This window comes from Meiothermus sp. (assembly GCF_025060375.1).
Classification (GTDB): Bacteria; Deinococcota; Deinococci; order Deinococcales; family Thermaceae; genus Meiothermus.
Genome location: NZ_JANXCG010000045.1, coordinates 1 through 42,724 on the forward strand (window position 1 = coordinate 1; position 42,724 = coordinate 42,724).

45 protein-coding genes are annotated in these 42,724 nt (G+C 65.8%); 18 read left to right on the forward strand and 27 right to left on the reverse strand.

Annotated elements, in window-relative coordinates:
* From NZ849_RS05975 to NZ849_RS06005, 7 genes are all read left to right on the forward strand, one after another.
* A partial coding sequence (locus NZ849_RS05975; protein WP_295405349.1) for an ABC transporter ATP-binding protein occupies nucleotides 1-642 on the forward strand: 642 nt, incomplete at its 5' end.
* Between the two features lie 8 nt (nucleotides 643-650).
* Nucleotides 651-986, forward strand: a complete 336-nt coding sequence (locus NZ849_RS05980) for a hypothetical protein (RefSeq protein WP_295387507.1) — start codon at nucleotides 651-653, stop codon at nucleotides 984-986.
* Nucleotides 983-1,516 (forward strand): histidine phosphatase family protein, encoded by a 534-nt coding sequence (locus NZ849_RS05985; protein ID WP_295387510.1) that lies wholly within the window; start codon nucleotides 983-985, stop codon nucleotides 1,514-1,516. The genes NZ849_RS05980 and NZ849_RS05985 overlap by 4 nt, the downstream gene beginning before the upstream one ends.
* A complete protein-coding gene (gene cobU / locus NZ849_RS05990) occupies nucleotides 1,516-2,016 on the forward strand; it encodes a bifunctional adenosylcobinamide kinase/adenosylcobinamide-phosphate guanylyltransferase (RefSeq protein WP_318773901.1) in 501 nt (166 codons plus the stop codon). The genes NZ849_RS05985 and cobU overlap by 1 nt, the downstream gene beginning before the upstream one ends.
* Before the next feature lie 8 nt (nucleotides 2,017-2,024).
* Nucleotides 2,025-3,074, forward strand: coding sequence for a nicotinate-nucleotide--dimethylbenzimidazole phosphoribosyltransferase (cobT, locus tag NZ849_RS05995; protein ID WP_295387513.1), 1,050 nt, complete (start codon nucleotides 2,025-2,027; stop codon nucleotides 3,072-3,074).
* A gap of 3 nt (nucleotides 3,075-3,077) precedes the next feature.
* Nucleotides 3,078-3,290 (forward strand): DUF5522 domain-containing protein, encoded by a 213-nt coding sequence (locus NZ849_RS06000; RefSeq protein ID WP_295387516.1) that lies wholly within the window; start codon nucleotides 3,078-3,080, stop codon nucleotides 3,288-3,290.
* Between the two features lies 1 nt (nucleotide 3,291).
* On the forward strand, nucleotides 3,292-3,984 hold the full coding sequence (locus tag NZ849_RS06005; protein WP_295387519.1) for an adenosylcobinamide-GDP ribazoletransferase: 693 nt from the start codon (nucleotides 3,292-3,294) through the stop codon (nucleotides 3,982-3,984).
* Between the two features lie 129 nt (nucleotides 3,985-4,113).
* Here the strand turns inward: NZ849_RS06005 and NZ849_RS06010 are convergent, their stop codons facing one another.
* The 6 genes from NZ849_RS06010 to ftsH all read right to left on the reverse strand — a co-directional run bounded on the left by NZ849_RS06010 (nucleotide 4,114) and on the right by ftsH (nucleotide 10,163).
* Nucleotides 4,114-5,400: a cytochrome bc complex cytochrome b subunit gene (locus tag NZ849_RS06010; RefSeq protein WP_295387522.1), complete on the reverse strand. Its 1,287-nt coding sequence runs from the start codon at nucleotides 5,398-5,400 to the stop codon at nucleotides 4,114-4,116.
* A 9-nt stretch (nucleotides 5,401-5,409) separates the two neighbouring features.
* Nucleotides 5,410-6,051, reverse strand: coding sequence for a ubiquinol-cytochrome c reductase iron-sulfur subunit (locus NZ849_RS06015; RefSeq protein WP_295405351.1), 642 nt, complete (start codon nucleotides 6,049-6,051; stop codon nucleotides 5,410-5,412).
* A gap of 9 nt (nucleotides 6,052-6,060) precedes the next feature.
* The gene (locus NZ849_RS06020) at nucleotides 6,061-6,552 is read right to left on the reverse strand and encodes a cytochrome C (RefSeq protein ID WP_295387528.1); all 492 of its coding nucleotides are present in this window, start codon (nucleotides 6,550-6,552) and stop codon (nucleotides 6,061-6,063) included.
* Nucleotides 6,553-6,561: 9 nt separating this feature from the next.
* The gene (locus NZ849_RS06025; RefSeq protein ID WP_295387531.1) at nucleotides 6,562-7,317 is read right to left on the reverse strand and encodes a cytochrome c; all 756 of its coding nucleotides are present in this window, start codon (nucleotides 7,315-7,317) and stop codon (nucleotides 6,562-6,564) included.
* Between the two features lie 167 nt (nucleotides 7,318-7,484).
* The gene (locus NZ849_RS06030; protein ID WP_295405353.1) at nucleotides 7,485-8,243 is read right to left on the reverse strand and encodes a sugar phosphate isomerase/epimerase; all 759 of its coding nucleotides are present in this window, start codon (nucleotides 8,241-8,243) and stop codon (nucleotides 7,485-7,487) included.
* Between the two features lie 45 nt (nucleotides 8,244-8,288).
* Nucleotides 8,289-10,163 (reverse strand): ATP-dependent zinc metalloprotease FtsH, encoded by a 1,875-nt coding sequence (gene ftsH, locus NZ849_RS06035; RefSeq protein ID WP_295387537.1) that lies wholly within the window; start codon nucleotides 10,161-10,163, stop codon nucleotides 8,289-8,291.
* A gap of 205 nt (nucleotides 10,164-10,368) precedes the next feature.
* On the opposite strand from ftsH, the gene dnaK reads away from it, so the two are divergent.
* The 4 genes from dnaK to NZ849_RS06055 all read left to right on the forward strand — a co-directional run bounded on the left by dnaK (nucleotide 10,369) and on the right by NZ849_RS06055 (nucleotide 14,884).
* A complete protein-coding gene (dnaK, locus tag NZ849_RS06040) occupies nucleotides 10,369-12,228 on the forward strand; it encodes a molecular chaperone DnaK (protein ID WP_295387540.1) in 1,860 nt (619 codons plus the stop codon).
* 75 nt (nucleotides 12,229-12,303) lie between these two features.
* The gene (locus NZ849_RS06045; RefSeq protein WP_295387543.1) at nucleotides 12,304-12,849 is read left to right on the forward strand and encodes a nucleotide exchange factor GrpE; all 546 of its coding nucleotides are present in this window, start codon (nucleotides 12,304-12,306) and stop codon (nucleotides 12,847-12,849) included.
* A gap of 31 nt (nucleotides 12,850-12,880) precedes the next feature.
* Nucleotides 12,881-13,759, forward strand: coding sequence for a DnaJ C-terminal domain-containing protein (locus NZ849_RS06050; RefSeq protein ID WP_295387546.1), 879 nt, complete (start codon nucleotides 12,881-12,883; stop codon nucleotides 13,757-13,759).
* 51 nt (nucleotides 13,760-13,810) lie between these two features.
* Nucleotides 13,811-14,884 (forward strand): ABC transporter substrate-binding protein, encoded by a 1,074-nt coding sequence (locus tag NZ849_RS06055; protein ID WP_295405355.1) that lies wholly within the window; start codon nucleotides 13,811-13,813, stop codon nucleotides 14,882-14,884.
* A gap of 6 nt (nucleotides 14,885-14,890) precedes the next feature.
* Here NZ849_RS06055 and surE read toward each other — a convergent pair whose 3' ends face one another.
* Nucleotides 14,891-15,625: a 5'/3'-nucleotidase SurE gene (gene surE / locus NZ849_RS06060; RefSeq protein WP_295387551.1), complete on the reverse strand. Its 735-nt coding sequence runs from the start codon at nucleotides 15,623-15,625 to the stop codon at nucleotides 14,891-14,893.
* A gap of 119 nt (nucleotides 15,626-15,744) precedes the next feature.
* On the opposite strand from surE, the gene NZ849_RS06065 reads away from it, so the two are divergent.
* The 6 genes from NZ849_RS06065 (at nucleotide 15,745) to infC (ending at nucleotide 21,589) form a co-directional block, all read left to right on the forward strand.
* A complete protein-coding gene (locus NZ849_RS06065; RefSeq protein ID WP_295387553.1) occupies nucleotides 15,745-16,464 on the forward strand; it encodes a glycosyltransferase family 2 protein in 720 nt (239 codons plus the stop codon).
* Between the two features lie 52 nt (nucleotides 16,465-16,516).
* Nucleotides 16,517-17,470, forward strand: a complete 954-nt coding sequence (locus tag NZ849_RS06070; protein ID WP_295405357.1) for an ABC transporter substrate-binding protein — start codon at nucleotides 16,517-16,519, stop codon at nucleotides 17,468-17,470.
* A 321-nt stretch (nucleotides 17,471-17,791) separates the two neighbouring features.
* On the forward strand, nucleotides 17,792-18,469 hold the full coding sequence (locus NZ849_RS06075; RefSeq protein ID WP_295387559.1) for an energy-coupling factor ABC transporter permease: 678 nt from the start codon (nucleotides 17,792-17,794) through the stop codon (nucleotides 18,467-18,469).
* 39 nt (nucleotides 18,470-18,508) lie between these two features.
* Nucleotides 18,509-19,972 carry an ABC transporter permease subunit gene (locus tag NZ849_RS06080; protein WP_295405359.1) on the forward strand — a complete coding sequence of 488 codons (1,464 nt, stop codon included), beginning with the start codon at nucleotides 18,509-18,511 and terminating at the stop codon, nucleotides 19,970-19,972.
* Nucleotides 19,973-19,986: 14 nt separating this feature from the next.
* On the forward strand, nucleotides 19,987-20,958 hold the full coding sequence (locus NZ849_RS06085; RefSeq protein ID WP_295387564.1) for an ABC transporter ATP-binding protein: 972 nt from the start codon (nucleotides 19,987-19,989) through the stop codon (nucleotides 20,956-20,958).
* Nucleotides 20,959-21,034: 76 nt separating this feature from the next.
* Nucleotides 21,035-21,589 carry a translation initiation factor IF-3 gene (gene infC / locus NZ849_RS06090; protein ID WP_295405387.1) on the forward strand — a complete coding sequence of 185 codons (555 nt, stop codon included), beginning with the start codon at nucleotides 21,035-21,037 and terminating at the stop codon, nucleotides 21,587-21,589.
* On the opposite strand, the gene NZ849_RS06095 is transcribed toward infC, so the two are convergent.
* The 20 genes from NZ849_RS06095 to mraZ form a co-directional block, all read right to left on the reverse strand.
* Complete coding sequence (locus NZ849_RS06095; RefSeq protein WP_295405361.1) at nucleotides 21,582-23,819, reverse strand: AAA family ATPase; 2,238 nt, start codon at nucleotides 23,817-23,819, stop codon at nucleotides 21,582-21,584. The genes infC and NZ849_RS06095 overlap by 8 nt on opposite strands.
* A gap of 54 nt (nucleotides 23,820-23,873) precedes the next feature.
* Complete coding sequence (gene clpS / locus NZ849_RS06100) at nucleotides 23,874-24,176, reverse strand: ATP-dependent Clp protease adapter ClpS (RefSeq protein ID WP_295387570.1); 303 nt, start codon at nucleotides 24,174-24,176, stop codon at nucleotides 23,874-23,876.
* 36 nt (nucleotides 24,177-24,212) lie between these two features.
* Entirely contained in the window at nucleotides 24,213-24,773 is a 561-nt protein-coding gene (locus NZ849_RS06105) for a hypothetical protein (protein ID WP_295405363.1), read from the reverse strand.
* Nucleotides 24,774-24,784: 11 nt separating this feature from the next.
* Nucleotides 24,785-26,170: a TetR family transcriptional regulator gene (locus tag NZ849_RS06110; protein ID WP_295405365.1), complete on the reverse strand. Its 1,386-nt coding sequence runs from the start codon at nucleotides 26,168-26,170 to the stop codon at nucleotides 24,785-24,787.
* A 26-nt stretch (nucleotides 26,171-26,196) separates the two neighbouring features.
* Complete coding sequence (gene ruvC / locus NZ849_RS06115; protein ID WP_295387577.1) at nucleotides 26,197-26,691, reverse strand: crossover junction endodeoxyribonuclease RuvC; 495 nt, start codon at nucleotides 26,689-26,691, stop codon at nucleotides 26,197-26,199.
* 42 nt (nucleotides 26,692-26,733) lie between these two features.
* Nucleotides 26,734-27,798: a cell division protein FtsZ gene (gene ftsZ / locus NZ849_RS06120; RefSeq protein WP_295387579.1), complete on the reverse strand. Its 1,065-nt coding sequence runs from the start codon at nucleotides 27,796-27,798 to the stop codon at nucleotides 26,734-26,736.
* A gap of 10 nt (nucleotides 27,799-27,808) precedes the next feature.
* Entirely contained in the window at nucleotides 27,809-29,071 is a 1,263-nt protein-coding gene (gene ftsA / locus NZ849_RS06125) for a cell division protein FtsA (RefSeq protein ID WP_295387582.1), read from the reverse strand.
* The gene (locus NZ849_RS06130) at nucleotides 29,068-29,718 is read right to left on the reverse strand and encodes an FtsQ-type POTRA domain-containing protein (protein ID WP_295405367.1); all 651 of its coding nucleotides are present in this window, start codon (nucleotides 29,716-29,718) and stop codon (nucleotides 29,068-29,070) included. Before NZ849_RS06130 ends, ftsA begins: the two co-directional genes overlap by 4 nt.
* Entirely contained in the window at nucleotides 29,715-30,548 is an 834-nt protein-coding gene (locus NZ849_RS06135) for a UDP-N-acetylmuramate dehydrogenase (protein ID WP_295387586.1), read from the reverse strand. Before NZ849_RS06135 ends, NZ849_RS06130 begins: the two co-directional genes overlap by 4 nt.
* Nucleotides 30,545-31,918 carry a UDP-N-acetylmuramate--L-alanine ligase gene (murC, locus tag NZ849_RS06140; protein WP_295387588.1) on the reverse strand — a complete coding sequence of 458 codons (1,374 nt, stop codon included), beginning with the start codon at nucleotides 31,916-31,918 and terminating at the stop codon, nucleotides 30,545-30,547. The genes NZ849_RS06135 and murC overlap by 4 nt, the downstream gene beginning before the upstream one ends.
* On the reverse strand, nucleotides 31,915-32,958 hold the full coding sequence (locus NZ849_RS06145; protein WP_295387591.1) for a glycosyltransferase: 1,044 nt from the start codon (nucleotides 32,956-32,958) through the stop codon (nucleotides 31,915-31,917). The genes murC and NZ849_RS06145 overlap by 4 nt, the downstream gene beginning before the upstream one ends.
* Complete coding sequence (locus tag NZ849_RS06150) at nucleotides 32,955-34,055, reverse strand: FtsW/RodA/SpoVE family cell cycle protein (RefSeq protein WP_295405369.1); 1,101 nt, start codon at nucleotides 34,053-34,055, stop codon at nucleotides 32,955-32,957. The genes NZ849_RS06145 and NZ849_RS06150 overlap by 4 nt, the downstream gene beginning before the upstream one ends.
* Nucleotides 34,048-35,322 (reverse strand): Mur ligase family protein, encoded by a 1,275-nt coding sequence (gene murD / locus NZ849_RS06155; RefSeq protein WP_295405371.1) that lies wholly within the window; start codon nucleotides 35,320-35,322, stop codon nucleotides 34,048-34,050. Before murD ends, NZ849_RS06150 begins: the two co-directional genes overlap by 8 nt.
* Complete coding sequence (locus tag NZ849_RS06160; protein ID WP_295405373.1) at nucleotides 35,319-36,188, reverse strand: phospho-N-acetylmuramoyl-pentapeptide-transferase; 870 nt, start codon at nucleotides 36,186-36,188, stop codon at nucleotides 35,319-35,321. The genes murD and NZ849_RS06160 overlap by 4 nt, the downstream gene beginning before the upstream one ends.
* Nucleotides 36,185-36,823, reverse strand: coding sequence for a hypothetical protein (locus NZ849_RS06165; RefSeq protein ID WP_295405375.1), 639 nt, complete (start codon nucleotides 36,821-36,823; stop codon nucleotides 36,185-36,187). The genes NZ849_RS06160 and NZ849_RS06165 overlap by 4 nt, the downstream gene beginning before the upstream one ends.
* Before the next feature lie 113 nt (nucleotides 36,824-36,936).
* Nucleotides 36,937-38,223 carry a UDP-N-acetylmuramoyl-tripeptide--D-alanyl-D-alanine ligase gene (gene murF, locus NZ849_RS06170; protein WP_295405377.1) on the reverse strand — a complete coding sequence of 429 codons (1,287 nt, stop codon included), beginning with the start codon at nucleotides 38,221-38,223 and terminating at the stop codon, nucleotides 36,937-36,939.
* 40 nt (nucleotides 38,224-38,263) lie between these two features.
* On the reverse strand, nucleotides 38,264-39,604 hold the full coding sequence (locus tag NZ849_RS06175) for a penicillin-binding protein 2 (protein ID WP_295405389.1): 1,341 nt from the start codon (nucleotides 39,602-39,604) through the stop codon (nucleotides 38,264-38,266).
* 56 nt (nucleotides 39,605-39,660) lie between these two features.
* Nucleotides 39,661-39,921 (reverse strand): hypothetical protein, encoded by a 261-nt coding sequence (locus NZ849_RS06180; RefSeq protein WP_295405380.1) that lies wholly within the window; start codon nucleotides 39,919-39,921, stop codon nucleotides 39,661-39,663.
* Nucleotides 39,918-40,766 (reverse strand): 16S rRNA (cytosine(1402)-N(4))-methyltransferase RsmH, encoded by an 849-nt coding sequence (rsmH, locus tag NZ849_RS06185; protein WP_295405391.1) that lies wholly within the window; start codon nucleotides 40,764-40,766, stop codon nucleotides 39,918-39,920. The genes NZ849_RS06180 and rsmH overlap by 4 nt, the downstream gene beginning before the upstream one ends.
* A gap of 36 nt (nucleotides 40,767-40,802) precedes the next feature.
* Nucleotides 40,803-41,237: a division/cell wall cluster transcriptional repressor MraZ gene (gene mraZ, locus NZ849_RS06190; protein ID WP_295405382.1), complete on the reverse strand. Its 435-nt coding sequence runs from the start codon at nucleotides 41,235-41,237 to the stop codon at nucleotides 40,803-40,805.
* A 514-nt stretch (nucleotides 41,238-41,751) separates the two neighbouring features.
* Here mraZ and NZ849_RS06195 point away from each other — a divergent pair.
* Nucleotides 41,752-42,495 carry a hypothetical protein gene (locus NZ849_RS06195; protein WP_295405384.1) on the forward strand — a complete coding sequence of 248 codons (744 nt, stop codon included), beginning with the start codon at nucleotides 41,752-41,754 and terminating at the stop codon, nucleotides 42,493-42,495.
* Nucleotides 42,496-42,724 lie beyond the last annotated feature (229 nt).

A 42,724-nucleotide genomic window follows, 5' to 3' on the forward strand; every position in this document is an offset into this window, starting at 1 on the left:
GGCAAGAGCACCCTGCTGCGCCTTATGGCGGGGCTGGTCTGGCCCCAGGGGGGAGAAGTGTGGCTGGAGGGCCGGCGGCTTGCGGAGTACCGGAGCTGGGAGAGGGGCCAGCGGATTGCCTTTCTTCCCCAAACGGGCCCCTACCCCGAGGACCTCACGGTGGAGGAGGTGGTCTACCTGGGCCGAACCCCGCACCTGGGCCTTCTGGGGCGGCCCGGCCCGGCCGATGCCGAGGCGGTGGCCTGGGCGATGGAGCGGACCGGCGTGGTTGGGCTTCGGCACCGGCTGCTCCCCACCCTTTCGGGGGGTGAGCGGCAGCGGGTCCTGCTGGCTCGAGCCCTGGCCACCCGCCCCCACTTCCTGCTCCTGGACGAGCCCACCAACCACCTTGACCTGCACCACCAGGCGGAGTTTTTGGACCTCCTGGCAGGCTTGCGGGAGGCTGGGGTGGGTGTTCTGACCGTGCTGCACGACCCCAACCTAGCTCAGCGGGCCGACCGGGTGGCCTTTATGGCCGAAGGGCGCCTGCTGGCCCTGGGGTCTCCCGCCGAGGTGCTGAGCCAGGAACTGTTGCAGGGGGTGTACGGGGCGCATGTGCGGGTCCGAAGCGTAGAGGGGCGGCCGGTGGTGCTCATAGGATAGGAGGGTAGATGCAGGCCAGCCTGAAGGTGACCCCTAGCCTGCTGGTGCTGGACCTGGGCGAGGTGCGGCGGCTGGTGACGCAGGACGGCCCCCGGCTGGCCCGCTACGTGGCGGTGGTGCGGGCGGCGCGGCCTGGCTGCGTGCGGGGGGGGCGCAGGGCGGGCCATGCCCACCTGATGCGAGCCGGACTGCCTCCCGGCGAAACCCTCCTCTACACCCTGCCTGAAGACCCCCTCAACTTTGAGCAGGAGGGGAGCACCCTGCGCCTTCCGGGGCTGCGGGTTTACCTGGCGGGCCCGCCGGAGTTTGTGGAAACCCCCCTCTACGCCTGGGTGGAGCCGTGAAGGAGGTGTGGTTGGTACGCCACGGGCAAACCCTTTGGAACGCCCAGGGGCGGCTCACTGGCTGGGCGGATGTCCCGCTCTCGCCTTTGGGGAGGGAGCAGGCCCGGCGGCTTGGGGTGTGGCTGCAGCGGGAGCGCTTTGACCGGGTGGTGGCCTCCGACCTACAGCGGGCGGTGGAGACCGCCCATCTGGCCTACGCTGAGCCGGAGGAGAGGCTTTGGGCCTTGCGAGAGATAGATTTTGGAGAGCTGGACGGCCTCCTTTGGGCCGAGCTGCCCGAGGAGCACAGGCAGGCCCTGCTGCGGTTTGACGGCTTTCAGGCCCCTGGAGGGGAGTCGGTAGAGGGGTTCCGCTCCCGGGTCCATGCGGCCCTCTCAGCCCTGCCCGAGGGGCGGCTGTTGGTCTTCACCCATGGGGGAGTGCTGCGCCTGGTGCTGCGCGAGCTGGGGCAGGAAGCTTTTTTGCCGCCCTGTTCGGTGGTGGGAGTAGATTGGGAAGCCCAGAGGCTGCTCTTTGTGAGGGAGGGCTAGTGTTGGTGCTGGTCACCGGTGGGGCGCGGGCGGGCAAGAGTCGGTTTGCCCAGGCCTTGGCCCAGCGGCTGGGGGGGGATGGGGTAAGCTTTCTGGCCACTGCGGAGCCCCTAGATGAGGAGATGCGGGAGCGTATCCTGCAGCACCGGCGGGAGCGGCCCTCCGCATGGGAGACCCTGGAGGTGCCGCTCGAGGTTCCCCAGGCCCTCCGTCGGGCCGGCCACGGGGTGGTGCTGCTGGACTGCCTTACCCTTTGGGTCTCCAACCTCCTCCTGAGGGGCCGGGAGGTGCGGGAGGAGGTGGAGCGGCTGCTGGAGGCTGCGCGCGGTAGCGGGAAGACCTTGGTTGTGGTGAGCAACGAGGTGGGCATGGGCCTGGTGCCGGAGAATCCCCTGGGCCGCCGCTATCGCGATCTTCTAGGAGCGGCCAACCAACGCCTAGCCCAGGAGGCCCAAGAAGTCTACCTGGTGGTGGCTGGCCTTCCCCTTCGGCTGAAGTGAGGAACAGTATGGTTCGTGTGAAACCCGTATCGAGAGAGTGGCTGGAGCGGGCCAGAGCCCACCACGACCAGCTCACCAAACCCACGGGCTCGCTTGGCTTTCTGGAGGAGCTGGGGGTGCGGCTTGCGGCCATTGGGCAGACCCTGAGACCCAGGCTCGGGCCCGGGGCGGTGGTGGTCTGCGCAGCCGATCACGGCGTGGTGGCCGAGGGGGTTTCGGCCTACCCTGCGGAGGTGACCGCCCAGATGTTGTTGAACTTTGCCCGAGGTGGGGCGGCCATCAACCAGATTGCCCGGGCTTGCGGGGCGGTGGTGCGGGTGCTGGACGTGGGGGTGGCTTCCGCGGTGGAGGCTCCTGGAGTGGTCTGCCGGAAGGTGCGTCCAGGCAGCGGCAACATCGCCCGGGAGCCGGCCATGACCCCAGAGGAGGCCAGGGCTGCCCTCGAGGCGGGCATGGAAGCGGCCCGCGAGGCCGTCCGGGAGGGGGCTACCCTGCTGGCAGCGGGGGACATGGGCATCGGCAACACCACCGCGGCAGCGGCGCTGAGCGCGGCCCTGCTGGGGCTTCCTGCGGAGGCGGTGACCGGACGGGGTACGGGGGTGGACGAGGCGGGGTATGCGCGGAAGCTGGGGGCCGTCCGGGCTGCCCTGGCTCGAGCAGAGGCGCGGCTGGGAGGGTTTTCCCGGGCAGAGCCGCTGTCCATCTTGGCTGAGTTGGGCGGGCTGGAGATCGCAGCGGCCGCGGGGGTCTTCCTGGCCGGGGCCGAGGCTGGGCTGCCCCTGGTGACCGATGGGTTTCCGGTGACGGCAGGGGCCTTGGTGGCGGTTCGGATGGTGCCGGAGGTGCGCGACTACCTCTTTGCCGGGCACCGCTCCTTGGAACCAGGGCACGCCCATCAGCTCGAGGCCCTGGGGCTCAGGCCCATCCTCGAGCTGGACATGCGGCTGGGCGAGGGCACCGGGGCGGTGCTGAGCTTTCCCGTGCTTCGGGCTGCAGCGGAAGTGGTCTCGGGGATGGCCACCTTTGCTGAGGCCGGGGTTTCCGGAAGGGAGGGGTGAGGCATGGACCTGCGGGAAGGGGAGGACTACTACCTCGAGGGGGGGTTGCTGGTCTTCACCGGGAGCTACCACCGCAAACGGGGTTACTGCTGCGGTTCGGGCTGCCGCCACTGCCCCTACCCCAAGGCTGTGCAGGCCGAGGCCATGCGCTTGCGCCGAGAGGGGAGGCCCATCCGGAGCCGGGCAGAGTTTGAGGACCTCTTCGGACAGGTTTGAGATGCGCCCCTTCTGGCTAGCGGTTGGCTTTCTTACCACCTTTCCCACACCTCCCCTGGGCCAGGTGAGGCCCGAGGAGATGCGGGCGGCCACGGCCTTCTACCCAGCGGCGGGCTACCTGATCGGGGCGGCGCTGGCCCTGGCGGCCTGGCTGACCGCGGGGCTGCCCGAGGGGCTGCGGGGGGGGATTCTGCTGGCGGTCTGGCTGGCATCCACGGGGATGCTCCACCTGGACGGCCTGCTCGACACCGCCGATGCGCTTCTCGCCTCAAAGCCGCCCGCTGAGCGGCTGCGCCTGCTGGCCGATGTGCACGTGGGCAGCTTCGCCTTTGGGGTGGGGTTTGTGGTGCTTCTGCTCAAGTGGCAGGCGCTGGCCGCTGGTCCCTCTTTCGCCCTGTTGCTGGCCCTGCCAGCCATTGTGCGCTTTGCGGTGCTGTTGCCCATGAACCTCTTCCCCGCGGCCAAGGCGGATGGCCTGGGGGCGAGAAGCCGCGGAGGCTGGCCCTTTCTGGCGTTTTTGCTGGCCCTCCCGGCCCTGCTGGCCCTCCCTTGGGTTGCCCTTGCGGTGCTCCTGGGCCTGCTGCTCCTGGCCTACTGGGCGGCCAGACGCTTGGGGGGGGGCCTTACGGGCGATGTGTACGGTGCCCTTGTGGAGCTTGGGGAGCTGCTGGGGCTTTTGGTCTACCTGGTCTGAGGGGGGTCTTTGGGGGAAGCCCCGCCGGGCCCAGAGGGCAGGGAAGGGGCATGGGGTTGCAGTGCCCACAGGCTCGGCTTTGGCCTACAAAAAAGCCCCCCGCCTTGGGGGGCTTGGGTCAGTGGAGGCTCAGTCGGTGGCGGGACCTTTCCCTCTCAGCTCCACCTGCACTTCCTGGTTCCACTCCTTGCCGTAGATGGCCTTTATCAGGATGTAGCTGACGACGCCGGTGACCACCGGAACAACCAGCACCAGCACCCACAGCAGTTCGTTGGATAGCCCGAGGTCCACCTTGTAGCCGGCCAGGGTGCTCATGATGTAGAACATCAACACCCCGATGACGAAGCTGGTGCGGAAGGGGTGGCGGCTGGGGAGCTCGAGGTAGCGCTGCTTCTCCTTGGAGTAGTCCAGGAAGGGAATGGCCAGCGCTCCTAGGATGATGAGCGTGGGTACCAGGATGCCACCCCAGAATTGGGGTCCGAAGGTGGCCCCCAGGAACTCAAAGCGCCAGTTGGCCGGGATGATTTGGAGAATTCCGTATATCCAGAGGAAGTACCAGTCGGGTTTTACCGCTGGGGTGTTGGCGGTGGGGGGGCCGAAGGCCTCCACTGGGTGGGCTAGGAAGGCCCCGGCGATGAAGGTGGTGGCCCCAATGTAGACCAGGAACAGGATGCCCATCATGGCCGCCTGCTGCGGGAAGAGGGGTACCCCCACAATCTTGCCCGGCGCTACCTTCTCGGCGTAGCGGGGCTGGGTGTGCTTCTGCTTGATCATGATGACCAGGTGCAGGCTAATAAGCGCAATCAGGGTCAGGGGCAGCCAGAGCACGTGGATGGAGTAGAGCCGAGGAATGGTCTGGGTGTTGGTGGGGGAGAGCTCACCGGCGAAGAGGATGTCCGACAGGAGCTTGCCCACCCAGGGGGCTGCGGCCCCGATCTCGTAGCCGATCTTGGTGGCGGTGAGGGCGTAGTTGTCAAAAGGCAGCGCATAGCCGGTGAAGGCTGTCAGGATGGCCAGCACCAGCAAGAACACCCCCACGATCCAGTTCAGCTCCCGAGGGTTCTTGTAGGCTCCGGTCAGGTGGATGCGCAGCATGTGCAGGAAGGCCGCGGCGATCATGATGTGGGCGGCCCAGTGGTGTAGCGAACGGATCACCGCTCCAAAGGGCAGCGAGTCAATGTAGAGGATGGAGTAGTAGGCCGCAGGCACCTCCTGCCCGCCCGATAGAGGGCCGGAAACGGGGCGGATGGAGGGTTCGTAGTTCAGGGTCAGGAAAATCCCGGTGAGCACCAGGGTGATAAAGGAGAAGAGGGTGATCTCGCCCAAGAAGAACGAGTGGTGCACCGGGAAAGCCTTGCGGAAGGCCTTGGCGTAGAGCTTTCCGATGCTCAAGCGGTCGTCCAACCACCTATACATACTTCCTCCCTACACATCGGCACCCGGCCTGTCGGTGAACTCGCCGGCCACCACCACCCGGCCCCCTTCCACCTTGACCGGGAGCTGGGGTACTGGCTTGGGCACGGGGCCGCCCACCACTCTGGCCTGGTTGTAGATGTCGTACTCCCCGCCATGGCAGGGGCAGCGCCAGAGGCCATTCTGCCACTGGCTTACGGTACAGCCCAGGTGCTTGCAGATTGCGGAGTAAGCCAGCACCCCTTCGGGGGAGGCCAGCTTGCGGGTTTCCGGGCTCATCCTAGCGGGGTCGGCCAGAATGACCATGATGGTGTTGGTGATGAGGTCTTTTTTGACCACGTTCTGGGGGCTTCTGGGAAAGGCGAGGATGAAGGGAATGGGTTCCCTCTGAGCGGCCCGAAGGTCGTCCAGGGTGATTTCCTGGTTGGCCTTGGGGCCGGTAGCAAAGACCAAGACATCCCCCACGGCGACCGGTTCCTTGCTGGGCACCTCTTCTTTCCGGGGAATAAGGCTTGCGCCCACCCAGAGGGCGGAGAGGAGGGTGGCGCCGGCGCTCACCCCCAGGGCGGCCTGTAGAACAGCCCGCCGGGTGGCGTGGGCCTGGGGGTCTTCCTCGTGGTGGTGTGAATGTGCGGTGGCTTCGTGGTCTGCCATGGGTTCCTCCTACCAGGGGAAGTCGCCCTTTTCGTCTTCGGCAAGCACTTCCTCTTCTATGAAGAATTTCTTGTAGATTGCGATGAGAAGGGCCAGGATAAACATCATGGCCCCGAAGACCCCGGCCTGGAGGGTGGTGGCGTTGTAGTAGCCAATCTCGGGGTTGTTGGCGAAGATAAGGGTGCGCACAAAGAAGCCGGACAGCATCACCAGCAGGAGCGAAAGGACCACCCCCGCCACCATGGGCAGGCTGCTGGGCTCGGGCTCGTGTCTACCAGGACGCAGCTCGGAGCCCTCCAGCCAGTTGCTCAAAAGCCCGATAAAGCCGTAGACGAAGAGCACCAGGGCAAAGGCCATCAGCCCAATGTTGCCCACCGTGAGGTGGGGCACCGCCCCGGCCTCGTGCACTACCCGGAAGCGGTCGTTCAGGTAGGCCGTCAGGAAGAGGGCCGCCGAGAAGACCAGGGCGAAGTAGGGCACCACCGTGTCGTTTCGGTACATGCTTCCTCCCTAGCGGGCGGCTTTGAACTCGTCTGGGGTAACGCCCCCGAAGCTGTTGCCCCAGCTGTTCTTGATGTAGGTGGCCACCGCGGCCAGTTCCTCGTCGGAAAGTTGGGCGAAGCTGGGCATCCCCCCTTTACCCTTGAGCAGGATGTTGATGGTGTAGGCCTTGTCGGCCACGTGCTTGCTGCCGGCTAGGGCTGGGAAGACGCCAGGCAGGCCCTGGCCGGTGGCCTGGTGGCAGCCCGCGCAGTTGGCGGTGTAGACCTGCTCGCCCTTGGCCTTGAGGGCCGCGTCCACCGGGGCTGCGGCGTGCTCCCCGCCGTGGCCGCCTCCGTGGGCTTCGGCGGCGGCGGGGGGTTTGGCTACCTCCTCCAGGGTTTTTTGGGTCACGTTGGTTGCAGCAAAGAAGAGCCAGACCCCGCCCAGAATTGCCGCGGTGGCGATGGCCGCACCCAAGCCTGGGAAACGCTCACGGGTAGGTCTGACCTCGGGGTCGGCCACGCGTAGGGTCACCTCGAGGGTGCCTGAAACCTCCTTGCCCTCCTCCAGACCCTGCACCAGCACACCAGGGGTGTTGGCCACCTTGAAGGGAATCTCCTTCACCTCCTTGGCACCGTTGGTGTAGTGGGTGACCACTCGGAGTAGGTGCTCGCCGTCGGCGAGGTTCCGGGTGTCGTAGGTCAGCTTGAAAGGGGGCTCCCTGAGCACCTGTACGGGCTCACTTCCATTGTCCAAGTAGACCTCAATGCGTTCAATCGGCATTCGTTCCTCCCAGCCAGACCCTGGGGTCTGGACGCCAGACCAAAGCCTACCAGAAAAGTAGGGGCCGCGCCCCGGGTCTTGATAGTAGGAATTTATCTAAAGGGCAAATGTCCCTAGGGTCGTTTGCAAAAGTGTGGGGATTTGGAGGACGGTCCAGATGGGGCTTGCTAGGGCTGCTGGAGCAAGGCTACGCTTCGGCGAACCCCCTCGGCTCCCCCGGTAACTTCGAGCGCCGCCGTTCCGCTGAACCCCTTTAGAGCCTGTCGGACCCAGCCCCAGTCCACCTGCCCCTCGCCGCAGGGCAGGTGTTCGTCGGAGGCCCCTCGGTTGTCGTGTAGGTGCCAGTGGATCAGGCGGCCGCACAGGAGCTGGTGGTAGGTTTGGGGTCCTTCCAGACCAAGCTGCACCAGCGCGTGGCCCACGTCCAGGCAGAAGCCGTGCTGAGGGTGGGCCTGGAGGAGTTGGGCCAGCTCATCCGGGGTTTCCAGCAGGTCGTCCTCGTCAAGGCCCAGGTTCTCCAGGGCCAGGGGGACTACCGGCTCGAGCTCGCTCAAGGCCCGCTCGAGAAGCCTGCGGGCCTGGGCAAGGGCCTCGGGGTGCCGCAGCGGCACCGAGCCCGTGTGCAGAACGCCGCAGTAGGCCCCAATTTGCCCCGCGAAGTCAAGGGCCCTCTGGGTGCGCTCGAGGGAAAGCCGCCAGACCGAGGGGACCAGCGAGGCTAGGTTCCAGTCCACAAAGGGGAGGTGTACGGTGAACCCTACCCCCGCGCTCCGGCCCATCTCGGCCAGCTCCTTGGCCCCAGGAAGCCTGGGGTCTACCTCGTGCTGGTCGTAGGCGATCTCCAAAAAGAGGCCCAGTTCCGCCGCCAGCTCAAAGGCGGTGCGGTAGTCCAGACCGGTGGTGAAGGGGCTGAAGCCCAGTCGCATACCTTGGTGGGCGGATTATACCCCGCCTTCAACCGCAGGGAAGCGTTACGCCCCACCCAGGTTGGGTTTGACCTTGGGCACCACCCGGGGGGGCTCCTTCTCCTCCTTCTCCCGGGGCTGCCCGTTGGAGGGGTTTTCCAGGGCCTCTCCTTGCACCACCCGCACAAACTCCTCCCCGGTTAGGGTTTCCTGCTCCAAAAGCGCCCGGGTAACCCGTTCCAAAACCTCCCGCTTTTCGGTAAGGAGCTGCTTCACCCGCTCGTACTGCTCCTGTAGGAAGCGCTGCACCGCCTCATCAATGCGCCGGGCAGTGTCCTCAGAATACTGCCGGGTATCGTAGCCGCCCAAGTAGGTGTCCTCCCGCACCTGGTAGGCCACCATGCCAAACTCGGGGTGCATGCCCCACTCGGTGATCATGCGGCGGGCTAGGTCGGTGGCCTGGCGGAAATCGTTCTCGGCCCCGGTAGTCACGTCGTCGAAGACCAGCTCCTCGGCCACCCGCCCCGCCAGGGCCACGGCAATCTGGTCGGTGAGCCGCTTCTTGCTCCAGTGCAGGGTATCCTGCCGGCTGGGCATCATGAAGCCCATGGCCCGGCCCCTGGGGATGATGGTCACCTTGTGCACCTTGTCGGCGTGCTCCAGGAAGTGGGCCGCCAGGGCGTGCCCCGCCTCGTGGTAGGCGGTGATTTCGCGGTCCTTGGGGGTGACCACCATGCTCTTGCGGGCTGGCCCCATCACCACCCGGTCGGCGGCTTCCTCGAGGTCCTTCATGGTGATCTTCTTGCGCCCCTCCCTGGCGGCCAGCAGCGCGGCCTCGTTGAGCAGGTTCTCCAGGTCGGCCCCAACAAACCCCGGGGTGCGTTTAGCCAGAAGCGCCAGGTCCACATCCTCGGCCAGGGGCTTACCCTTGGCGTGAATGCGCAGGATTTGCTCCCGCCCCCGCACATCGGGGGCGTCTATGGCTACCTGGCGGTCAAAGCGCCCTGGCCGCAGGAGGGCCGGGTCGAGGACATCGGGCCGGTTGGTTGCGGCCATGACGATAACGCTGGACTCCTTCTCAAAGCCGTCCATCTCCACCAGGAGCTGGTTTAGGGTCTGCTCCCGCTCGTCGTTGCCCCCGCCGATGCCTCCACCCCGCCGTCGTCCCACCGCGTCAATCTCGTCGATAAAGATGATGCAGGGGGCGTGGCGTTTGGCGGTTTCGAAGAGGTCCCGCACCCGGGCTGCGCCCACCCCCACAAACATCTCCACAAAGTCAGAGCCGCTGGCGGCGATGAAGGGCACCTTGGCCTCGCCTGCCACTGCCCGGGCGATGTGGGTCTTGCCCGACCCGGGGGGGCCCACCAGAAGTACCCCCTTGGGAATGCGGGCCCCCATTTCGTGGAACCGGCCAGGCGACTTTAGGAACTCCACGATTTCCTTGAGCTCCTCCTTAGCCTCCTCACAGCCCGCCACGTCCTTGAAGCTGGTCTTGGGGGCCTCGGTAAGCACCCGGGCCCGGCTTTTGGTGAAGCTGAAGGCGTTGTCACCCGAAGGGCTGCGGTTGCGGGAGAGGAAGAAGAACGCCGCGACGAGCAGCCCGACCAGCAGCAGGGGGATTAGGAAGCCCAGCAGGGGATTTTCCCGCCTTGGTGGGGCCACCTCCACCTGTACCTTCCTCTCTCCCCACTCGCGGATGGTGGCGGTGTCCACTGGGCTTGGGGCAAAGGTGATGTAGGGTTCGCTGCCGTCCTTTGGGCTTACGGTGAGCTGCCGCCCGTCCACGACGATGCGGGCCACCCGGCCCTGTTCAATCTCGTTTAGGAAGACGGTGTAGGCGATGGTGTTGCTGGGTTGCTGGTGGGAGGTTAGGCTGAAAGCCCAGGCGATCAGGATGGCTGCAAGTAGGATAAACCAAAGGTTGAACGGCAGGCGGTTCATCGTTACCTCTAGGGTACTACCAAACTTCGCGGTGAAGGTAGTCAAAAGTACCCTGTGGGGCCCGCTGCTGGGCGGCCGAAGGACGCTGAGCAACAGGGGGCGGGGCTATATTGATAGTACCTCACTCAACTCTATTGACTATAGAGGTTACAAGAGTTATCCTGATGGGCAGATGAGCCGTGCTTAGTACGGCCGTGGAGGATGTATGGCAAAAGCCGTAGGAATCGACCTGGGAACAACCAACAGCGTCATCGCCATCATGGAGGGCGGAAGCCCGGTGGTGTTGGAGAACGCTGAGGGGGAGCGCACCACCCCCAGCGTGGTGGCCTTCAAGGGGGGGGAGCAGCTGGTGGGCCGGGTAGCCCGGCGCCAGGCAGTGCTCAACCCTGAGGGCACCGTCTTTGAGATCAAGCGTTTCATCGGGCGGCGCTGGGAGGAGGTACAGGAGGAGGCTAAGCGGGTACCCTACAAGGTGGTCAAGGGCCCCGATGGGGGGGTGCGGGTGGACATCCAGGGCAAGCTCTACACCCCCGAGGAGATATCCGCCATGGTGCTCCGCAAGCTGGTGGACGACGCCAGCAAGAAGCTAGGGGAGCGGATCACCAAGGCGGTGATCACCGTTCCTGCTTACTTCAACAACGCCCAGCGGGAGGCCACCGCCAACGCTGGCCGGATTGCTGGGCTCGAGGTGCTCCGCATCATAAACGAGCCCACAGCCGCGGCCTTGGCGTACGGCTTGGACAAAAAGGGCAACGAGACGGTGCTGGTCTTTGACCTGGGTGGGGGTACGTTCGACGTAACCGTGCTGGAGATTGGCGAGGGGGTCTTTGAGGTTAAGGCCACCTCGGGGGACACCCACCTGGGCGGCTCGGACATGGACCACGCCATCGTGAGCTGGCTGGTGGAGGAGTTCAAGAAGGAGTCGGGTGGGGTAGACCTCAAGGCCGATCGGCAGGCCCTGCAGCGCCTCATTGAGGCCGCTGAGAAAGCCAAGATCGAGCTTTCCAACGTCAGCGAAACCACCATCAGCCTGCCCTTCATCGGGCTGGACCCGGTCTCCAAGACGCCCTTGCACCTGGAGAAGAAGCTCACCCGGGCCAAGTTTGAGGAGCTTATCCAGCCCCTCCTCAAGCGGATGCGTGCCCCTGTGGAGCAGGCCCTGCGCGACGCGGGTCTCTCTGCGAGCCAGATTGACGAGGTGCTCCTGGTGGGTGGGGCCACCCGGGTCCCGGCGGTGCAGCGGATCGTGCGGGAAATCCTGGGCAAGGAGCCCAACCGCAGCGTCAACCCGGATGAGGTGGTGGCCCTGGGGGCTGCGGTGCAGGCCGGTGTGCTCACCGGGCAGGTGCAGGACGTGGTGCTCCTGGACGTCACCCCGCTTTCCTTGGGTGTGGAGACCAAGGGTGGGGTCTGCACCGTGCTGATACCCCGAAACACCACCATTCCCACCCGCAAGTCGGAGATTTTCACCACCGCTGAGCACAATCAGCCCTCGGTGGAGATCCACGTCCTGCAGGGTGAGCGCCCCATGGCTGCGGACAACAAGAGCCTAGGGCGTTTCCGCCTGGACGGCATCCCGCCCATGCCTGCAGGGGTACCCCAGATTGAGGTCACCTTTGACATCGACGCCAACGGTATTCTCCACGTGACCGCAAAGGAGAAGTCCACCGGGCGCGAAGCCTCCATCACCATCCAGAACACCACCACCCTCTCCGAGCAGGAGATCGAGCGGATGATCAAAGAGGCCGAGGCCAATGCGGAGGCTGACCGCAGGCGCAAGGAGCACGCTGAGCTTAGGAACAACCTGGATACAGCCCGCATCCAGGCCGAACGCGTGATGGGCGAGAAGGCCAGTACGCCGGAGGCCAAGAGCCGGCTGGAGTCGGCTATAGAGCGGGCCAAAACCCTGGTGGAGCGGGACGGCAGCGACGCAGAGCTTCGCCAGGCCACCGATGAGCTGCTCGCGGCCTTGCAGGCCTATGAGCAAGGGGCGGTTCAGGGACAGGGCCAGAGCGCTCCTAGGTCGGACGACGTGATTGACGCCGACTACAAACCCGCCGACTAAACCCCTTGGGTGGGGTACGAGGAAGGGCTGGTGAGGCTGTCCACCGTACCCCCCCTGGGCTTTTCCGAGGTGCGTATGGAAAGCAAGGAAACCGCGGCCGAAACCTGTGCGGAAGAGCTTCCTGAGGTGGAGCGCCTGAGGGGCGAGGTGGAGTTTTTGAAGGCCGAGCTCGAGGCTTCCAAGGATAAGTTTCTGCGTCTGTATGCCGACTTTGAGAACTACAAGAAGCGGATGGTTCAGGAGCTCGAGTCGGCGCACCGCAACGGCAAGTTTGAGGCCATTCGGGCCCTTTTGGGGACCCTGGACGACCTCGAGCGGGCCCTGGGCTTTGCCAGCGTGAAGCCCGAAGACCTGATTCCCGGCATCAAAAGCGTCCTGGAGAACTTCTCCCGCAGCCTGCGGAGCCTAGGGGTGGAGACCGTCCCGGGGGTGGGTGCGGAGTTTGATCCCCGGTACCACGAGGCCATCGGGGCTGTGGAGGGGGAGGAGGGTAAGGTGATGCACGTCTATCAGCAGGGCTTTCGCTACGGTGAGATGCTGGTGCGTCCGGCCCGGGTGGTGGTGGGCAGCGGGATCAGGTCCGAGGCGGGCGAGGCCCAGCCGCCCGTGGAAGGCAACTAGACCGCTTCTGGCCAACTAGAGGGGCTGCGGTATGGCCTACAAGGACTACTACAAAATCCTGGGGGTTTCCAGAGACGCCAGCGAGGAGGAAATCAAAAGGGCCTTCAAGCGGCTGGCCCGCAAGTACCACCCCGACGTGAACAAGGAGCCTGGGGCAGAGGAGCGCTTCAAGGAGATCAACGAGGCCTACACCGTCCTCTCCGATCCCGAGAAGCGCCGCTTCTACGATACCTATGGCAGCGCGGTAGGTAGCGGGCAGTGGCAGGGCCCCCCACCCGGCCAGGGGGATTTTGGCGGCTTTGTAGGCAACATCGGTGATTTCTCCGAGTTTTTCCAGCAGCTCTTCGGTTTTGGGGGGCGTGTTCGGGGAAGCGGTTTCGGTGGGCTGGCTGATTTCTTCGGTGCTGAGGCGCGCCGCAGGGTGGACCTTGAGCTTGAGCTTCCCCTCACCCTGGAGGAGGCCTACCGGGGCGGGGAGAAGACCATTTCGGTGGGGCCCGAACAGCTCAAGGTGAGGATTCCCCCGGGGGTCCGGGAGGGCCAGCGGGTGCGCCTGGCCGGAAAGGGAGGGGATGGGGGCGACCTGTACCTGGTGGTGCGGCTTCGGCCTGGGTCCCAGATGCGGCTGGAAGGGGATGACATCTACACCACCGTGGACGTGCCTGCGCCCATCGCTGTGGTGGGGGGAAAGGTGCGTATCCAGACCCTGGATGGCCCGGTGGAGCTTACCATCCCAAAGCGGACCCAAAGCGGCCGCAAGCTGCGCCTGGTGGGAAAGGGCTGGCCCCGCAAGGACGGGACCCGGGGGAACCAGTACGCCGAGGTGCGGGTGGTGATTCCCACCCACCCGAGCCCCGAGGAGGAGCGGCTTTACGCCCAGCTGGCCGAGCTGGTTAGGGCCAAAAGCTAGGGCTACAACGGTGGGCCCCAATCTGGTAGGCTTTTGCCGAAGGAGGGCCCAATGAAGCGAAGGAGCTTCCTAAAAAAGCTGGGAGCTGGTCTGGCCACTAGCCTCACGTACACCGCCTACGCCCAGGCCCAGCCCCAGGTGCGCTGGCGGCTTGTCTCCAGCTACCCAAGGAGCCTGGATACCCTCTACGGCGGGGCCGAAGACCTGGCCAAGCGGGTCTCCGAGCTCACCGGGGGGCGCTTCCAGATACGCGTCTACCAGGCGGGGGAGATTGTCCCTGGAGGGCAGGTGCTGGATGCTGTTCAGCAAGGCACCGTAGAGGCGGGGCACACCTACGGGCCCTTTTACGTGGGCAAGAACCCTGCCTTGGCCTTTGACGGCGGCGTGCCCTTCGGCCTGACCTACCGACAGCACAACGCCTGGATGCTTTTCGGTGGGGGGCTGGAGCTTTTGCGAGAGGTCTACGCTGATTTTGGGGTGCTCCAGGTCCCCGGAGGGAACACCGGGGCCCAGATGGGGGGGTGGTTCCGCAAGGAGATCGGGGCCCTGGCAGACCTTAGGGGCCTCAGGATGCGCATCCCTGGTCTTGGGGGCATCGTAATGGGCCGGCTTGGGGTGGTGCCCCAGACCCTGGCGGCCGGCGATATCTACCCGGCCTTGGAGCGGGGCACCATTGATGCCACCGAGTTTTCCGGTCCCTACGACGACGAGAAGCTGGGCTTTTACAAGGTGGCCCGCTACTACTACTACCCTTCCTTCTGGGAACCCTCCGCCCAGCTATCTTTCCTGGTCTCCCAAAGGGAGTGGCAACGCCTGCCCAAGGAGTTCCAGGAGGCCTTCCAGGTAGCGGCCCAGGAGGTGAACCTCACCATGATGGCCAAGTACGATGCGCAGAATCCCCCTGCCCTAAGGCGCCTCCTCTCCGCTGGGGTGCGCCTTCGGAAGTGGCCCGCAGAGGTGATGAAGAGGGCCCTCGAGGAGGCCCGGGCCCTCTACGAGGAACAGGCCGCCAAAGAGGCCACCTACAGGAAGGTCTATACCGCCTACTGGGGTTTCCGGGCTGAGCAGTACCGCTGGTTCTCCGTGGCGGAGCTTTCCTACGAGGCCTTTGCCTTCCCGACCTAGGGGGCCTCAGTCGGCCAGTGCGGCGAGCTGGAAGGTGCGGCCCAGGCGCTCCTCGTCGGTCATATCCAGGCGGAGGGGGGTCAGGGCGATGAAACCCTGGTTCACTGCCCAACGGTCGGTGCCCTCCTCGGGGGCTTGGTCGGGCTCAGCGACGAACCAGAAGTGTTCCCGGCCCATGGGGTCGGTGCCTGGGACTACCCGTCCGGTGTAGCGGCGAACCGACTGGCGGGTCCAGAGCAGGCCCTTGGGCGTGGAGGGGAAGTTCACATTGATGAGGAAGGGCTTGGGTTCGCGCAGCAGGGCCTCCAGCACCCGGCCTACCCAGGGTTTCAGGGTCTCGAGGTCGGGCTCCCGGCCGTTGCTGGGGGCACTGAAGGCTATGGCCGGAATGCCCAACAAGGCCGCCTGTTTGGCCGCGGCTACCGTTCCGGAGTGCCAGATTTCGTGGCCCAGGTTGGAGCCCAGGTTGATGCCCGAAAGCACCAGGTCCACCCGTTCCCAGTGGTGGGTGCCCAGGGCTACGCAGTCGGCGGGAGTACCGTTCACCCGGTAGGCCTCGAGGCCCCCCATGGGCACCCTTTGGTAGCGCAGCGGCCGCAGGATGGTGATGGCGTGGCCCATGGCGGACTGCTCAACATCGGGGGCCACCACCCGCACCTCGCCGAAGGCGGTGGCCACCTCGGCTAGGCTGCGGAGGCCCGGGCTGTAGATGCCGTCGTCGTTGGTCACCAGGATGCGCATGGCAGCTCACCGCCTCCAGCCTTGGGGAGGGGTGTCAGGCCAGGGTCAGGAACATCAGCGAAATGTCAGGGGGGGTACTAAGCGGGGCTGACAGAGGGGTTTTAATCTCTGGGAAAACAATGTTCAGCGTGATCGTGCCGACCTTCAACCGCCCGGGGCTGCTCCTCAGGGCCCTGCGCTCCCTGCGCCTTCAACTTTACCCCGATTGGGAGGCGGTCGTGGTGGACGATGGGGACGGCGCCGGGCTTCGAGCTGCCCAGGAGCTGGGTGAACCGCGCGTTGTCGCGGTGCGCAGCCAGGGTAAGGGCCAGGTGGCGGCCCGCAACACCGGGCTTTTGCACGCCAGAGGGGAGTACATTGCCCTTCTAGACGACGACGACTGGTGGCAGGACCCCACCCACCTGTATCGGGTGGCACGGGCCCTGCGGGCCCAGGAGGGCCTGGTCTACCGGGGGGGGTACTTGGTGTATGAGCGGGATGGGCTCGAGCTAGAACGCATCCCCTTTGACCACAGGGCTACCCCTGAGGCGCTGCGCAAGGACAACCTGATTTTGGCCTCGGGGGTGGCCTACCCGCGCCGCCTGCACGATGAGCTGGGTCCCTTTGATCCGGAGATGGACGATTACTGGGACTGGGACTGGTACCTGCGGGTGGTGGGGGCGGGGTATCCCCTGCTCGGCCTCCCGGGCCGGGGGGTGGTGGTGAGCGTTCACGGGGGCAACATGTCCTATGCGGCCCGCCTGGAGGAGCGAAAGAGGAACCTCGAGCGGCTTTGTGCCAAGCACGGCCTGGTGGGGGTAGAGCTCAAGGACCACCGCATCATCGCAGGGGCGGCCTGAGCCCTGACATGGGGATGACCTTGAGCCTAGAGTATTCTGGCTGGGAGAACCCATGCGAAGGTTTCTTAGCCTCTTTCTGCTCCTAGGCCTAGCCCAGGCCCAGACCCTCACCCTCTACACCTCGGAGGTCCTGACCAACGTCAACCCCATGATAGAACTTTTCAGGAGGGCCAACCCCGGGGTTGGCGTCCAGGTTTTTCGGAGCGGCACGGGAGAGGTGATTGCCCGGCTTCGCGCTGAGCTCGAGGCCGGCAACCCCCAGCCCGACCTCCTGTGGGTGGCCGACGAGACCTTTTTTCGCGAGCTCGCAGGGGCCAGCCGCCTCAGACCGGTGCGGGCCACCACCCCAGGTTTTCCGGTGAGGTTCGCCTACCAAGGCGGGCTCTACTACGAGGTGAGGCTCCTCTACAACGGCATCGCGGTGAACACCCGCCGGCTGGGCAGCCTTCCTGAGCCCGCTGCTTGGCGCGATCTATTGCGCCCCGAGTACAAGGACCTGGTGGGCATGCCCAACCCCAATTTTTCCGGAGCCGCCCTCTCCACCTTGGGTACCCTCACCCAGCGCTTTGGCTTTGGCTTCTTCGAACAGCTTCGGCGCAACGGGATGAGGGTAGAGCAGTCCAACCCGGTTTTGCAGCAGAAGCTGGCCGAGGGGCAGTACGCCCTGGCCATCATCACCGATTTTGGCATCCGCGACCTGGTCCGCCAGGGAGCCCCTCTCAAGATGGTCTACCCCCGCGATGGAGCTATTCTGGTGCCCACGCCCATCGGTATCCTATCAACCAGCAAGAACCCCGCCTTGGCTGAGCGATTTGTGCGCTTTTTGCTCTCGCCGGAGGCCCAAGCCCTCTTCGCCCAGCAGGGTTACATTCCGGTGGTGGCCTCGGCCCCCCGTCCGGCCGGGGTGAGCGGCGAGGTGCTGGCTATTCCCTCGGCGGCAGACTACATCCAGGCCAACCGCCAAAGCCTCCTTTCCCAGTTCAATGAGCTTTTCAACCTGCGCTAGAGGGCTTTTCTGTCCGGTCCACAGGGTTTGTGGAGCGGTCTTAGGATTTTGTGGTATCCTGAGCGGGACAACTGCGGTGGGCTCGGACTCCCGATACCGCACGCGGCTCCCTCGTGACCGAGCACGGTGGGATGCCTTTTTAATCCCTTCCCCAAAGCAAAAACCCCCTCCTGCGATTGTTAAGTTGCCGTTCCCGCGTCAGCACTGCGGTGTACACATCCTATACGGCACCTCTGTGCTGCTCCACCACAACCGCAATCGGGCGTTTTCCCCCGTCCTGTGCGTACAGCTTGTGGTTAAATCAGGGTTGAGGAGGTTGGTATGCACATTGAACCTGGGGTGGTTCAGGGGGCCAAAGTCTATCTTGGCTATGCGACAGGGGCCGTCGGGCTGAGCCTCGCTGTAAGGGCGGCGGTTCAGCACGGGCGGACCCAAGGCGTGGTTCCCTTGGCGCTGCGCAGCTTTTTGGCCGCGCTGGTGGTGTTTGTTTGCTTTGAGGTGTTGCCCCACCCTCCGGTGGGGGTCTCGGAGGTGCATCTGATTTTGGGCACCACCATTTACCTGCTCTTTGGGTTGGGGCCCGCGGCCGTGGGCCTGGCGATGGGTCTGCTGGTCCAAGGGCTTTTCTTTGCGCCCACCGACCTACCCCAGTACGGCATGAACGTTACCACCCTGCTGTTCCCGCTTTTTGCTGTGCATCTGGTGGCCCGGCGGATCGTTGCGCCTGGTACCCCCTACGTCGAACTGCGCTACGGGCAGGTCCTCAGGCTTTCGGCGACCTACCAGGGGGGCATTGTGGCCTGGGTGGCCTTTTGGGCGCTCTACGGTCATGGCCTCACCTCGGAAAACCTGGCCCAGGTCGCTTCGTTTGGGGCGGCCTACTTGCTGGTGCTGCTGGTGGAACCCTTGGTTGACCTGGCGGTGCTGGCAGCGGCCAAGGCGTTGCACGGGCTGCGCGGCTCCTCTTGGGTCCAGCCCCGCCTCTACGAGGCCGCCTAGTGGCGGGGTCTTGGGCCTGATGGGGGCTTTGGGCTTGGCATGGCCGCTCCGTTCTGGTGGCTTCTCTGGCTTGGCGTGGCCTCGCCACTGCTGGTGCTGGCTGCGCGAGGGCTGGGGAACCTAAGCCTGGTGCCCAAGGTGCTTGACCTGGCGGGGGCCTCCCTCGCCCTGGCCTTGGCGGGCAGCCTTCTCTGCCTGCTGGTAGGGGGTGGGCTGGCCTGGCTGGCCTTTCGCGCCCGGCTGCATCCGGGGTGGGACGTGCTTTTGCTGTCGGCCTACCTCGTGCCCCCCTTTGTGGGCGCCTTGGGTTTTCTGTACGCCCTGCAGATGCTCGGCCTGCGGCCGTATGGGGTGGGGGGAATCCTCCTGGCCTGGACGGCCCACTACGCGCCCATGGCCTACCTGTTGTTGCGGCCGGCCCTGGAGCACCGCCTGGCCCCCCTGCTGCTGGCCTGTGAGGCCCACGGGGTGCGGGGTGGGCGGCGCCTGCGGGCCCTCCTGCCGCCGGTGCTTCCGGCGCTGGTGGCGGCCTTTGGGGCGCTTTACCTCACGCTCCTGGGCAACTTTGGGGTTCCTGCGGTGCTGGGGCTGCCGGCACAGGTGTACACCCTACCCACCCTGGCCTACAGCCGGCTCTTCTCCCCGGCCAGCCCTGACCCTCTGGGGGAAGCGGCTGCGGTGGGGCTTTTGCTGGGGTTGCTGGCCCTTCCGGCGGTCCTCCTTCACAGCGCCCCGGTGGGGGAGCCTGCCCTCCGGCCGCTGCGGCCCCGGTGGCCCTGGGCGGCCCGGTTGGGCTTTCTCCTCTTCGCTTTGCTGGGGGTGGGCCTTCCCCTGGTGGGTCTACTCCAGCGGGCCCTGTTCAACACCTTCAGCGGGGCTTTTGAGCCGGCTTTCTCCGCTGCTTTGGCGTTGCCCTTGGTGCGCCAGGGTTTGCTGAACTCGGTGGGTTTGGCCCTGCTGGCAACCGGCCTTTTGCTGATGCTGGGGCTTCTGCTGGCCCCTTGGCCCGAGGCCGCCCGTCGGTTGCGGCGGCTCTTGGACTTGCACTACCTGCTGCCCGGTACGCTGCTGGCCATCGGGCTGATCCTGGTTTTCGCGCCCACGCCCATCTACGCCACGCCCTGGCTGTTGCTCCTAGCCTATCTGCTCAACTTTGCGGCCCTGATGCTTCGGGCGGTGGAGGTGGGCCTCGAGGGAGGGGTGGAGCGTTTGGTGGGGGTGGGGCGGCTTTTTGGTTTGGGGCCGCGCCGGGCCTGGTTCCGTATAGGCTATCCCCTGCTTTGGCCCTATCTGGCCGCTGGGGTGTTCTTGGTGATGCCTTTGGCCCTGGCTGAGCTAACCCTCTCGGCCCTTCTTTACGCCCCTGGGGCTGAGACCCTGGGGGTGGCAGTTCTCTCTGCCCTGAACGGGGGGCTTTTCCGTGAAGCGGCCGCCATAGGTCTCCTCCTGATGGCCTTTTCCCTGCTACTTTTGCTGCTGCCGCGCCGGGGGGTGGTGGCCTGAGCCTTGGGGTGGGGATGCTGCGGATAGAGGGGCTTACCAAAAGCTTTGGCAAGGCGGGGGTCCATCAGGTTTCCCTGGGGTTGGGTCGGGGCCAGATCTTGGCCCTTCTGGGGGCCTCGGGCTCCGGCAAGACCACCCTCCTGAACCTGGTGGCGGGGTTGCTGCTTCCCGACTCGGGGCGGATTTTTCTGGATGGGGAGGATGTGACCAACCTGCCCCCTGAGCGGCGCGGGCTGGCCTACGTGTTTCAGGACCATGCCCTTTGGCCTCACCTGACGGTCCTGGAACACCTTCTTCTGGTCATGAAGGAGCCCAGGAAGGAGGAGGCCCTGGCCTTGCTGGAGCGGGTAGGCCTTTTGGGGCTGGAGAGGCGTAGGCCGCACCAGCTCTCTGGGGGCCAGAAGCAACGGGTGGCCCTGGCTCGAGCCCTGGCGGCGAGGCCGCGGCTCCTGCTCCTGGACGAGCCCTACTCGGCCCTGGACCCCGTGCTTCGGGAGGAGCTTCGGCTTGAGGTGGCCTCCCTGCTGCGGGCTGAAGGGGTGGGTGCCCTGCACGTGACCCACGACCCCGACGAAGCCCTGGCGGTGGCCGATCGGGTAGCGGTTCTGGAGGGGGGTCGCATCGTGCAGGAGGGGCTCCCTGCGGAGGTCTATGCCCGGCCCAACAGCCTGGCGGCTGCTCGGGCCTTTGGCCGGCTCAACCTCCTGCCTGTAGAGGTGCGCGGGGGGCAGGTGGGGTGGGATGGGGTGGTCTGGCCGGTGGAGGGGGTGCAGGAAGGCCCGGGGTTCCTGGCCTTCCGTTACGAGGAGCTGGTGCCCAGCCCTGCGGGGCTTCTGGCCCGGGTGGAGGCCAGCTATGACGGCCGGGGGGAGCGGCTCTGCCGGGTGCGCCTTGGCTGGGGGGAGGCGGTGGTCAAGCTCGAGGCTCTGCCCGGGCAGGAGGTTCGCCTGGCACCGGTCGGCCTGCTTCGGGTCTTTCCCCGCTAAGGCTTGCTCGGCGTTGCGGCTGGCTGGGCTTTTTTGTAGACTCAGGGCGTAGGCCTAAGCCTGCGGAGGTGAAGCTATCAAAGATGTACCGGTGAACGAGCGAATTCGGGTGCGTCAGGTCCGCCTGATTGACGAGAACGGCGTGCAAATCGGAGTGGTGGACACCCGTGAAGCGCTGCGGCTGGCCCAGGAGCGGGAGTACGACCTCGTGCTGGTATCGCCCAACTCGGTCCCTCCGGTAGCCCGGTTGCTGGACTACGGCAAGTGGCGCTACGAGCAGCAGCAGGCTGAGAAGGAAGCTCGAAAGAAGGCCAAACGCACCGAGCTGAAGAGCATGAAGCTGCGCCCCAAAATTGAGGCCCACGATTACAACACCAAGCTCTCCCACATCCGGCGTTTTTTGGAGGAGGGCCACAAGGTGAAGGTCACCATCATGTTCCGAGGGCGTGAGCTGGCCCATCAGGAGCTGGGCTACCGGCTTTTGGAGCGCATCGCCAAGGACCTGGAAGGGATAGGTTTTGTGGAGATGCGGCCCGAACTCATGGGGCGGGATATGAACATGGTCATGGCTCCGGGGTCCAAGCCTTCGGCGCCCATAACCCCGGCGAGCCCCGCCGGAAGCCCTAGCTGACCTCTAGAGCAATTTTTCCCTCCCTGAGGGTAACCGTAAGGCGGCCGCCTCGCTTGAGGGGGCCGAAGAGCAGAAGGTCGGCCAGGGGCTTCTTTAGGGTTTCCTGAATGAGCCGGGCCAGGGGGCGGGCCCCCAGCAGGGGGTCGTAGCCCTTCTCGGCCAGCCAGGCTACCGCCTCCGGGGTGACAGCAACCCGCACCCCCCGCTCCTCGAGCTGGGCCTCGAGCTGCCTCAGGAACTTGCCCACAATCTGCTGCATAACCTCCGGGGAGAGCGGGTTGAAGTGCACAATGGCATCCAGCCGGTTGCGGAACTCCGGCGTGAAGGTGCGCTTTAGGGCCTCCTCGCTGGCCTCCTGCCGGGTGCCGCCGAGGAATCCTACCCGCCGTTGGCTGGCTTCGGCGGCTCCTGCGTTGGTGGTCATGATGAGCACCACGCTGCGGAAGTCCACAGCCTTGCCATTGTGGTCGGTGAGCCTGCCGTAGTCCATGACCTGCAGCAGGATGGCGTAAAGGTCGGGGTGGGCCTTTTCTATCTCGTCCAGCAACAGCACGCAGTGGGGGTTTTGCGCCACCGCATCGGTGAGTAGCCCGCCCTGGTCAAAGCCCACGTAGCCTGGGGGGGCGCCGATAAGCCTGGACACCGAGTGCTTCTCCATGTACTCGGACATGTCAAAGCGGAGCAGGGGTACCCCCAGGGACGCGGCCAGCTGGCGGGCCAGCTCGGTCTTGCCGACCCCGGTGGGCCCGGCAAAGAGATAGCAACCGATGGGCTTTTGGGGATCGCGCAGGCCGGCGCGGGCTAGCTTGATGGCGCTGGCTACCTCCTCTACCGCCCGGTCCTGCCCGAAAACGGCGGCCTTTAGCTCCCGCTCCAGGTTGGCGAGCACCGCCTCGTCATCCCGACTCAGGCTCTTGGGGGGAATGCGGGCCATACGGGCCACGGTGGCCTCCACCTCGGCTACCCCAATGCGGCGTTTGCGCTTCTGGGGGGGGAGGAGGACCTGGGCCGCTCCGGCTTCGTCCAGCACGTCCAGGGCGGAGTCGGGCAGGCGCCGCTCGGTTAGGTGGCGGGCGGCCAGCTCCACCGCTCGCCGGATGGCCCCATGGGTGTAGCGGAGGCGGTGGTGGGCCTCGAGCCTGGGCCTGATCCCCTCCAGAATCCGCACCGCGTCGGTGTGAGAAGGCTCTAGGATATCGATTTTCTGGAAGCGCCGCGCGATAGCCCGGTCCTTCTCGAAGTGCTTGTACTCGGCGAAGGTGGTGGCCCCAATGCAGCGCAACCGGCCGGTCAGGGCGGGCTTCAGCAGGTTGCTGGCGTCCACCACCGAGCCGGTGGTGGAGCCAGCCCCCACGATGGTGTGAATCTCGTCAATGAAGAGGATGGCGTTGGGGTGCTCCTCCAGGGCCTTCATCACCGCTTTGACCCGTTCCTCGAAGTCGCCCCGGTAGCGGGTGCCCGCGAGCAGGCTGCCCATGTCCAGGGCGTAGACCTCCGCGCCCTTCAGCCGGTCGGGGAGGGGCAGGTCCCTGCCGCCCTGCCCCACAATGAGCTGTGCCAGGCCCTCCACCAGTGCGGTCTTGCCCACCCCGGGGTCGCCTACCAGAAGGGGGTTGTTCTTCTGGCGGCGGGAGAGAACGGTAAGCATGCGCTCCAGCTCAGCCCGGCGCCCAATCAGGGGGTCAAGCCGGCCCTGCCGGGCCTGCTCGGTGAGGTTGGTGCAGTAGGCCTCGAGGGGGTTTTGGGGCAATTCGGAGCCTGCCTCACCCACCCCAACCGGCTCCCCGCTGGGCTGGGTACCCCGGGGTAGGGCACCCCGGGCGATGGCGGAGGTCAGATCAAGTCGGGTCACGCCCATCTGCTCCAGGAGCGCATAGGCCGCCGACTGCCGCTCGTCCATAAGGGCCACCAGCACATTGGCCCCATTGGCCTGGTCGCGTCCGGCGGAGCGCATCTGCAACACGGCCCGCTGGATGACCCGCTGGAAGGCGGTGGTGGGTTCGGGTTGGGCTCCGGGGACGCTCTCAAACTGCCTGAGCGACTCCAGCAGCATCATCCGCAGGTGGTCCAGGTCGACCCCCACGCTCAGAAGCACCCGCTTGGCGTCGGGATCATCGAGCAGCGCCAGGAGGAGGTGTTCAAGCCCGGCGTACTCGTGCTGACGCTCGAGCGCCAGCTCCAGCGCGCGCCGGATAGAGCTCTCTAGGCTAGGGGTGAGGGGATTTCCCATCCGCACCTAAAGTCTAGCAGGGGCAGGTCGCCCGTATGTGCAGAAAACCACCGCTTACTCGGGTTCCAGGGTGCACTGCAGGGGGTGCCCCTCCCGCTGGGCCGCGGCCCTCACCTGATTTACCTTGGTTTCGGCGATCTCAAAGGGGTAGACCCCCGCTACCCCCACCCCGGTGTGGTGGACCTGGAGCATGATGCGGACTGCTTCGGCCTCGCTTTTTCGGAAGTAGCGCATTAGAACCTCTACCACGAAGTCCATCGGGGTGTAGTCGTCGTTCAGCAACAGCACCTTGTACAGAGGCGGGGTGCGGGGTGCCGCCTTGGATGAGGGGCGGGTCCTGGTGGCGGCCTCACTCACGGCGCCAATTGTAGCAAAACGGACCCAGGGGGCTGTTCACTTGAAGAAGGCGAAGGGGCGGCCGGTAAGGGCTACCCGGGCCTCGGTGAACGCCAGGATTCCGCCAGTGCTGGTGGCGCCCACCCGCACCCCTATTCGGAAGTTGCCGCTTTTGACAATGTTGAAGGCGGCCTGGTTCTGATTGGCGTTTAGGGTTAGGTCGATGGTCAGGTTCTGAGTCTGGCCTGGGGGTATGGTCAGGCTGGTGTAGCCTATGCCCAGGTCCCCCCCGTTGTTGTCCACCAGGTTGGTGTCGCCTACGGGGGCCAGGCGCAGTTCAAGGTTGCCGCTGAAGTTGGTGCTGCCGGTGTTGGTCACGCTGGCCCGCACCACGAGCTGCGCTCGCTCGATGACGTCCACAACCGTGGGAACCGAGACTACCTGGCCCTCAAAGCTCGACCCGGGGAAGAAGAAGGTGCCGGAGCCGCTTGGGATGCTGAGGGTGCGCTGGTGTGCGGGTACAAAGCTGAGCACGTTGACGTTTACGTTGTAGCGGGTGGCTGCGCTGCAGCCCGCCAAGAGCAGCAGAACGGAAAAGAGCAGGATGAGTTTGCGCATGGTCGCTCCCTTCAGAAATTCAGGCCCAGGCTCATGGCAATACCAAAGACGGTGTGGCCCACGAGGGGGGCGCGGTGGGTGGTGAGGGCGGCGTCCAGGCTGAAGCCAGGGCCTGTCACACCTGCTCCTAGACCGATGCGGAAACCATCGTCAAAGCCCAGTCCAGCCCGGAAGCGGCCTGGCCCCAGGGCGTATTCTCCGCCGATGCGGCCGTAGAGGCGGGTTTCGTAGCCTAGGTCGCCCCCCAGGGTGAGCTGGCCCATTTCCAGGGGTACCTTGGTGGCGGCGTTTAGGAAGAAGGCCGGCACAAAGCCGAAGCTGCTGCGCTCGGCCTGGGCTGAGGTGGGACTGGAGCTGCCGTTCCAGACCAGCTCGGTTCCGCTCCAGCGAGCGAAGCCCAGCAGGTTTCGGATGCCGAGCCCTACGGTAACCCCCCGCGCCTCGGCCACCACCCCCAGGTCGGCCCGCAGGCCAAAGCCGTTTCCGTTGCCCGGGTAGGTGTAGAAGATGCTCCCGCGGTAGACGGGGGGTTGGTTGGGGTCAATCTGCCCCTGGGCGTCGGTCTGCAGACCCACGCTGAGGTTGCTCTCAAGGTAGGACAGGCCGTAGAACCCCTCGCCGCGGCCACCCGTGTACAGGCGGACCCTGCCCAGTTCGGGAATGGGTAGCTCGGGCAGCCGGGTGGCGTAACCAAAGCTCAGGCCTACCCCAGACAGGCCGCTGGCGTTTAGGGTTACGGCGTACTCGGTGTTGGGTTGGAGGCTACCCGCTGCTAGTGCTTGGCGCAGGGCGCTGTTGGGGGAGAGGGCCAGCCCAAAGCCGCCCGCATAGGGGCCCAGCTCGAGGTACAGGCTGCCCTCCTGCAACAGGGGTATGCGAAACAGGGGCGCAGGCGTAAGGGCCACGCTCGAGGCTACCCCGATGGTCCTGCCCAGGCCTAAGTCAAGGTTGAGGGGCCGGCCCTGGTAGTCGGTGACCTGGATTCTCCCGGCCTCCACGATGATTTGAATCTCCGGGTAGCCGGTGTTGGGGTTGACAAAAGCAGTGGAGGAGGCGGGATTGATGAGAAGGCTGTTGATGTGGGTTAGCTGGTCGTAAAAGCTCAGGAAGTCAAAGGGGTTGCTGGGGTCGGAGAGGCTTTGGGGGTTTCGGAGAATGGGGATGGGGTTGCTCTCAGGACGCAGGAGAATCCCGAGTAGGCCCAGCGGTAGCTGGAATCCGGCTTCGCTGCCGTATACCCCCGCAGGGTAAGCAGCGTAGGCTGGGTTTAGATAGGCTGCCCCCGGCCCTGGGAGCACCAGCCCGGCCATTCCCAGGCTGCGCACCCCTTGGGCCAGCGAAAATCCGCTCATCAGAAAGAAAAGTCCTGCTAACCAAAGACGATGTCCGACGCGCATACAGTGAAGATTGTAAAACTAGCAGCTCAGCGCAGGGGTTCGTTTGACCTCAGGCGCTGGTGGAAGCAGTGGGTCAGGGCAATGGCCAGCGCGTCCGCTAGGTGGGTGGGTCTGGGCAGTGAGGGGAGCCCCAGGAGTGCCCGCACCATGTAGGCGATCTGCTGTTTGTCGGCGTTCCCGCTGCCCACAAGGGCCTGCTTGACCTGGGGTGGGCCGTAGCCATAGACCGGTATGGACATCTGGTCGGCCACCAAAAACACCACCCCCATAGCCCAGCCCACCTTGTAGGCCAGCTCGTTTTGCCGGTAGAAGAACTGTTCCTCTACCGAGATAGCCTGGGGTTGGTAGAGGCGGGCGGCCTCGTACACAGCCCGGTAGAGTTTGCCAACCCGCTCAGGTGCGGGCTGGCCATGGGCGGTCTGGATAACCTGGCCGTGCAGCATCCGGTAGCGCTGGCCTGTTTGTTCCACCACGCCCAGGCCCAAGTTGGTGATGCCGGGGTCAATGCCGAGCACGACCATTGGTCTGGCAGGCTCCCGCCTCCCCCGCAGCCCTGCGCCCCGTCAGTTGCCCCGTTTAGGGGGGTAGTCGCCATCCCCGTAGCGAATGAAGGCGGGAATCTCAAAGTTGCTGAGGTCCACGCCTGTGGTGGGGAAGTCAATGAGGCTGCGACCCTTGGGACCAGCTGTGACGGTGTTATCGTGGAAGCCGGTGGCAATCAGAATTACCCGCATCTCGTCTTGAGCCCGATTGTCGTAAGTGAGGCCGTAGAGTACGTCCACGTCCTCTACACCGGTGGCTTCGCGAATAAGCTCCACCACCTGGCTAGCCTCCATCAAGGAGATGTCCTCATCGCCAACTACATTGATGAGGAGCTTGTGAGCCCCTTCCACTGAGCGGTCTAGAAGGGGGCTTTGGATCGCTGATTGGGCGGCTTCCTGTACCTTATTTTCGCCGCGGCCCGCCCCGATGCCCATCAGGACCTGGCCGGCGTCCTTGAGCAGGGTGCGCACATCAGCGAAGTCTAGGTTAATCTGGCCCGGAAGGTTGATGACGTCGGTGATGCCCTTTACCCCGTGGTAGAGCACCCGGTCGGCAATCATGAAGGCGTCCTTGGCGGAGACCTTCTTATCCAAAGCGGAGAGCAAGCGGTCGTTGGAGATGACCACCATGGCATCCACGTGCTCGCGAAGCCGCTTGATGCCCTCCTCGGCAGCCCGCATGCGGCGCGGCCCCTCCCAGCTAAAGGGTCGGGTGACCACCCCCAGGGTAAGGGCACCCAGGCTCCTGGCGATGCGGGCCACCACCGGGGCGCTGCCGGTCCCCGTGCCGCCGCCCATCCCCGCGGTGATGAAGACCATATCGGCGCCCTCCAGGTACTCCCCAATCAGCTCCTCAGCTTCCTGGGCGGCTTTTTCTCCAATCTCAGGGTTGGCCCCTGCACCCAAACCTCGGGTGAGCTTTTCACCGAGCTGGACACGTGTCTCAGCCAGGCTAGCCGAGAGCACCTGCGCGTCGGTGTTGGCAGCGATGAACTCGACCCCGCTAAGGCCTGACTCAATCATGCGGTTTACCGCGTTGTTGCCAGCGCCGCCGAGTCCAATTACCTTAATCCGAACCTCGCCCATAAAAGCTCCTTCAGAAGAAATTTTTGAACATCCCCTTGATGCGCTCCCAGAGTCCGCTGGCTGTGCCCTCTGCGTTGGGCTGCGGTTTGCCGGAGGCGGGTTTGCGGGTGGGCCTCAGGCCCCGCGAAGAGGGAGTCTGTAGGGCTAGGCTGGCGGCATGCCGCACGAGGCCCACCGCGGTAGCGTGGGTGGGGGCGGCCACCACATCGGCAAGCCCTTGCACCCCCAAGGGCTTGCCCATCCGCACCGGCAGGTTGAACTGCTTGCGGGCCAGCTCTTCCAAGCCTCGCACCATGCTACCTCCCCCGGTAAGGATTACCTTACCCACGGTGATTTCCAAAGGACCCAGGGCCTCGTCCACGCTTTGGCGGGCCAGGTGTAGGATTTCCCGCAGACGTGGGCGGATGATGCGGGCCAGCTCGGGCGCCTGATAGGAGACCTGGGTGGTGCCCTCCTGGCTGACCTCCAGCACCAGCTCTGGATCGGCCAGCTCCGGCAGGGCCGCGCCGTATTTTTTGGCCACCCTTTCGGCCTCCTCTACGGGAATTTGGAGCAGTTTGGCGATGTCTTGGGAGACGTGGTCGCCCCCCAGGGGAATCACCGCGGAGTGGGCCAGGCGTCCCTGCCGAAAGACCGCTACGTCGGTGGTACCACCGCCGATGTCCACTAGCATCACGGTCATGGAGAGCTCCTCCGGGGAGAGCACGGCCAGCCCCGAGGCGTAGGCCTGCAGCACCAGGCCTTCCACCTCGAGCCCCGCGTTCTCCACCGCCTTGCGCAGGTTGGCAAGGGGGCCTTTGCTCCCAGCGACCAGGTGCACGTCCACCTCCAGACGCACCCCGGCCATGCCGACGGGGTCGCGGATACCCTCCTGGCCGTCCACCCGGAAGTCCAGGGGCAGGGCGTGGATGAGCTCATAGTCTCCCTCAAAGGGGTAAGCCTTGGCCTGCTCAATGGCCCGCTCCACATCCGCGGGGGTGATCTGCTGTCCTCGCCGGATGGCTGCCAGGCCATGGCTGGTGACGCTGCGCACGTGGGCTCCAGCCACCCCCACCCAGACCCGCTCGGCCTTGACCCCGGCCACCCGCTCGGCCTGGAAAATGGCCTGGCGGATGGACTCGGTGGTGCGCTCGAGGTTGGTCACAACCCCCCGCCGCAGGCCCTGGGAAGGGACGGTTCCCTCGCCGATAACGTCCAGGATGCCATCCGGCGAGAGTTCACCGATGACTGCGGTTACTTTGGTGGTTCCAACGTCCAAACCTACGAGAATCATCGGCGAGCACTCACCCCCCAAGAATACACGTAGATGCGCTCGGCTCCAGACGGCCTAAGAGGGTTGGTGGCGGCACTTGGGCCTATTCTGCTGGCTTTGGCCCAATCTTGCAACTCCCTGACGTTTTTGGCCCATACTTTTAATTCCCCCTTCTCTACCTGATACCCCCCCACACCGAAGCGGATCCGCTCGGCATCGGGGAAAGTCTGCACCAGCAGGAGCAGATCGGCAAGGGGAGCTTGGCCCTGGCCCAAGAGGAGTGGGGCCCGCTGGGGGGCCCCAGGCAGGAGCACCCCGTCGGCGCTCAGCCCGTAGAGTTCTGGGCCCAGCCGCAGGCTGGCGATGGGCTCGCGCTCCTCCAGCACGATGCGCAGCCGCCCAGGCGCTGGGCGCTCGAGCCGAGCCGCCTTGACCCAGGGATTCTGCAGCAGGGGCTGAAGCTGCTGGGGCCGGGCCCAAAGCCAAGGGGAGCCCACCTCGAGCCCGGTCACCTGCCGAACGTAACCAGGGGAAAGCTGTCGGTTGCCCACCACCTCAACCTCCTCCACCGGAAGGGCCACTCGGGAACCGACGGCCAAAGAGGCCATCAGCAAAAGCCCCAACAACGCCCTAAGGGCTAGGGAACCACGCCCTCTGCTCTCCCTCATGGCACTACCTCCGCTTGAGGCTCAATTTCCCCCCATATCTCCCACTCCACCTCCAGCGGCAGCACCGCCTGCACCTTCTTGATAAGGCCGTACATATCCGCTGCGGTGGCCCCGCCCAGGTTGATGAGAAAGTTGCCGTGTTCGTGGCTGATCATGGCCCGCCCTACGGTGGTGCCCTTCAGGCCTGCAGCATCGATCATCCGTCCGGCCGAGTCGCCGGGGGGGTTTTTGAAGGCGCACCCTGCGCTTTTCCGCTTGGGCTGACCCTTTCGCGCCGCGTCTACCAGGGCGATCCGCGCCCGCACTGCTTCAGGAGAGGCCATGGACAGCCTGAGCCTGACCCGTGTCACGATACCCCCTTCGGGCAGCCGGGAGCCTCGGTAGGTGAAGCCGAGTTCGTGGGGCTGGTAGACGTGTAAGCCGCCATCGTGGAAGATTTCCACTTCTGCGAGCGCTCCGCTCATCTCCCCGAAGCGGGTACCCGCGTTCATCTTGACCGCTCCTCCTACCTGGGCCGGGACCCCATAGAGTCCCTCCAGCCCCGAAAGCCCCAGCCGGGCTGCCGCCTGGACCAGGCTGGGCACCATTGCTCCGGCCCCTACCCAGCCCGAGAGGTCAGGGTTCCACTGGGCAAACTCCCCGGCCAGCCGGATAACCCGCTCAGCCACCCCTCCATCGGCCACCAGCAGGTTGGAACCGTTGCCCAGCACGCGGTAGGGGGCCTCGGTGGCCCGCTTGAGGTCGTCCAGGGTTTCCACCGTCCAGACCTCGGCCTCTCCCCCCACCCCAAGGGTGGTAAGCCGGGCCATGGGCAGCCGTTCTACCCTCACACCGCCTCCTTCTCCGTTGCGAGCAGGCGTCCCAGCCTGGAGACGTTCCCAGCCCCAATCGTCAGGATAAGCTGCCCAGGGGCAGCGCTCCTGCGCAGGTAGCCCAGGGCCTCATCCCAGCTGCAGTAGCGGGCCTTTTTCCCCTGGGCCTTTAGGTGGGCCACGATGCCTTCTGCAATCTGGGCGCTGCTGAGCTGAAGCGGGGTTTCCCCTGCGCTGTAGACGTCCAGGATAATTGCCTCGTCGGCCAGCTCCAAAGCCCGGGCATAGAGCGGCCACTCCTGTTCGCTGCGCCCAAAGCGGTGGGGTTGGAAGACGGCCCGCACCTGAAGGCCGGTGCGGCGGGCGGCCTGCAGGAGGGCCTGAAGCTTGGTGGCATTGTGGGCGTAATCGTCTACGATCAGAGCGCCGTTGAGCTCACCCAGGCGTTCGAAGCGACGGGCGGCGCCGGTGTACCGGGCCAGCCCCTCCTGTACCGCCCCAAAGGGCAGCCCAGCCACCAGCGCTGCGCAGGCTGCGGCCAGGGCGTTGGCGATGTTGTGCTCACCCGGCACCTGGAGGAACACCTGGCCCAGGGGCCTGCCCTTCCAAACCAGGGTGAAGCGGCTGCTGAAGGCCTCCAGGCCTATATCTTGGGCACGGCAGTCGCCTTCGGTCAGGCCGAAGCGGCTTCTGGGGTAGCCCTGGGTGAGCTTCTCCAGCAGGCCCCAGCGGGGGTCCCCGTTGTAGACCACGTGCCCAGCCCGGCTGGCGAAGGCGCGCATGGCCTCTCGGAGGGCCTCAAAGGAGCTGTGGTAGTTAGGCCGGGCTGTGCCGTCCGGAGAGACGTGGTCGGCCTCCAGGTTGGTAATCACCGCCACGTCCAGGCTGAGGAAGCGGAAAAGGGGGTCGGACTCGTCTATCTCAGCGATGCGGTAGCGGCCCTGCCCAGCCCTGACGCTTCCCCCCAAAGGGCCGTACTCTGCGCCCAGCAGCACCGTGGGGTCGGCCTGGGCAGCTTGGAAGATGCTGTAGAGCATGGCGGTGGTGCTGGTCTTGCCGTGGGAACCGGTTACCCCCAGGCTAAAGCCGCCCTTCAGGATTTCGGCCACCACCTGGATCCGCCGCCAGACTGGGAGGCCCAGGGCTCGAGCCGCCCTTACCTCCGGCTCATCCTCAGGAATGGCGGTGGAGGCCACCAGGATGTCTACCCCCTCCAGGTGGGCCGGGCTGTGCCCTTGGTAGACCCGGATCCCCTCCCGCTCTAGGGCCTGGGTGAGTTCGGAGCTGTGCTGGTCGCAGCCGCTCACCCGGTGGCCGTCCTCGCGCAGAAGGCGGGCCAGCCCGCTCATGCCAATTCCCCCGATCCCCATCAGGTGATAGTGCCTCACACTACCTCCAGCACTGCTTGGGCCAGCCGCTGAGCGGCTCCGGCAGGAGACAACCCTTTGAGTTTAGCGCGGATTTGGTCCCGCGTGGAGGGTTCCAGAAGGGCCTCCAGCTCTCGTTCGAACTCGGCCCAGGAGGAAAGCCGCCGGGCTGCGCCTTGCTCAGCATAGAAGCCCACGTTGGCCCACTGGGCCCCGCCGTCTAGGTGGCTTGGTAGGGGCACCCCCAGCACCGGCACCTGGTGGAAAGCGGCCTCGGCTAGGGTACCAGCCCCGCAACGGGCGATGGCCAGGTCGGCCGCGCTCCAGGCCAGGGGGGCTTCCACATAGCCCCGGATGTGGTAGTGGGGTCTTTCCCTGGCCTTCATCTCCGCCTCCCAGCGGGGGCCGCACTGGTGCAGCACCTGCCAGTGGGAGAGGAGCGGGTAGAGCCGCCCGGGGAGTTCCCGGTTGAGCTCCTGGCTTCCCTGGCTGCCCCCCAGCACCAGAAGGGTAGGGCGGTGTGGGTCCAGGCCCAGCCGGGCTCGAGCCTCCTCTGCAGGATAGGACTCTTCCCGCACTGGGTAGCCCACCACCTGGGCCTTGGCGGCTAGGGATGGGGGTAGCGCCATGGGGGTGGCTAGGGCGAGTCGCCGGGCCAGCCGGGCGAGGGCCTGATTGGCCAGCCCCAGTTTGGCGTTTTGCTCGTGAACCACCAAAGGAATTCGCTTCAAGGCAGCCACAAAGGCCACCGGGAAGCCCGCATACCCGCCCATGCTGAGCACCGCTTTGGGCCTCAGTTCCCCCACGATCCGTTGAGCAGCCCCAAGCCCCCGCAGGAGCTTCAGGGCCTCCTTCGGGCGCAGGGCATCGCGGCTGAGCTTGCCGGCAGGGATGAGGTGGTAGGGCAGGCCGCTCCTGGGGAGCACCCGCTCCTCCAAGCCGCCCAGCGCCCCCACGTAGACCACCGCCAAACCCGCCTCCAACAAGGCCCGGGCGGCCGCCAGCCCCGGGTACAGGTGGCCGCCGGTGCCACCCCCAGTCACCACCACCTCCGCCTTCACAGCCGAACCTCCTTGGGGGTCTGGGCGAAGGCCTGCCGCGCGAGGCCGTGCAGCAGCCCCATGGCCACCCCGGCCATGAGCATGGCGTTGCCCCCTACGCTGACCAGGGGCAGCGGGGAGCCCCCAATGGGGAGCATACCCAGTACGGCCGCGATGTTGAGCGCGGCCTGCAAGCAGAGGTAGAGGGTTAGGCCCAGGGCCAAGACGCTCAGGGAACCCTCGAGGTGGGCCGCAATCTGCAGGCCTCGGGCGAGGATCAGCCACCAGGCCAGCAACAGCATGCCCCCTGCCAGCCAGCCCCCAGCCCAGATGATGGAGGCCAGAATGAAGTCGTTGTGGGATTCCGGCAGGTTGGGCATCCGGGCACCTGCGCCTTGGCCGAAGAGTCCCGCGTTGACGATCACTTTGTGGGCCTGGGTGATTTGATAAAGAGGACCCCGCGTGAGTTCAGGGGTGAGCTCAGCCACCCGGCCGCCCACGTAGGTCTGCCATCCGGAGAACCGCTCGTGGGCCTTCTCAAGCCGCTCCACGAAGACCCCAGAAAAGGCCAACAGGACCAGGCTGCCCGCAAACATAACGGCCAGCAGCCGCCGGGTAGGTACGCCGATGGCGAAGAGAAGCAGGCCTGCTAGGAAGAGCAGGAACAGGGCGGTGTCCAGGTCAGGCGAGATGAGGATCAGGGTGGAGGCCAGAACGATGGCTGTTACCGGGCCGATGATGGGGTAGTCGGCGGGCTTCTGGTGAAAGAAGGCGGCCAGATAGAGGGGGACCGCGAGTTTGGCCAGCTCGGAGGGCTGGAGGTTGAACCCAACCCCGGGGAGGTCGATGAAACGCCGCTCGCTGCCCGGGCCGAATCCGATGACCAGGTTTAGCCCCAGCAGGGCCAGGGTCAGCAGGAAGAAGGGTCGGGCCGTCCAGAGGGCCCAGCGGGGGTGGAGCCGCGAGACCAGCAGGGTGAGGCCTAGGGCCAGGAGCATGTTGCGCAGGTTCTCCAGGCTGTGCGCCTCCCGCACGCCCCGCATCCCGTCTGCGGCGGCTACCCCCAGCGCCGACAGCGCGAAGAGCAGAAGCTGGGCCAGCAGCAGGATGCTATCCACCTTGGCCTCCCAACGCGTGCACCACCTCTCGGAAGGCCCTGGAGCGCTCCTTGTAGTCCTTGAACTGGTCAAAAGAGGCAGCCAAGGGGGCCAGGAGCACGCTGCCCTCGGTGATCCGTTCCAGGGCCTCCCGAACAGCTCGTTCCAGGGCCAGCCGGCCGTTGGGCTCGCGAATCTCCACCACCTCGGCCAGTCCCTGGAAGGCCTGGGCCATGCGGGGCCCGTCCCGACCAATGGCGAGGATGAGGCCCACCCTGCGCCCCACCACCTCCCGTAGCTCCTCCACAGGGGCCCCTTTGTCTACCCCGCCTAGAACCCAGGCGATGGGGGCGGGCGCGGCTTCCAGCGCTGAGCGCACCGCGTCTAGGCGGGTGGCGATGGAGTCGTCTATGAAGACGACCCGCCCTATCCGGGCGAACACCTCATAGCGGGCCTCAGGCCAAGGGGCACTTTGGCCGAAGGGCTTGAGGTTTTCGGGGGTGGGGGCAAACGGCCAGGTGCGCTCAGGTTGTTCCCGCATTGCAATCCGGGCATAGGCCAACGCCGCCTGTAGGGCTGCATTGAGGTTGGTCTCGCGGGGGTTGGCGGCGGGTTCAAAGGGATAAAGCTGGGCTGGGCTTCCCTGGATGGCCCTGCGGATGCGGGCGTCTTGCGCGTTGTAGACCAGCGCATCCTGGGGGGTTAGGTTCTGGATGAGCTTGAGCTTGGCCTCGTGGTAGGCCTCCAGGCTTCCGTGCCGGTCCAGGTGGTCCACCCCCAGCAGGAGAAGCACCGCCACCCGAGGTCGGAAGTACCGGGTGCGCTCGAGCTGGAAGCTGGAGAGCTCGGCGACGGCCACCTCGGCCTCGTCCACCACGCTTGATAGGGGAGGGTCAATGTTGCCACCCTCCTTTGCATGAAAGCCCAAGGCCCTGAGAAAGTGAGCGGTGAATAGGGTGCAGCTTGTCTTTCCGGCGGTACCGGTGATGCCGATGAGGGGGGTCGTGGAGTGCCGGTACACCAGCTCGGCCTCCCCGATGACCTCGGCCCCGCCTTCCCGCAGGGCGGCCAGCCGGGGGTGGTTCAGGGGTACCCCAGGGGCGGCGATGACTTGCTGGTAGTGGCCTGGCCTGGGCTCGGGCTCCAGCTCAAAGCCCATCTCCAAGGCCCTTCGGGCCTCCTCAGGCTTCAGCGCATCGTCATAGAACCAAGCTGGCATTCCATGCCGCCGCAGGTAGCCCAGCACCCCCAGCCCGCTGCGTCCAAGGCCGTAGACGAGCCGCTTCATCCTTTTCCTCCCCAAAGGTGCGCTGCGAGAGCGGTGGTGAGGGCAGTGACCGCTACGAAACGGAAGACCACCTTGCTCTCGGACCAGCCCGACAGCTCAAAGTGGTGGTGGAGCGGGCTCATCTTGAGGAGGCGCCTGCCGGTGCGGCGGAAGTAGGCCACCTGAACCACCACCGAGAGCACCTCCAGCGCTGGGATGAGCGCAGCCAGCGGCAACCACCAGAGCTTCCCCTCCAGGATGAAAAGCCCCGCCACCAAAGCCCCCAGCGCCATGCTTCCGGTATCCCCCATGAAGACCGTGGCCCGCGGAGCGTTGTACCAAAGGAAGCCCAAAAGCCCCCCCAAGGCGGCCTGGGCGGTGGGCAGCCCCAGGAAGGGCAGCAGGAGAACCGCCGTTACACTGGCCAGCAGCCCGTCCACCCCGTCCGTGAAGTTGAAGGCATTGCAGGCCGCGATGACGACCAGGGTGATGAGGAGTACGTCCAGCGCCGGGTGGGGGGTGTACTGCACCAGCCTTGCGGCCCAGAGGGCGAAGATGAAGCTCATCAGGGCCTGCACGACCAGCTTCTCTCGAGCCCGCAGGGGCCTCCGCAGCGAACCGGCCAGGTCGTCGGCCAGACCCAACAAGGCCATGCCCAGGACCAGAAGCCAGAGGCCAGCCCACCGGTCGCCCCCCGACAGGGCGTACACCGAGGCGGCGGCTAGCAAAAAGGCTACCCCTCCCATGCTGGGGGTGCCGGCCTTGCTTAGGTGGCTTTGGGGGCCCTCCGCCCGCACCCGCTTTCCGAGGCCCAGGGCCTGCATGAGGGTAATCCAGAGGCCGGTGAAAAACCAGCTCAGGAGGAGGGCAGCGGCCAGGGTGTTCATGGTGTGCTCCAAGGTCGGCTGGGGGCGGCTGGCTCTAGGTTGCGCTGCAGGGCAACCAGGTGGCCTGCCTGCAGGGTGTAAAGGAAGCCCCCGTCGCTTTCCAGGCCCTCAAAAGCCCCTGGCCGGAAGCCCAGGCGCAGACCCTCTAGGCTTAGGCGGTAGAGACCCTCTGGGTTGAGGACGTAAAGCTCGTCCAGGACCACCGCAGCCTTGACCCCAGGTGGCAGCGGAACCCGCAGGCCGTCGGGCAGGCGCAGTGCCTCCTGACCAAAGGCGAAGATGTACCGTTCACTGGCCGCCAGGAAGGTGTAGCGGCCTCCGTGCAGCTGGCGACGCTCAAAGTAGACCCCCCTTTCGTCCAGCCAGTAGACCCCATCGGAGGTGCGCAGGGCGTCCTTGGCCCGGTAGGGCAGGGTGCCCAGGCCCGGGGCGAAGAGCCGGTCTTCTAGGCCCACCAGGGGGCTGGGCTTGGCCCGCACGAAGGTGGGCACCCCCGGAAGGGGGAAGTTTTCGCGGATGAAACCACCTTGATAGACGAGGAGCTGGAAGGGGTAGGCCGCCAGCAGCGTCTCGCCACTGCGGGCTACCGCCAGGGGAGGGGCGGGCAGGGCCAGCTCCAGGCCAACTGCGCGCACAAACCGCCCTTCCACGACACCTCCTTCGATGAGCAGGGGCTGAGAGGGTGGCTGGGTAGACGGTTGGGGTGCGCAGGCGGCAAGCCCCAAGACGAGCGCCAGCACGCCCCTTCTCATGCTCCCTCCCTGGGCCACAGCTCCAACAGCCGCTCCAACCCCACGCTACGCGAGGCCTTCAGGTAGACCAGGTCGCCTGGCTGGACGTTCTGCTGGAGGAACTGGATGGCCTCCTCCAGGGTTTCCAGGGCTACTCCCCCCACCTCGGCGGCCTGAGCTCGAGCGAAGGGACCGATGAAAACCCGGTGGGGGCTTACCTGGGCGGCCCAGTGGGCGGCCTCGAGGTGGTACCGCGGAGCCTCCTCCCCCAGCTCGGCCATCTGGCCCAGCACCAACCACTTGCGGCCGCGCTGGGTTTGGAGGAACTCGAGCCCTGCTTTCAGGGAAAGGGGGTTGGCGTTGTAGGCGTCGTTGAGGAAGCGTATTCCGCCAAGCTCGAGCTGCTGCATTCGTCCAGGAGGGAGCTTTAGCCAGGCTAGCCGCTCGGCGGTTTCCCCCAGGGGCTGGCCCAGCACCTCAGCCACGGCCAGCGCGGCCAGCGCTCCCAAAACGGCCCCCAACCCTGGATAGGGTAGGCGGACCCGTAGCTCCCCGTAGCGGAACTGGCTGGAGTCCAGGGCCAGCTCGAGGTCCCGGGCCTGGAAGTCGCCCTCGCCAATGCCATAGGTTTTGAGGCCGGGTATCCTCAGCTGTTCCGCTGCCTGAGCGCTTGCCAGCCGGACAGGGCTTGCCCACAGGAGCCAGCTTTCCTCCCGGATGACGTTTTCCAGGCTTCCGAGCCCTTCCAGGTGCTCCGCTCCCAGCGCCGTGAGCACCCCCAGATTGGGGCGAGCCAGGTAGGTGAGCTCGGCCATCTCCAGCGGTCGGTCAATCCCCAGCTCCACCACGCAGCCCGGAGCCTCCCCCAGGTGCAGGAAAAAGCGGGCCAGACCCGGTGCGTTGTTCAGGTTGCCTTCCGGTGCAGGCCAGCCTAGGCCCTGGGCTAGGCACTCTTTGGTGGTGGTCTTGCCCGAGCTGCCCCCCACCGCGACCACCGTACCCCCAAAGCGATCCCGCAGGGCCCGGCCCAGGACCAGAAGAGCTCGCTCAGGGTGGCGCACCTGCACTGCTCCGGGGTGCCCCTGGTCGGTGACCACGAAGGGCGCGCCCTTGGCCAGCGCCTCATGGGCAAAATCCCGCCCGTGGGCCTTGCTGCCCGGAAGGGCAAAAAAGGCTACTCCAGGACCGACCTGGCGTGAATCCCAGTGCAGGTCGTGGGCGGCCCTTACCCCGGGGTATGCCTTGCCGCCGGTGAGCTGGGCCACCCATTCCGGTCTGAGTTCTCCGCCTGTCCTTCCCTTCATAGCCTTATGAGTAAGGAGCTCAAGTTACACAAAACACACATCAGCGTACCAGTCTACCCCCAGGGGATGAGAGCTCCAACTGCGGTGGAATGCCCCACAGGGCCAGCAAGCCGGCGGCGATTTCCCGATAGATGGGGGCCGCCACCTGAGCGCCGTGGATGCGCCCGGCCTGGGGATGGAAGAGGACCACCACCACGGTAGCCCTGGGCCTTTCGGCGGGCACGAATCCGGCGAAAAGCGCGGTGTAGACCTCGTTGCTGTAGCGGCCATTCACCACCACCTGCGCGGTTCCGGTTTTCCCCGCCAGGGTGTACCCGGCCAGCCGGGCATTTTCGGTCATTCCCCGCGCCAGCGCTCTCCGGATGTCCTGGGCCACCTCAGGCCGGAAGACCCGTTCACTCCTACCAGGACTGCCATCGAAGAGGAGCGGTTGCCGGTAGGTGCCATCGGCGGCCAGGGTGTTGTAGGCGGCCGCTAAGTGCAGTGGGGTGATCAGGAAGCCCTGTCCGAAGGTGGCGTTGGCGTACTCCGCGGGGCCCCAACGGGCCAGCGGACGGAACAGGGGTGAGGCCACCTGCACGGCCACGGCCGGATGGGGAGGGGGCAGCAAGGCTTTGTCCATAAGGTGCAGCCGCTCAAAGTAGCGGTAGAGGGTTGCCCTGGGAAGCCGCTCGGCCAAAGTGGTGATGCCCACGTTGGAGGAGTACCTGAGCACCTCGGCCAGGGTGAGCGTCTCTGGGTGTTTGACCGCGTCGTTGATGGTCCATCCAGCCACCCGGCGGCTCATGGGGGCGTAGACCCGGGTTCCTAGCTGGGCTACCCCCTCTTCCAGGAGCACCGCGGCAGTGAGGGACTTTACGGTGGAGCCTGGTTCTATGGCCTGGGTAAAGGCGTGGTTGCGCCAGGAGAGGTCTTCCTGGGCGCCTTTGCGGGGTGCGGCAGGGTCAAAGGGGGGGGCGTTGGCCACGGCCAGAAGGCGGCCGGTCCGGGCCTCCATGACCAGGGCGGCTCCCCAGTCGGCGCGTGCGGACTGGGCGCCTCGCCAAAGGGCCCTCTCGGCGATGGCCTGGACTTGCGGTTGAATGGTGAGGCGCAGGCTTTGCCCTTGGGACAGGAGCGGTTCTAGGTCCAGCTCGAGCCCCGCCAAGCCCCTTCCGTTGGCCCGCTCACCAAACCCCAGGAGCTGGGTAGCGGAAAGCCCCAGCGGGTAGAGCCGAGGTTCCTCAGGGGTGCTCAGGGCCAGTGGGGTGCCATCGGCGGCTTCGAGCCGACCCCGTAGGGGTGAGGCCGAAGGGGATGGTTGCAGCGAGAGCCCGGGGGCGTTGTGCCACAGCAGGTAAAAACCATAGGCCAGGCTCAGCGCAAAGGCCAAAAAGGCCATTAGCACCGCCCAGCCTCGGCTTAGAGCGGCGCTTTGCTGTGGTCTTTCCAGCGGCCTCACGGAATCCTCCCTCCCTCAGCCCAGCGTCCCAGGCTCATGGGGATATACCCCTGTGCCTCAGCCCACTCGAGTAAGGCCAGAGGCGAGGTGAGTTGGTAGCGCTCCAGGTTGAGCCGCACCTCCCTTTGCCTCAGGTCGGCCTCGCGCCGGAGGAGGGCTTGCAGGCGGGCGGACTGCTGCTGGTTGTAGTGGCCCAGAGCGGTCAAGCCAACCATCAGCACGATGTAGACCGTTCCCCACCGCAGCGCGCTTTTCACCCTGGGCCTCCTTTGCGTTCGGCCACCCGCATCTTGGCGCTGCGGGCGCGGGGGTTCCGTTGCCTTTCCTCCTCGGAGGGGAGGATGGGTTTTTTGCTTAGGGGTACGAGCACTGCCGAGTTGCGTAAGAAGCGCTTGACCAGCCGGTCTTCCAGCGAGTGGAAGCTGATAACCACCAGCCGCCCCGAGGGCCTCAGGACCCGCTCGGCGGCCTCGAGCAGCGCCTCTAGAGCCCCCAGCTCGTCGTTTACGTGTATGCGCAGGGCTTGGAAGCTGCGCCGGGCAGGGTGCCCGGCGGAGCGGTAGCCGGTGGCCCGGCGGATGACCTCGGCCAGGTGGGTGGTGGTGCGGATGGGGCGATTTTGCACAATGAAGCGAGCAATCCGGCGGGCTTGTGGTTCCTCGCCGTACTCCTGGAGGATGCGGGCGATTTCGTCCTCGCTGTAGGTGTTCACCACCTGTTCTGCGGTGCGGTCGCCCTGGCCCATCCGCATATCCAGGGGGCCCTCTTTTTGGTAGCTGAAGCCACGGCTGGGGTCCTCCAGATGGAAGCTGGATACCCCTAGGTCGGCCAGAATCCCGTCCACCTGCCAGATGCCCAGCCTGCCCAGTTCGCTTTCCAGGTGGCGGAAGTTGGCCTCCACCAGGGTCAGGTTGGGAAGACCCAGGGCCCGGGCTCGAGCGATGGCCTCGGGGTCTTGGTCAAAGGCCACCACCCGCCCTCCTTGCTCCAGGATGCCCCGGGTGTGCCCGGCCCCTCCCAGAGTGGCGTCCACGTACAGCCCGCCAGGCCGAACGCCAAGCCAACTAAGGGCTTCTTGGTAGAGCACCGGGATGTGCTGCATGGGTTCTCCTTGGGAAGGGGCGAGCGTGAGCATGGCCTATCCAATCAGGCCGCGCAGGGCCTCGGGGGTGGTGGGGTTCTCCAGGAACTTGTTGATGCTCTCCCACCAGCGCTGCTCGCTCCAGAGCTCCAGACGGGTGGGGGCTCCCGCCACCACCGCCTCTCCGGTTTCTTCGAGGCCTGCAAACTTGCGCAGGGTGGGGGGGATGGTGATACGGGAGGCGTTGTCCATCTGGGTCTTGTGGGCGCCGGAGTATAGGAAGCGCACCAAAAGCTGGGCCGGTCGGTCAATGAGGGGAACGTTTTGAAGCTGCCGTTCGATGTTGCTCCAGGTATGCAAGGGGTAGAGGTACAAGCAGCCCTCGAGCCCCCGGGTGATGACCACCCCATCCTCGATGAACGAGCGAAAAGGGGGAGGGATGACTACCCGGCCCTTTTCATCGAGGCTGTACTGGTATTCACCGAAAGGCATCCCGCTGGCTCCTCACCTATATCCTTGGCGCCCCAACGGGCTGTTCCCACTCGAGGTGCCGCTCTGGAGGGTAATGTACCACGTTTTTCCCACTTTTTACCACTGAGCCCCACTTAACTCCCACTTTTTCCCACCTCCAGGGTGCCAAGTGGGCCGGTTTCCCACTGCACTGCTACGAGATCGTTTCCTCCCGACCACGCGGGAGCAGCCTCAGGGAGGCCATCCCCTAAGGGGGTTGGGGGACCATTGAGCACCGCTACGGGTCTGTTCGGGCCTCTCCACCCGGGCTGGGCTCATGCACAGCCTGGTCTGGCCCTTTCAAGCACTATGCCCTCAAAGACTGGTGGTCTTCGACGAGCCCTACCGCATAGGCTGCTATAACCCCGCCGCCGGGGAGGAGGAGTAGCGCCGCGACCCTAGACCATGCCCCCAGGAGGGGTTTGGCTGGGCTCCCACGGCTGAGGAGTGGAGCCCGAGCCCCCAGGACTACGATCCCGCCCTGTGGCGGGCCTTTGTGACCGCCCTGCCCCAGACCCACCTGCGCTGTTTGGCGGAGGGCGGGGGAGAGCTTTGGGCCGCGGGGACGATGGGCCAGGCCCCCTTCAACCGGCGGGTGCAGAGCATGCCCCCGGAGGAGCGCTTTCTCCAGGACATCTCGCGGGCCAGCTCCTTGGAAATCCACCTCCGCAGGCGCTTTCTGGAGAAGCAGCTTGAGGCCACCACCCCGGAGGCTTACAAACGCCCTTGCCAGGAAACAGCCCTCTCCCCTGCTCTTCTGGCCTACCGGTGGAACCAGGGGCCCGTGTTGGCGGCCCTTCTTCCCGTGGAGTGGGCCGTGCCTGAGCCCCTGGGCGGCCCAAAATTGCGGGGATACTGGCTCGTGGTATACTCCCTGGAGCGGAACCGTGGTCACGGGATACGCTGCAAGCGGGTTGTCCTGCCTAAAGGTCCCTTGGAGCGAGGTGGTATGGTTCAGAAAACCCCCCTGGCTTCCCTCCCTTCCCTCTCTTCCCTAGAGCTGGCCCGCTGGAGGTGGAGAGAGGTGAAGCGCTTCCTGGAGCGGCCGGAGGCCTACAATCCCGACGAGGCCCTGGTTCTTGTGGAGGAGTTTCCCCTTCTTGAGGAACATCTGCGGGATCTGTACGCCGAAGATCCCGAGCCTGCTCTGGCCCTAGCCCAGGAGATCTTTGCCGAGCGGGAGCGCCTCCTGGCCCAGGGCATCCGCCTCCCCGAGACGCCGGAAGCCCTGTTGAGCTGAGTCCTTCCCCCGGACCGGGAGGTAATTGAAGATCAAGCCCGTGAATCAGCCGAGCCCTCTTTGGGTTAGCGGTGAAGTGCGCAGCGGCGAACGCCTTACGCGGTAACGCCTACACAGCGCGCCCAGACGTTCTTGGTCTACCCGCAACACCTTCTATTGTGCGGGTCCACAGCTACAACCCGGCCAGATGGTGCCGCTTGGCCTCGCGGTGGTACATGAAGCTCAGGTA

Coding starts and splice junctions, on each gene's coding strand:
- NZ849_RS06000 (WP_295387516.1), top strand. CDS start 3,078: ATGGACCTGCGGGAAGGGGAGGACTACTACCTCGAGGGGGGGTTGCTG.
- NZ849_RS06020 (WP_295387528.1), bottom strand. CDS start 6,552: ATGTACCGAAACGACACGGTGGTGCCCTACTTCGCCCTGGTCTTCTCG.
- NZ849_RS06015 (WP_295405351.1), bottom strand. CDS start 6,051: ATGGCAGACCACGAAGCCACCGCACATTCACACCACCACGAGGAAGAC.
- NZ849_RS06095 (WP_295405361.1), bottom strand. CDS start 23,819: ATGGGAAATCCCCTCACCCCTAGCCTAGAGAGCTCTATCCGGCGCGCG.
- ftsA (WP_295387582.1), bottom strand. CDS start 29,071: ATGATTCTCGTAGGTTTGGACGTTGGAACCACCAAAGTAACCGCAGTC.
- NZ849_RS06105 (WP_295405363.1), bottom strand. CDS start 24,773: ATGCGCAAACTCATCCTGCTCTTTTCCGTTCTGCTGCTCTTGGCGGGC.
- ruvC (WP_295387577.1), bottom strand. CDS start 26,691: ATGGTCGTGCTCGGCATTGACCCCGGCATCACCAACTTGGGCCTGGGC.
- NZ849_RS06130 (WP_295405367.1), bottom strand. CDS start 29,718: ATGAGGGAGAGCAGAGGGCGTGGTTCCCTAGCCCTTAGGGCGTTGTTG.
- NZ849_RS06005 (WP_295387519.1), top strand. CDS start 3,292: ATGCGCCCCTTCTGGCTAGCGGTTGGCTTTCTTACCACCTTTCCCACA.
- murF (WP_295405377.1), bottom strand. CDS start 38,223: ATGAAGGGAAGGACAGGCGGAGAACTCAGACCGGAATGGGTGGCCCAG.
- NZ849_RS06160 (WP_295405373.1), bottom strand. CDS start 36,188: ATGAACACCCTGGCCGCTGCCCTCCTCCTGAGCTGGTTTTTCACCGGC.
- NZ849_RS06045 (WP_295387543.1), top strand. CDS start 12,304: ATGGAAAGCAAGGAAACCGCGGCCGAAACCTGTGCGGAAGAGCTTCCT.
- rsmH (WP_295405391.1), bottom strand. CDS start 40,766: ATGCAGCACATCCCGGTGCTCTACCAAGAAGCCCTTAGTTGGCTTGGC.
- surE (WP_295387551.1), bottom strand. CDS start 15,625: ATGCGCATCCTGGTGACCAACGACGACGGCATCTACAGCCCGGGCCTC.
- NZ849_RS05980 (WP_295387507.1), top strand. CDS start 651: ATGCAGGCCAGCCTGAAGGTGACCCCTAGCCTGCTGGTGCTGGACCTG.
- NZ849_RS06085 (WP_295387564.1), top strand. CDS start 19,987: ATGCTGCGGATAGAGGGGCTTACCAAAAGCTTTGGCAAGGCGGGGGTC.
- NZ849_RS06025 (WP_295387531.1), bottom strand. CDS start 7,317: ATGCCGATTGAACGCATTGAGGTCTACTTGGACAATGGAAGTGAGCCC.
- mraZ (WP_295405382.1), bottom strand. CDS start 41,237: ATGCCTTTCGGTGAATACCAGTACAGCCTCGATGAAAAGGGCCGGGTA.
- NZ849_RS06080 (WP_295405359.1), top strand. CDS start 18,509: ATGGCCGCTCCGTTCTGGTGGCTTCTCTGGCTTGGCGTGGCCTCGCCA.
- NZ849_RS06175 (WP_295405389.1), bottom strand. CDS start 39,604: ATGGCCTTTTTGGCCTTTGCGCTGAGCCTGGCCTATGGTTTTTACCTG.
- NZ849_RS06065 (WP_295387553.1), top strand. CDS start 15,745: ATGTTCAGCGTGATCGTGCCGACCTTCAACCGCCCGGGGCTGCTCCTC.
- NZ849_RS06075 (WP_295387559.1), top strand. CDS start 17,792: ATGCACATTGAACCTGGGGTGGTTCAGGGGGCCAAAGTCTATCTTGGC.
- NZ849_RS06055 (WP_295405355.1), top strand. CDS start 13,811: ATGAAGCGAAGGAGCTTCCTAAAAAAGCTGGGAGCTGGTCTGGCCACT.
- ftsH (WP_295387537.1), bottom strand. CDS start 10,163: ATGAACCGCCTGCCGTTCAACCTTTGGTTTATCCTACTTGCAGCCATC.
- dnaK (WP_295387540.1), top strand. CDS start 10,369: ATGGCAAAAGCCGTAGGAATCGACCTGGGAACAACCAACAGCGTCATC.
- cobT (WP_295387513.1), top strand. CDS start 2,025: ATGGTTCGTGTGAAACCCGTATCGAGAGAGTGGCTGGAGCGGGCCAGA.
- NZ849_RS06010 (WP_295387522.1), bottom strand. CDS start 5,400: ATGTATAGGTGGTTGGACGACCGCTTGAGCATCGGAAAGCTCTACGCC.
- NZ849_RS06030 (WP_295405353.1), bottom strand. CDS start 8,243: ATGCGACTGGGCTTCAGCCCCTTCACCACCGGTCTGGACTACCGCACC.
- ftsZ (WP_295387579.1), bottom strand. CDS start 27,798: ATGGGCGAGGTTCGGATTAAGGTAATTGGACTCGGCGGCGCTGGCAAC.
- murD (WP_295405371.1), bottom strand. CDS start 35,322: ATGAAGCGGCTCGTCTACGGCCTTGGACGCAGCGGGCTGGGGGTGCTG.
- NZ849_RS06050 (WP_295387546.1), top strand. CDS start 12,881: ATGGCCTACAAGGACTACTACAAAATCCTGGGGGTTTCCAGAGACGCC.
- NZ849_RS06070 (WP_295405357.1), top strand. CDS start 16,517: ATGCGAAGGTTTCTTAGCCTCTTTCTGCTCCTAGGCCTAGCCCAGGCC.
- NZ849_RS06110 (WP_295405365.1), bottom strand. CDS start 26,170: ATGCGCGTCGGACATCGTCTTTGGTTAGCAGGACTTTTCTTTCTGATG.